This is a genomic window from Burkholderia perseverans, from assembly GCF_022870505.1.
In the GTDB taxonomy this organism is placed as follows: domain Bacteria; phylum Pseudomonadota; class Gammaproteobacteria; order Burkholderiales; family Burkholderiaceae; genus Burkholderia; species Burkholderia plantarii.
The window spans coordinates 416,802-472,950 of the sequence record NZ_CP045094.1 but is presented as its reverse complement, the minus strand read 5'-3'; the positions used below and the strand labels follow the sequence as shown (position 1 = coordinate 472,950).

General features: G+C 70.0%; 51 protein-coding genes (2 of these 51 only partly in view). 25 read left to right on the top strand and 26 right to left on the bottom strand.

The window, feature by feature from the left end; all coding sequences use genetic code 11:
• A protein-coding gene (locus tag BpN12_RS16690) for an MFS transporter (RefSeq protein WP_246796618.1) crosses the window boundary here: on the top strand, positions 1–90 show its 3' portion. The gene continues 1,161 nt to the left of window position 1, outside the view; the window shows 90 of its 1,251 coding nt (coding positions 1,162–1,251); its start codon lies off the left edge, out of view; its stop codon occupies positions 88–90.
• Between the two features lie 57 nt (positions 91–147).
• Here BpN12_RS16690 and BpN12_RS16685 read toward each other — a convergent pair whose 3' ends face one another.
• The 3 genes from BpN12_RS16685 to bufB all read right to left on the bottom strand — a co-directional run bounded on the left by BpN12_RS16685 (position 148) and on the right by bufB (position 3,884).
• Complete coding sequence (locus tag BpN12_RS16685; protein WP_246796617.1) at positions 148–2,091, bottom strand: aconitase family protein; 1,944 nt, start codon at positions 2,089–2,091, stop codon at positions 148–150.
• A 121-nt stretch (positions 2,092–2,212) separates the two neighbouring features.
• The gene (locus BpN12_RS16680; protein ID WP_246796616.1) at positions 2,213–3,070 is read right to left on the bottom strand and encodes an HvfC/BufC N-terminal domain-containing protein; all 858 of its coding nucleotides are present in this window, start codon (positions 3,068–3,070) and stop codon (positions 2,213–2,215) included.
• A complete protein-coding gene (gene bufB / locus BpN12_RS16675; protein ID WP_246796615.1) occupies positions 3,060–3,884 on the bottom strand; it encodes an MNIO family bufferin maturase in 825 nt (274 codons plus the stop codon). Before bufB ends, BpN12_RS16680 begins: the two co-directional genes overlap by 11 nt.
• Before the next feature lie 400 nt (positions 3,885–4,284).
• On the opposite strand from bufB, the gene BpN12_RS16670 reads away from it, so the two are divergent.
• The 5 genes from BpN12_RS16670 (at position 4,285) to BpN12_RS16650 (ending at position 8,284) form a co-directional block, all read left to right on the top strand.
• A complete protein-coding gene (locus BpN12_RS16670) occupies positions 4,285–4,875 on the top strand; it encodes an anthranilate synthase component II (RefSeq protein ID WP_246796614.1) in 591 nt (196 codons plus the stop codon).
• An 11-nt stretch (positions 4,876–4,886) separates the two neighbouring features.
• A complete protein-coding gene (trpD, locus tag BpN12_RS16665; protein WP_246796613.1) occupies positions 4,887–5,915 on the top strand; it encodes an anthranilate phosphoribosyltransferase in 1,029 nt (342 codons plus the stop codon).
• 67 nt (positions 5,916–5,982) lie between these two features.
• A complete protein-coding gene (gene trpC, locus BpN12_RS16660; protein WP_246796612.1) occupies positions 5,983–6,774 on the top strand; it encodes an indole-3-glycerol phosphate synthase TrpC in 792 nt (263 codons plus the stop codon).
• Positions 6,775–6,785: 11 nt separating this feature from the next.
• On the top strand, positions 6,786–7,412 hold the full coding sequence (locus BpN12_RS16655) for a CYTH domain-containing protein (protein WP_246796611.1): 627 nt from the start codon (positions 6,786–6,788) through the stop codon (positions 7,410–7,412).
• 14 nt (positions 7,413–7,426) lie between these two features.
• On the top strand, positions 7,427–8,284 hold the full coding sequence (locus BpN12_RS16650; protein WP_246796610.1) for a uracil-DNA glycosylase: 858 nt from the start codon (positions 7,427–7,429) through the stop codon (positions 8,282–8,284).
• Between the two features lie 173 nt (positions 8,285–8,457).
• Here BpN12_RS16650 and BpN12_RS16645 read toward each other — a convergent pair whose 3' ends face one another.
• The 4 genes from BpN12_RS16645 to BpN12_RS16630 form a co-directional block, all read right to left on the bottom strand.
• On the bottom strand, positions 8,458–9,054 hold the full coding sequence (locus BpN12_RS16645; protein ID WP_246796609.1) for an FMN-dependent NADH-azoreductase: 597 nt from the start codon (positions 9,052–9,054) through the stop codon (positions 8,458–8,460).
• A 144-nt stretch (positions 9,055–9,198) separates the two neighbouring features.
• Positions 9,199–10,989, bottom strand: a complete 1,791-nt coding sequence (locus BpN12_RS16640; protein ID WP_246796608.1) for a M61 family metallopeptidase — start codon at positions 10,987–10,989, stop codon at positions 9,199–9,201.
• A 115-nt stretch (positions 10,990–11,104) separates the two neighbouring features.
• Positions 11,105–11,830 (bottom strand): DsbC family protein, encoded by a 726-nt coding sequence (locus BpN12_RS16635; protein WP_246796607.1) that lies wholly within the window; start codon positions 11,828–11,830, stop codon positions 11,105–11,107.
• 246 nt (positions 11,831–12,076) lie between these two features.
• Complete coding sequence (locus BpN12_RS16630; RefSeq protein ID WP_246796606.1) at positions 12,077–13,258, bottom strand: UbiH/UbiF family hydroxylase; 1,182 nt, start codon at positions 13,256–13,258, stop codon at positions 12,077–12,079.
• Between the two features lie 442 nt (positions 13,259–13,700).
• Here BpN12_RS16630 and BpN12_RS33310 point away from each other — a divergent pair, with 442 nt between their 5' ends.
• From BpN12_RS33310 to ychF, 3 genes are all read left to right on the top strand, one after another.
• On the top strand, positions 13,701–13,823 hold the full coding sequence (locus BpN12_RS33310) for a hypothetical protein (protein WP_042623736.1): 123 nt from the start codon (positions 13,701–13,703) through the stop codon (positions 13,821–13,823).
• 130 nt (positions 13,824–13,953) lie between these two features.
• Entirely contained in the window at positions 13,954–14,319 is a 366-nt protein-coding gene (locus tag BpN12_RS16625; RefSeq protein WP_246796605.1) for a hypothetical protein, read from the top strand.
• 540 nt (positions 14,320–14,859) lie between these two features.
• The gene (gene ychF, locus BpN12_RS16620; RefSeq protein WP_246796604.1) at positions 14,860–15,954 is read left to right on the top strand and encodes a redox-regulated ATPase YchF; all 1,095 of its coding nucleotides are present in this window, start codon (positions 14,860–14,862) and stop codon (positions 15,952–15,954) included.
• An 81-nt stretch (positions 15,955–16,035) separates the two neighbouring features.
• Here ychF and BpN12_RS16615 read toward each other — a convergent pair whose 3' ends face one another.
• From BpN12_RS16615 to BpN12_RS16600, 4 genes are all read right to left on the bottom strand, one after another.
• Positions 16,036–17,424, bottom strand: coding sequence for an O-antigen ligase family protein (locus BpN12_RS16615; RefSeq protein ID WP_246796603.1), 1,389 nt, complete (start codon positions 17,422–17,424; stop codon positions 16,036–16,038).
• A complete protein-coding gene (locus BpN12_RS16610; protein WP_246796602.1) occupies positions 17,424–18,323 on the bottom strand; it encodes a glycosyltransferase family 17 protein in 900 nt (299 codons plus the stop codon). The genes BpN12_RS16615 and BpN12_RS16610 overlap by 1 nt, the downstream gene beginning before the upstream one ends.
• Positions 18,324–18,381: 58 nt before the next feature.
• The gene (locus BpN12_RS16605) at positions 18,382–19,206 is read right to left on the bottom strand and encodes a glycosyltransferase family 2 protein (RefSeq protein ID WP_246796601.1); all 825 of its coding nucleotides are present in this window, start codon (positions 19,204–19,206) and stop codon (positions 18,382–18,384) included.
• A 374-nt stretch (positions 19,207–19,580) separates the two neighbouring features.
• Positions 19,581–19,925, bottom strand: coding sequence for an MmcQ/YjbR family DNA-binding protein (locus tag BpN12_RS16600; RefSeq protein WP_246796600.1), 345 nt, complete (start codon positions 19,923–19,925; stop codon positions 19,581–19,583).
• A gap of 398 nt (positions 19,926–20,323) precedes the next feature.
• Here BpN12_RS16600 and ettA point away from each other — a divergent pair, with 398 nt between their 5' ends.
• A complete protein-coding gene (gene ettA, locus BpN12_RS16595) occupies positions 20,324–21,991 on the top strand; it encodes an energy-dependent translational throttle protein EttA (protein WP_246796599.1) in 1,668 nt (555 codons plus the stop codon).
• 97 nt (positions 21,992–22,088) lie between these two features.
• Here the strand turns inward: ettA and BpN12_RS16590 are convergent, their stop codons facing one another.
• The 3 genes from BpN12_RS16590 to BpN12_RS16580 are packed head-to-tail and all read right to left on the bottom strand — an operon-like array spanning position 22,089 to position 24,843.
• Positions 22,089–22,715 carry an HAD family hydrolase gene (locus tag BpN12_RS16590; protein WP_246796598.1) on the bottom strand — a complete coding sequence of 209 codons (627 nt, stop codon included), beginning with the start codon at positions 22,713–22,715 and terminating at the stop codon, positions 22,089–22,091.
• A 39-nt stretch (positions 22,716–22,754) separates the two neighbouring features.
• The gene (locus BpN12_RS16585) at positions 22,755–24,569 is read right to left on the bottom strand and encodes an aminopeptidase P family protein (RefSeq protein ID WP_246796597.1); all 1,815 of its coding nucleotides are present in this window, start codon (positions 24,567–24,569) and stop codon (positions 22,755–22,757) included.
• 22 nt (positions 24,570–24,591) lie between these two features.
• Positions 24,592–24,843 carry a hypothetical protein gene (locus BpN12_RS16580; protein ID WP_246796596.1) on the bottom strand — a complete coding sequence of 84 codons (252 nt, stop codon included), beginning with the start codon at positions 24,841–24,843 and terminating at the stop codon, positions 24,592–24,594.
• A 700-nt stretch (positions 24,844–25,543) separates the two neighbouring features.
• Here BpN12_RS16580 and hemA point away from each other — a divergent pair.
• The 6 genes from hemA (at position 25,544) to BpN12_RS16550 (ending at position 30,944) form a co-directional block, all read left to right on the top strand.
• Positions 25,544–26,830, top strand: a complete 1,287-nt coding sequence (gene hemA, locus BpN12_RS16575; protein ID WP_246796595.1) for a glutamyl-tRNA reductase — start codon at positions 25,544–25,546, stop codon at positions 26,828–26,830.
• Between the two features lie 79 nt (positions 26,831–26,909).
• Positions 26,910–27,992, top strand: coding sequence for a peptide chain release factor 1 (gene prfA, locus BpN12_RS16570; protein WP_246796594.1), 1,083 nt, complete (start codon positions 26,910–26,912; stop codon positions 27,990–27,992).
• Between the two features lie 19 nt (positions 27,993–28,011).
• The gene (gene prmC, locus BpN12_RS16565) at positions 28,012–28,860 is read left to right on the top strand and encodes a peptide chain release factor N(5)-glutamine methyltransferase (protein WP_246796593.1); all 849 of its coding nucleotides are present in this window, start codon (positions 28,012–28,014) and stop codon (positions 28,858–28,860) included.
• Between the two features lie 172 nt (positions 28,861–29,032).
• Positions 29,033–29,344 (top strand): Grx4 family monothiol glutaredoxin, encoded by a 312-nt coding sequence (gene grxD / locus BpN12_RS16560; protein WP_198250445.1) that lies wholly within the window; start codon positions 29,033–29,035, stop codon positions 29,342–29,344.
• Between the two features lie 7 nt (positions 29,345–29,351).
• Complete coding sequence (locus tag BpN12_RS16555; protein WP_246796592.1) at positions 29,352–29,948, top strand: UbiX family flavin prenyltransferase; 597 nt, start codon at positions 29,352–29,354, stop codon at positions 29,946–29,948.
• 204 nt (positions 29,949–30,152) lie between these two features.
• Positions 30,153–30,944, top strand: a complete 792-nt coding sequence (locus BpN12_RS16550; RefSeq protein WP_246796591.1) for a DODA-type extradiol aromatic ring-opening family dioxygenase — start codon at positions 30,153–30,155, stop codon at positions 30,942–30,944.
• 115 nt (positions 30,945–31,059) lie between these two features.
• Here the strand turns inward: BpN12_RS16550 and BpN12_RS16545 are convergent, their stop codons facing one another.
• Entirely contained in the window at positions 31,060–32,658 is a 1,599-nt protein-coding gene (locus BpN12_RS16545; RefSeq protein WP_246796590.1) for an APC family permease, read from the bottom strand.
• Between the two features lie 434 nt (positions 32,659–33,092).
• Here BpN12_RS16545 and BpN12_RS16540 point away from each other — a divergent pair, with 434 nt between their 5' ends.
• On the top strand, positions 33,093–33,296 hold the full coding sequence (locus BpN12_RS16540) for a cold-shock protein (protein ID WP_012734504.1): 204 nt from the start codon (positions 33,093–33,095) through the stop codon (positions 33,294–33,296).
• A 228-nt stretch (positions 33,297–33,524) separates the two neighbouring features.
• Here BpN12_RS16540 and BpN12_RS16535 read toward each other — a convergent pair whose 3' ends face one another.
• The 3 genes from BpN12_RS16535 to BpN12_RS16525 all read right to left on the bottom strand — a co-directional run bounded on the left by BpN12_RS16535 (position 33,525) and on the right by BpN12_RS16525 (position 37,181).
• Positions 33,525–34,784, bottom strand: coding sequence for an Hsp70 family protein (locus BpN12_RS16535; RefSeq protein WP_246796589.1), 1,260 nt, complete (start codon positions 34,782–34,784; stop codon positions 33,525–33,527).
• A gap of 291 nt (positions 34,785–35,075) precedes the next feature.
• On the bottom strand, positions 35,076–35,678 hold the full coding sequence (locus BpN12_RS16530) for a nitroreductase family protein (RefSeq protein ID WP_246796588.1): 603 nt from the start codon (positions 35,676–35,678) through the stop codon (positions 35,076–35,078).
• Positions 35,679–35,897: 219 nt separating this feature from the next.
• Complete coding sequence (locus BpN12_RS16525) at positions 35,898–37,181, bottom strand: MFS transporter (protein ID WP_246796587.1); 1,284 nt, start codon at positions 37,179–37,181, stop codon at positions 35,898–35,900.
• A gap of 168 nt (positions 37,182–37,349) precedes the next feature.
• On the opposite strand from BpN12_RS16525, the gene BpN12_RS16520 reads away from it, so the two are divergent.
• On the top strand, positions 37,350–37,964 hold the full coding sequence (locus tag BpN12_RS16520; protein ID WP_246796586.1) for a TetR/AcrR family transcriptional regulator: 615 nt from the start codon (positions 37,350–37,352) through the stop codon (positions 37,962–37,964).
• 169 nt (positions 37,965–38,133) lie between these two features.
• Positions 38,134–38,709 carry a DUF1415 domain-containing protein gene (locus BpN12_RS16515; protein ID WP_246796585.1) on the top strand — a complete coding sequence of 192 codons (576 nt, stop codon included), beginning with the start codon at positions 38,134–38,136 and terminating at the stop codon, positions 38,707–38,709.
• A gap of 305 nt (positions 38,710–39,014) precedes the next feature.
• Here the strand turns inward: BpN12_RS16515 and BpN12_RS16510 are convergent, their stop codons facing one another.
• The 4 genes from BpN12_RS16510 to BpN12_RS16495 form a co-directional block, all read right to left on the bottom strand.
• The gene (locus BpN12_RS16510) at positions 39,015–39,878 is read right to left on the bottom strand and encodes a class I SAM-dependent methyltransferase (protein WP_246796584.1); all 864 of its coding nucleotides are present in this window, start codon (positions 39,876–39,878) and stop codon (positions 39,015–39,017) included.
• Between the two features lie 211 nt (positions 39,879–40,089).
• Positions 40,090–41,229, bottom strand: a complete 1,140-nt coding sequence (locus BpN12_RS16505) for a methyltransferase (protein ID WP_246796583.1) — start codon at positions 41,227–41,229, stop codon at positions 40,090–40,092.
• Positions 41,230–41,449: 220 nt separating this feature from the next.
• Positions 41,450–41,929: an LEA/WHy family protein gene (locus BpN12_RS16500; protein WP_246796582.1), complete on the bottom strand. Its 480-nt coding sequence runs from the start codon at positions 41,927–41,929 to the stop codon at positions 41,450–41,452.
• Positions 41,930–42,060: 131 nt separating this feature from the next.
• The gene (locus BpN12_RS16495; protein ID WP_246796581.1) at positions 42,061–42,984 is read right to left on the bottom strand and encodes a LysR family transcriptional regulator; all 924 of its coding nucleotides are present in this window, start codon (positions 42,982–42,984) and stop codon (positions 42,061–42,063) included.
• A 166-nt stretch (positions 42,985–43,150) separates the two neighbouring features.
• Between BpN12_RS16495 and BpN12_RS16490 the strand changes: the two genes are divergently transcribed.
• Complete coding sequence (locus BpN12_RS16490; protein WP_246796580.1) at positions 43,151–44,128, top strand: quinone oxidoreductase family protein; 978 nt, start codon at positions 43,151–43,153, stop codon at positions 44,126–44,128.
• 32 nt (positions 44,129–44,160) lie between these two features.
• Entirely contained in the window at positions 44,161–44,313 is a 153-nt protein-coding gene (locus BpN12_RS16485; RefSeq protein WP_246796579.1) for a DUF1427 family protein, read from the top strand.
• 100 nt (positions 44,314–44,413) lie between these two features.
• On the opposite strand, the gene BpN12_RS16480 is transcribed toward BpN12_RS16485, so the two are convergent.
• The gene (locus BpN12_RS16480; protein ID WP_246796578.1) at positions 44,414–45,445 is read right to left on the bottom strand and encodes a transporter; all 1,032 of its coding nucleotides are present in this window, start codon (positions 45,443–45,445) and stop codon (positions 44,414–44,416) included.
• Between the two features lie 466 nt (positions 45,446–45,911).
• Positions 45,912–46,949 (bottom strand): phage tail protein, encoded by a 1,038-nt coding sequence (locus BpN12_RS16475; RefSeq protein ID WP_246796577.1) that lies wholly within the window; start codon positions 46,947–46,949, stop codon positions 45,912–45,914.
• Positions 46,950–47,072: 123 nt separating this feature from the next.
• On the opposite strand from BpN12_RS16475, the gene BpN12_RS16470 reads away from it, so the two are divergent.
• From BpN12_RS16470 to BpN12_RS16455, 4 genes are all read left to right on the top strand, one after another.
• On the top strand, positions 47,073–47,924 hold the full coding sequence (locus tag BpN12_RS16470) for a M15 family metallopeptidase (protein ID WP_246796576.1): 852 nt from the start codon (positions 47,073–47,075) through the stop codon (positions 47,922–47,924).
• A gap of 274 nt (positions 47,925–48,198) precedes the next feature.
• Positions 48,199–52,080 carry a type VI secretion system membrane subunit TssM gene (gene tssM / locus BpN12_RS16465; RefSeq protein ID WP_246796575.1) on the top strand — a complete coding sequence of 1,294 codons (3,882 nt, stop codon included), beginning with the start codon at positions 48,199–48,201 and terminating at the stop codon, positions 52,078–52,080.
• On the top strand, positions 52,077–53,069 hold the full coding sequence (tagF, locus tag BpN12_RS16460) for a type VI secretion system-associated protein TagF (protein ID WP_246796574.1): 993 nt from the start codon (positions 52,077–52,079) through the stop codon (positions 53,067–53,069). The genes tssM and tagF overlap by 4 nt, the downstream gene beginning before the upstream one ends.
• Before the next feature lie 4 nt (positions 53,070–53,073).
• Positions 53,074–54,147: an OmpA family protein gene (locus BpN12_RS16455; protein ID WP_246796573.1), complete on the top strand. Its 1,074-nt coding sequence runs from the start codon at positions 53,074–53,076 to the stop codon at positions 54,145–54,147.
• Positions 54,148–54,265: 118 nt separating this feature from the next.
• On the opposite strand, the gene tssA is transcribed toward BpN12_RS16455, so the two are convergent.
• Positions 54,266–55,408 (bottom strand): type VI secretion system protein TssA, encoded by a 1,143-nt coding sequence (tssA, locus tag BpN12_RS16450; protein WP_246796572.1) that lies wholly within the window; start codon positions 55,406–55,408, stop codon positions 54,266–54,268.
• 91 nt (positions 55,409–55,499) lie between these two features.
• On the bottom strand, positions 55,500–56,149 hold the final stretch of the coding sequence (gene tssH / locus BpN12_RS16445) for a type VI secretion system ATPase TssH (RefSeq protein WP_246796571.1). The gene runs 2,020 nt beyond the window's last position; 650 of the gene's 2,670 nt are visible here — the last part of the coding sequence; the start codon falls outside the window, past its right edge — the gene reads right to left on this strand; the stop codon is at positions 55,500–55,502.

Genomic DNA, 56,149 nt, shown 5'->3' with positions numbered 1-56,149 from the left:
TGCGTGCTGCTGCTCGCCAGCGCGGTCAGCAACGCGGTGCTGGGCGGCGCGCCGGCGCGGCGCTCGAACGGCTCGTCCACCACCGCCTGACGCCCGCCGCAAGCGGGGCATCGGCGGCTGTCCCGCCGCCGCCTCGCCCCGCCGCGCTCAAGCGGCATGCATCGCCTGCAGTTGCTCGAAGGTCGCGATCCGCCCGGCCAGCGCGCTGGCCGCCACCGTGTAGGGACTCGCGAGCCAGACTGCGCCCGGCCCCGAGCGGCCCGGGAAATTGCGGTTGATCGCGCTGATCGTCACCTCGCCGGCCGACGCCGACTGCCCCGGGCCGCAGTTCGCGCAGGCCCCGCAGCCCGGCATCACCAGCGTCGCGCCGACGCGCTCGAACACGTCCAGGTAGCCGCGCGACTCGCAGTAGCTGCGCACGTCGAGCGTGCCGAACTGCAGGAACAATCGCGTGCCAGACGGCACGCTCAGGCCCTGCTCCGCGCCCCAGCGCAGCACCTCGTGATAGAAGTCGAAATCCTCGCGCTTGCCGGCCGTGCAGGAGCCGCCGTAGGCGATGTCGATCCGCACGGCGTCGTCGAGCGCGGCCACCGCCACGCCGTTGCCGGGGTCGCCGGGCCGCGCGAGCATCGGCTCGATGGCCGCGCCGTCGAGGCGGATCACGTGCCGGTAGGCCGCGTCGGCATCGCTGCGCATCCATGCTTCGAGCGCGAAGTCGATGCCGCGCCGCTCCTTCAGGAACGCCACCGTGCGCGCGTCGGGCTCGACGATGCCGGTGAAGCCGCCGAGTTCGGCCACCATGTTGGTCAGCGTGGCGCGCTCGTCGATCGACATCGCGCGCACCGCCGGCCCGCCGTACTCGAACACCAGGCCGATCGCGCCGCCGGCGCGGATGGCGTCGGTCTTCAGCAGCGCCAGCACCACGTCCTTGGCGGTCACGCCCGGACGCAGCTCGCCGTCGATCTCGACGCGCAGCGTCTCCGGAATCTTGCAGCGCACGTAGCCCGTCACCCAGCTGTTGGCGATCTCGGTCGCGCCGGCGCCGAACGCGAGGCAGCCGAGCGCGCCGGAGTGCGCCGTATGCGAATCGGTGCCCACCACCACCTGCCCCGGCAGCGCGTAGCGCTCGGCCATCAGCGCGTGGCAGATGCCCTCGGAGCCGGGGCGGTCCCCCAGCTCGCCATGGGTGCGCACCGGGTAGTCGCGCGCGAACTTCGCGTGCGCGTCCTGCAGGTTCGCCACGCCGGGCAGCAGGCCGTCACGCACGTGCGGGATGCTCTGTCCGGCCAGCACCAGGTGGTCCTGGAACGCGACGATCGTGTCCGGCTCGAACAGCGGCGCCGGCTTGCCGAACGCGCGGTGCATCAGGTGCGCGCTCATGCCGGTGAAGTAGTCGTGGCTGAAGCGCCAGTCGGCCGCGAGGAACACGCCGTCACCGCGCGCCGCCTCGCCGGTGCCGGGATGCAGGCGGCGCTCGATGATCTTCTCGACCAGCGTCTTCGGCACGGCCGCGTCGGCGCGCGCGCGGCTGCCCGGCATGGGCCACGTCAGCGACTTGCTGTAGGCCAGCAGGCCGCCGCTGCGGATCACGTCCTGCGTGAGCGCGTCGCGCCCGCGCAGGAATTCCTCGATGTGGATCGTCTCGCCGGCCATCAGGCGGTCGAGCACCGAGAAATCGGTGGTGGTCAGCAGGCCGATGTTGTCGCAATTCTGCTGGTAGATGCGCTCGAAGCTCTCGGCCACCACCAGCCGGATGCCGGCCGACAGTTCGGCGAGCGGGCTCGACTCGCGCGACGAACCCTTGCCGTAGCGCTTGCCGGCCACGCAGACCTGGAAGCCGCCGCGCAGGATGTCGTGCTCCTTGACCGGCAGCTCGCCGCCCGAGCGAAAGCCGACATACGGGTAGCGGCCGAGCCGCTCGTCGTAGCAGAGCATCACGGTGACCGGCGTGATCTCGTCGGTCGAGACGTTGTCGCGCAGCGGGCCGGCCTGCTCGCGCGCCAGGTTCGCGCCGGCGAGCTGCGCCTTCATCACGGCGGGATCGTCGGACAGATAGAGGACGCGGCCACTGAGGCTGATGGTGTCGTTCATGGGTCGGATTCCCGGGAGGCAAACGGCCGACTATACGTCGCGGGCGAAACGCAAAAGCTGCTGTTTCGTCACCGCTGGCATCTCGAACTGAGAACGACGCCCGGTGCCGGCGGGCGGGGTGTTACGGCCGTGCCGGACGCGTCAGCAGGCCGTCGGCGAGCCAGCGCCGCAGGGCCGCCGCGGGATCGAATGGCGCCGATGGTGATGGCGGCGATGGCGGTGGCGATGGCGGTTCGCCGGGCGGGTTCGTCGTGCCGGCTTCCGCCGCCAGGTCGGGCGCCGCCGTGAGGCCGGCGGCCAGCGCCTCGCCGAGCGTCGCGCCGCGCGCGAGCGCGCCCAGCGCGGCCCATTCCGGCGCCTCGACCTCGCGCACCGTCGGGGTCCAGCCGTCGCGGTAGACGAGCGCGCGGCCCGGCCCGTCGATCGAGGCCGCCAGCGCCGGGCCGTCCGGCCGGCGATGCGCGAGCCAGATCGCCGCGACGCGCCACGGCGAGGCATGCAGCGCCGCCGCCGGATGCAGCGCCAGCGGCCAGTCCTGCGCCGCGTCGACGCCGGCCGCGGCGAGTTCGGCCGCGCGCAGCGGCGGTGCGTCGGCCGCCTGGTTCGCCGCGTGCAGCGACCATTCGAGCCGCGCGACGTCGGCGAAATACGGGTACCCGGCGGCGGCCGGCAGGCTCGCCACGAACCGCGCGAGTTCGGCGCCGAACCGGCTCAGGTCGCCGTCGCGCGACGGATGGGCGTCGCCGTAGGCATGCGCGAGGGTCCGGAAGAACGCCTCGCCCACCAGCGCGTGCAGGACCGGATAGACGAGCTGCAGCGAGCGCGCATGGCCGTGGCGCAGCGAGGCCTGATAGCGCGCGAAGCGCCGCCGCGTGGGGTCGTCGTCGAGCCACGGCGCCAGGGCCTCGAGCGCCGCGTCGCGCCGCGCCAGTTGCGCGCCGAACGCCGCCTGCAGATGCGCGAGCTGGTCACGCGTCAACGCGGATCTCCTCGCCGATCCGGCGCGCCTCGCGCACCTCGTCCAGCAGCACGTCGAGCGGCGGCAGATTGGTGTCCCGCTCGACCAGCGTCGGCACCGGCCCGAAGCGGCGCAACGCCTGCGCATAGAGTTGCCAGACCGGTTCGGCCACCGGCGCGCCGTGCGTATCGACCAGCAGTTCCGCGTCCGCCTCGTGGCCGGCCAGGTGCAGCTCGCCGACCATCCCGGGCGCGAGCACCTCGAGCGCGCGGGCGGCGTCCTCGCCGTGGTTGACCTGATTCACGTAGAGGTTGTTGAGGTCGAGCAGCACGCGGCAGCCGGTGCGCCGGGCCAGCTCGGCCAGAAACGCGGTCTCGCCGAACGTGTCGCCGTGAAAGCGCAGATAGGTGGAGACGTTCTCGATCAGGAGCGGACGCGCGAGCCGCTCCTGCACGCGCTCGACGCGTTCGCCGACGAGCGCGAGCGTGGCGGCGTTGAGCGGCAGCGGCAGCAGCTCGTTGAGAACGGCATGGGAGGTCGCGCCCCAGCACAGATGCTCCGACACGAACAGCGGCTCGATGCGCTCCGCGAGCGCGGCGACGCGTTCGAGATGGGCCGCCGAGAAGCCGTGCGCCGAGCCGATGCCGAGCCCCACGCCATGCAGCGCGACCGGATAGTCGGCGCGCAGCGTGCGCAGCACGTGCAGGTCCCATCCGCCGTCGGCCAGGTAGTTTTCGGTATGCACTTCCAGCCAGTCGACCGCGGGCCGCGTATCGAGCATGGCGCGATAGTGGGCGCTGCGCAGGCCGATCCCGACCGGGAGGGACGCGTTCATGGACTGTTTTCCGTCGACGCAGGTTCGTGGGCAGGTTCGTGCATAAACCGGCGCGCCGCCACCGGCGCCGGCAAACGAGTCTAGCAGCTTGCACCGCCGCGCGAGCCCTCGCGGCGGCGCCGGACGCGGCGCCCCGCCGATGCAAGTTTCCAGCACGGAATGTCACGCGATTCCTGCTAGAATGGCTGCCACCATGCGACACAGCAGCCGCTTCCCCTCCGTTCTGCTCCTCTTCGGTTGGCGTTAAGCCAGCCACGACCTCCATTGCCTGCCCGCCTCGGGCTCCCCTGCCATCGCGTCCCGTCGTTCCGCACGGATGACATGGCGGCGGAAATCCGCTTCTCGCCGTGACCCCGGCAAGAATTACTCATTCAAGCAAGTCATTAAGCTGAGTCCAATCATGCTGCTGATGATCGACAATTACGATTCGTTTACCTACAACCTGGTCCAGTACTTCGGCGAACTCGGCGAAGACGTGCGGACCCATCGCAACGACGAGATCACGCTCGACGAGATCACCCGGCTCGATCCGGCCGCGATCTGCCTGTCGCCGGGACCGAGCAACCCGCAGCACGCCGGCATCACGCTCGCGGTACTGCGCGAGTTCGCGGGCAGGAAGCCGATCCTCGGCGTGTGCCTCGGCCATCAGGCGATCGGCGAGGCGTTCGGCGGCCGCGTGATCCGCGCCAAGACGATCATGCACGGCAAGGTGAGCCGCATCGAGACCGACGGCCGCGGCGTGTTCGCCGGCCTGCCGACGCAGTTCGACGTCACGCGCTACCACTCGCTCGCGATCGAGCGCGAATCGCTGCCCGACTGCCTGGAGATCTCGGCCTGGACCGAGGACGGCGAGATCATGGGCGTGCGCCACCGAACGCTGCCGATCGAGGGCGTGCAGTTCCACCCCGAATCGATCCTCTCCGAGCACGGCCACGCGCTGCTCGAGAACTTCCTGAAGCAGGCGCGCGCCGGCAGCGCGCAGCCGGCATGAGCGGGGGCGCGATGATCACGCCACAGGAAGCGCTGCAACGCACGATCGAGCACCGCGAGATCTTCCACGACGAGATGCTGCACCTGATGCGGATGATCATGCGCGGGGACATGTCGCCCGTGATGGCCGCCGCGATCATCACCGGCCTGCGCGTGAAGAAGGAGACGATCGGCGAGATCGCCGCGGCGGCCACCGTGATGCGCGAGTTCGCGCGCCACGTCGAGGTGCCCGACAATTCGAACTTCGTCGACATCGTCGGCACTGGCGGCGACGGCTCGCACACCTTCAACATCTCGACGGCCACCATGTTCGTGACGGCCGCGGCCGGCGCGAAGGTCGCCAAGCACGGCAACCGCAGCGTGTCGAGCAAGTCGGGCAGCGCGGACGTGCTCGACGCGCTCGGCGTCAACATCGACCTCGCGCCCGAGCAGGTGGCCGCCTCGATCGAGGCGACCGGGATGGGCTTCATGTACGCGCCGAACCACCATCCGGCGATGAAGAACATCGCGCCGGTGCGCCGCGAGCTCGGCGTGCGCACGATCTTCAACATCCTCGGCCCGCTCACCAACCCGGCCGGCGCGCCGAACCAGCTGATGGGCGTGTTCCACCCCGATCTGGTCGGCATCCAGGTACGCGTGATGCAGCGGCTCGGCGCCGAGCACGTGCTGGTGGTGTACGGCAAGGACGGCATGGACGAGGTTTCGCTCGGCGCGGCGACGCTGGTGGGCGAGCTGCGCGACGGCAAGGTCACCGAGTACGAGATCCATCCCGAGGACTTCGGCCTGCAGATGGTGTCGAACCGCTCGCTGAAGGTGGAGAACGCCGAGGAGTCGCGCGTGATGCTGCTCGAGGCGCTCGACAACAAGCCCGGCGTGGCACGCGAGATCGTCACGCTGAACGCGGGCACCGCGCTCTACGCGGCCAACGTCGCGCCGTCGATCGCGGCCGGCATCGACACGGCGCGCGAGGCGATCGCGAACGGCCGCGCGCGCGCCAAGGTCGACGAACTGGTACGCTTCACGCGTCAATTCGGGCGCTGAGCGCCCGCTCGCCGGCCGGCACGCCCGGCCGGCCCAACCCATGCGGAACGCACTCCGCCGGAATGCCATGAGCGACATCCTCAATCGAATCATTGCCGTCAAACGTGAAGAAATCGCCGCCGGGCTGCGCAGCACGCCGCTCGAGGCGCTGCGGCTCGAAGCCGAGGCGCGCGGCGCCGACACGCGCGACTTCGTCGGCGCGCTGCGCGCGCAGCACGCGGCCGGCCGCAGCGCCGTGATCGCCGAAGTGAAGAAGGCCAGCCCCTCGAAGGGCGTGCTGCGCGAGCACTTCGTGCCGGCCGAGATCGCCGCCTCCTACGCGCAACACGGCGCGGCCTGCCTGTCGGTGCTGACCGACGAGCAGTTCTTCCAGGGCGGCGCGCGCTACCTGCGCGAGGCGCGCGAGGCCTGCGCGCTGCCGGTGCTGCGCAAGGACTTCATCGTCGACGCCTATCAGGTGCTCGAAGCGCGCGCGATGGGCGCCGACGCGATCCTGCTGATCGCCGCGGCGCTCGACACGCCGCAGATGCAGGATCTCGAGGCCTATGCGCATTCGCTCGGCCTCGCGGTGCTGGTCGAGGTCCACGATCGCGACGAGATGGCCGAGGCGCTGACGCTGAAGACGCCGCTGATCGGCATCAACAACCGCAACCTGCGCACCTTCGAGACCACGCTCGACACCACGCTCGGCATGCTGGACATGGTGCCGGCCGGGCGCGTCGTGGTGACCGAGTCGGGCATCCTCTCGCGCGACGACGTCGAGCGCATGAAGGGCGCCGGCGTCCATACGTTCCTCGTCGGCGAGGCGTTCATGCGCGCCGCGCAGCCGGGCGAGGAACTCGCGCGGATGTTCTTCTGAGGAGGCCGGCCATGGCGATCGAAACCGAAATCAAGCTCGCGCTGCCGGTCGGCGCGGAAACCGCGGCACGCCTCGCGCTCGACGCCTGCGCCGGCACGGCGGGCCAGCCGATCACGCTCGTCAACGTCTACTACGACACGCCCGGGCTCGCGCTGGCGCATGCCAAAAGCGCGGTGCGCGTGCGGCGCGCGCCGCAGGGCTGGCTGCAGACCTTCAAGACGGTCGGCACGGCCGAAGCGGGCCTGCATACGCGCCACGAGTGGGAACTGCCGGTGGCCGGCGACGCGCTCGAGATCGACGCGCTGCTCGCCGCCTGCGACGTGCCGGAGGCAGCCGAGGCGCTGCGCGCCGCCGCGCCCGAGCTGGTCGCGCTGTTCCGCACCGATTTCGCGCGAACGCTGTGGCGCATCGAGCGCGACGGCACCACGGTCGAGGCCGCGCTCGATCTCGGCGAGATCGTCGCCGAGGCCGGCGGCGACACGCGTCGCGCGCCGATCCGCGAAATCGAGCTGGAATTGATCGACGGCGACGCGGCGGTGCTGCACGCGCTCGCGACGGAACTCGGCCGCGCGCTGCCGGGCCTCGCTCCCGAGGATCGCAGCAAGGCGCAGCGCGGCTACCAGCTGCGCGCCGCCTGAGGCCCGCACCGCGCATGGCCACCCGCTCTTCTTCCCGCAAGACGCCGGCGGCGCAGGCGTCGCTGTTCGATGCGCCGGTGGCACCAGTGGCACCGGTGCCCCCTCCCGCCGCCGACGAGATCGCGCTGCACGCCGGCGCCGGTCCGGTGCCGCCGCTGCCGCTCGCCGCGCAGTTCGACGCGCTGCCCGCCGCGTGGCGCGAGCTGCTGGCGCCGTTCGTCGCGAGCGACGCCTACGCGCCGCTGTGCCGTTTCGTCGACGCCGAGCGCGCCGCCGGCAAGACGATCTATCCGGCCGACGTGTTTCGCGCGCTGCGCCTGACCGCGCCCGACGACGTGAAGGTCGTGATCCTCGGCCAGGATCCGTACCACGGCGACGATCGCGGCACGCCGCAGGCGCATGGCCTCGCGTTCTCGGTGCCGCCCGCGGTGCGCCCGCCGCCGTCGCTGCGCAACATCTTCAAGGAAATCACGGCCAATTTCGGCTACGACACGCCGCGCCACGGCTGCCTCGATGCGTGGGCGCGCCAGGGCGTGCTGCTGCTCAACACCGTGCTGACGGTCGAGCAAGGCGCGGCGGCGAGCCATGCGAAACGCGGCTGGGAGCCCTGCACCGACACGCTGATCCGCGAGCTCGCGCGGCGCCATCGCGGGCTCGTGTTCATGCTGTGGGGCGCGCATGCGCAGGCCAAGCGCGCGCTGTTCGACGCCGGCGTGCATTGCGTGCTCGAATCGCCGCATCCGTCGCCGCTGTCCGCGCACCGCGGCTTCCTCGGCAACCGGCACTTCGCGCTCGCCAACGCCTATCTGGCCGAGCACGGCAACAGGCCGATCGACTGGCGCCTGCCCGACGAGGCGGTGGTGCTGGCTTGAGCGCCGCGCGCGACTCGCTCCGTCCACCCGCCGCCGGCTGCGCGGAAACCGCGCCACCCAAACGAACAGCCCGATCGGCCAAGGCCGGTCGGGCTGTTTTTGCTTCGGGAATCGTGTCGCTGCGTGCCGCCGCGCACCGCCGTCGATCGCGGCACGGCGGCAGGCCCGGGCCCTCAGGCCGCGGCGATCGCCTCGCGAGCCGCTGCCAGCGCGGCCGCTTCCGAGTCCGGCCCCATGTTCAGGCCTTCGGCGTAGATGAACGACACGTCGGTCAGGCCGATGAAGCCGAGGAACGTCTTCAGATACGGCGTTTGCGTATCGTTCGGCGTGCCGAGGTACTTGCCGCCGCGCGCCGAGACGACATAGACCTTCTTGCCGGTGATCAGGCCTTCCGGGCCGTTCGCGGTGTAGCGGAACGTGACGCCGGCGCGGGCGATCCAGTCGAAGTAGGTCTTCAGGTGCGAGGAGATGCCGAAGTTGTAGAGCGGCGCCGCGATCACGATCACGTCCGCGGCCTTCAGTTCCTCGACCAGCTCGTCGCTCCTGGCGACGATCGCATTCTGCTCGGCGCTGCGCTGCTCGGCCGGCGTGAAGAACGCGCCGAGCACGGCGTCGTCGAGGTGCGGCTGCGCGTTGGACAGCAGGTTGCGCACCACCACCTTCGAGCCGGGGTTGCTCTTTTCCAGCTTGGCGGTCAGCTCGTCGGCGAGTTGCGTCGAGCGGGCGCCCTGCGAGCGGGCGGCGGAATTGATCTGCAGAATGGTCGTCATATCGGGTTCCGTTGGGTTTGCGCTTCCGGTGAAGCGCGAGTGGGGCCATTGTGCGGATGCGCACCGACATGAAAAAGCGGGCGTTCGGCGACGGATTGTTGCAACGCTGAGACAATCCGCGCCGTTGTAACGATTTCGTTCGTGCTAAGCGCCGAGCCAGCCGTCCTGCCAGCTGCGCCGCGCGGCGGCCCGGGTGTCGGCCGCGAGCCGGTAGCGCAGCACGTCCGGCGCGTCGAGCTTCAGCGTCGTCACGCGCAGCTCGTCGCGGCGGAACGCGTGGGCCTGCACACGCTCGCCGGGCTGGTAGCGCGCCAGCAGCGCGTCGAGGTTCGCGCCGGTCACGCGCAGGCCGTCGATCGCGATCAGCACGTCGCCGGCCGACAGGCCCGCGCGATGCGCGGCGCCGCCCTCGTAGACCACGGCCAGCGTGGTGTCCGCGCCGCCGCGCACGCGCGCGCCGAGCGACGGCTTCGGGTTCGGCCCCGTCTCGGGAGAAAGCGTCACGCCGAACGGCTCGAACAGCGCTGCGAGCGGCAGGTCGCGCGTGCCCGACACCGCGTCGTCGAACAGCCGGCCCAGCGCCACGCCGGTGGCCTCGGCGATCAGCGCCGCCACCTCGTCCTCGCCGACGCCGCGCGGCTGGCCTTGATAGAAATCGCGGCCATAGCGCGTCCAGAGCAGGCGCATCACGTCGTCGAGCGACTTGCGGTTGCGCGTGGCGCCGCGAATCGCCAGGTCGAACGCGAGCGCGACCAGCGAGCCCTTCGTGTAGTAGCTGACGATCGCGTTCGAGGCGTTCTCGTCCTGGCGGTAATACTTGACCCAGGTGTCGAACGAGCTTTCGGCGACGCTCTGCTTCAGGCGCCCGGTGCCGCGCAGCACGCCGCCGACGGTGCGGCCGAGCGCGGCGAAATACTCGTCGCGGCTCATCAGGCCGCTGCGCACCAGCATCAGGTCGTCGTAGTAGGACGTGAAGCCCTCGAACAGCCACAGCAGCGACGTATAGCTTTCCTGGCGCAGATCGTAGGGAACGAACGCGGCCGGCTTGATCCGCTTGACGTTCCAGGTGTGGAAATACTCGTGGCTGCAGAGGCCGAGGTAGGTGCGATAGCCGTCGGTGGTCTCGGGGCGGCCCTTCACTGGCAGGTCGCTGCGGTTGCAGACCAGCGCCGTCGAGGCGCGGTGCTCGAGGCCGCCGTAGCCGTCGGTGACGGCCTGCGTCATGAACACGTAGCGCGCCATCGGCGCCTTCTTCGTGCGCGGCTCGAACAGCGCGATCTGCGCCTCGCAGACGCGCTTGAGGTCCGCCGCGAGCCGCTCGATGTCGAGCCGCGCCACGCGCCCCGCGATCACCACGTCGTGCGGCACGCCGTGCGCCTCGAAGCTCGCCAGCGCGAACTCGCCGAGCGTGACGGGATGGTCGACGAGTTCGTCGTAGTCGTCGGCCAGGTAGTCGCCGAAGCCGAGCCGCTTGGTGCCGCGCGCCTCGCGCAGCGCGGTGGCCACGCGCCAGCGGCGCGCGCCCTCGTCGGCCGGTCGCTCGATCGCGACCACGCACGGCGCCGCCTCCTGCCCCTCGACGGCGAGGAACACGCTGGTGCCGTTGAAGAAGCCGCCCGTGTCGTCGAGATGCGCGGCGCGCACCGACAGGTCCCACGCGTAGACCTCGTAGCGCAGCGTCAGCGGCCCGGCCACCGGCGCGGCCTGCCAGCAGTGCTTGTCGGTCTTCGCGATGCGCACCTTGCGGCCCGCCTCGTTGAACGCACGCAGCGTGACGATGTTGCGCGCGAACTCGCGCACCATGTAGCTGCCGGGAATCCACACCGGCAGCATGAAGCGCTGGCCGTCCGCGGCGGGTTCGGCCACCGTCAGCGTGACCTCGAACAGGTGGGCGGCGGGATCCTTCGGGACGATCGAATAGCGTATCGGGGTCATCGATGACATCGGCAAGAAGCGGTTCGGATAGCGGTTCGAAAAGCAAAGAGGCGCCTGCGGGATGCCGGCGCCTCTTTGCGCGATGGGGGCGGGAACGCGGCGCGGACCGCGCGCGTCACTTCACCGAAGCGAGCGCGCTGTTCAGTTCGTCGGCGGACACGGCGCCGGGCAGGCGCGTACCGTCGGCGAGAATGATGGTCGGCGTGCCCGTCACGTTCAGGCCGCGGCCGAGCGCGAGGTTCTTGTCGAGCGCCGTGGTGTCGCAATTGCCGGCCCCGGTCGGCGCCTGATGGTTGACCATCCAGCTCTCCCAGCTCTTGGCGCGGTCCGACGCGCACCAGATCGCCTTCGACTTGACCGTGGAATCAGGCGTCAGCACCGGGTACAGGAAGGTGTAGACGGTCACGTTGTCCATCGACTGCAGCGTCGACTCGAAGCGCTTGCAGTACGGGCAGTTCGGATCGGAGAACACCGCGATCTTGCGCGCGCCGTTGCCCTTCACGACCTTGATCGCGTTGCCGAGCGGCAGGCTCGCGAAATCGACCTTGTTGATCTCGGCCATGCGCGCCTCGGTCAGGTTCTTGCGCGACTTGGTGTCGACCATCTCGCCGAGCAGGACGTAGTCGCCGGCCGCGTCGCTGTAGACGATCTGCGAGCCGAGATTGACTTCGTAGAGGCCCGGGATCGGCGACTTCGCGATGCCCTTCACCGTCGCGTCGCCGAGGCGCGCCTGCAGCGTCGCCTTCAGCTTGTCGGTGGTCTGGTCGGCCTGCGCGGTACAGCCCAGCGTGGCGGCGGCGGTCGCCAGCACCAGCGCGGCGATACGGACAATCGTTTTCATTCAGCGGTTCCTTGGGAGGGCGGTCGTGGCACGCCCGCTAGTGTACGACGGCGGCCCGAGACTGTCCGATCGGCATGGGTCCGGTTGGTTCATATCAAAATAGGTGACGTGCGCGTAGGGGACGTGCGCGAGATTCATGGGCCGGAACCGGATCGGCCGGCGCCCGCGAGCGCCGCGCCGGCGGCAGGCGCCCAGCGCGTGCCCCCGATACCCGCGCGCGAGCGCCGGGGACGCGTCGGCCCGGCCTCAGCCGAGCGCCGTCGCGATCAGCCAGCGCTTGACGAGCGGCTGCGCGCCGACCAGCGCCATGCCGGTGTTGCGCACCGCGCGCGCGAGCGTGCCGGGCAGCGCGAACAGCCGCTGCAGGCCGTCGGTGGCAAGCATCAGCGCACGGATGTCCTCGCGCCGCGCGCGCTCGTAGCGGCGCAGCAGCACCAGATCGCCGAGATCGCGGAACGCCTCGCGCGAGGCGATCGCGTCGGCCAGCGAGGCCACGTCGCGCAGTCCCAGATTCATGCCCTGGCCGGCCAGCGGGTGGATCAGGTGCGCGGCGTCGCCGACCAGTGCGACGCGCGGCGCGACCAGCCGGTCCACCGTCTGCAGCGCGAGCGGGAAACCCTGTGCCGGCGTCACGCAATCGAGCGTGCCGAGCTGGCGGTGACTGACGCGCTCGACCTCGGCCGCGAGCTGCGCCGGATCGAGCGCGAGCAGCTGGTCGGCATGGGCCGTGTGCGCCGACCAGACCAGCGAGACGTGGCCGTCGGGCAGCGGCAGTAACGCGACGATCTCGCCGTCGCGGAACCACTGCCAGGCCGTCTCGCGGTGCGGCTCGGACGCCTTGAAGTTGGCGACCACGCCGGTCTGCCGGTAGTCGCGCCGCTGCACCCGCGAGCCGATCTGCGAGCGCACCCACGAATGCGCGCCGTCGGCGCCGACCACCAGATCGGCCGAGAGCACGCCGCCGTCGGCGAGCGTGAGCAGCGCGGCGTCGGGCTTCACGTCGAGCCCCTGCGCGCGCGTGTCGAGCCAGGTCAGGTTCGGCTGGAAGCGCAGTGCCGCGTCGAGCCCGCGCTCGACCAGCGACGACTCGCCGATCCACGCGAGCTGCGCGACCGCCGCCTGGAACGCCGAGAAATGCAACTCCGCCTGCGCGTCGCCGTACACGCGCATGTCGTAGACGGGCGCGAGCCGCTCGTGGTCGAGCGCCTGCCAGACGCGCAGTCGTTCGAGCAGGGCCTGAGAACTCGCCGACAGCGCGTAGACGCGCGCGTCGAACGTCAGGTCGGCCGGACGCGGGGCGGCCGGCTGCGCGAGCAGCGCCGTCCGGAGGCCCGCCTGCGTCATCGCGAGCGCGGCGGTCTTGCCGACAAGGCCGCCGCCGACCACGGCGACGTCGAAGGTCTGGGTATGGGCTGTCATGGCGCGCATTATAGCTGCGCCGCCGCATACGGCTGGTCGTCCGGATTTGCGGAAGATCAGCGCAAATGCACGCCATCGGGGCGCCGGGCGGGGCGGCTGATCAAGCATCGCACCGGCTGTCGTCCGGCCGTCGCATTCGTCGTCCTGACCGCCCCGGTCAGGGCGCCCCCTCTCTCGCGCGCTGTCGCGCTCATCCGACACGGACAAACCCGAGGTTCACCGCCTTTGACCAGCCGGCGGTCGTGCCGACCTCCCGTTCGGCGGCCCCCGCCTCGCTTCTGGGGCGCCCGTTCGATCCGGAACCATTTCATGCGTAACCGCCGCCGCGCCTCTCGGCGACTAGGCCGGGACGCCGCATTACACCCCACACGTTTCCTTACAAACGCATACGGCTTGTCATCCGGTGCGCCGCTACAGTCGGCTCCATCGACGAACCAAACGGAGATTCACCATGAAGCTGAAACGAATTGCACTGCTCGCCACCCTCGCCCTCGTGCTCGGCAGCACGCTCGGCGGCTGCATCGTCGTGCCGGACGGCGGCGGCTACCACCACCACGACTACTACCGTTACTGATGCGGGTTCACGCGAGTTCGGGCGAGTCCCGGCTTGCGTGAAAGCGTTCATGGCGTGCTATTGTTGATTCGTCGGCTCCGAGTTTCACCGGTGACGGAAATCGACTCTCAACCCCATCTCGAGCATGGCCATGAGCGACGTACACCACAACCTCACCCAACATGACCGCATCGAGCTGCTGTGCTGGCTCACGATCGGGAATCTCGGCGCGTTCTACCTGAACGAATCCTGGCCTTCGGCACCGTTCCAGGTGCAGGCGGCGCACAAGTGGCTCGATCGCCACCTGCGCGAGGCCGACTGGCTGTGCATCGCGAAACTCGCCGCCGTCGCGCTCGACATCGCGAAGAAGCATGCGAGCTTCGTCGACGCGGCTTGGGCGCGCGACGCCGTCGAGGAAATCATCGACAGCGACGATCTCGACCGCCAGTCACGGCTCGTCACGCTCGTCCTCGACGACTGCCGCGCGGCGCTGGCCGACCGGCGCATCGCCGACTGAAGTCAAGGCTGACGCCGATGGCGGCCCGGACTGTCGCCGCTCCAGTTGATCCGGTCGCTCCCGGTCACTTCGATCGCGCCGGTTGATTTGGCTGATTCGGCGAATCGCCGTTGCAGCCGGCTTCGGTTGGTCTCACCGCGTCGCGTCGCCGGACTGCTTCGCCGCTCCGCCTCCCCTCGGCTTCGACGCCCCCACCTGGCGAGTCGCCGCGATCGCCTGCTTCACCGTCATGGCAGCGCGCGGCCATGCCGGGCCCCATGAGCGCTGACGCCTCACCGCCCCCGGTTCGCCAGCCGCCAAGCGGCGCTCCCACGCCCGCCCCGGCGCCGATTCGCGCTGCCGCCCCGAAATCCCGCCACCCGAACGCGATACAATTGCCGTTTTCGCGGGCAGCCCTGCTGCGCAAGCGCCGGCCACCGCCGCGCCGCCTCGCGCCGCCGGCCACCCCGCCCGGCGCCATCCGCGCCGCGCCATGGCGGCGCGAGTGGCGCCCGGCGCCGCGCGAGAACCGGCACAACATCTGATCCAGAAAGGTTTTCCATGAGCCTCAAATGCGGCATCGTCGGCCTGCCGAACGTCGGCAAGTCCACCCTGTTCAACGCGCTGACCAAGGCCGGCATCGCCGCCGAGAACTATCCGTTCTGCACCATCGAGCCGAACGTCGGCATCGTCGAGGTGCCGGACGCGCGCCTGAAGGCGATCTCGGCGATCGTGAAGCCGGAGCGGATCGTGCCGGCCGTGGTCGAGTTCGTCGACATCGCCGGCCTGGTGGCGGGCGCGAGCAAGGGCGAAGGGCTCGGCAACCAGTTCCTCGCCAACATCCGCGAGACCGATGCGATCACGCACGTGGTGCGCTGCTTCGAGGACGAGAACGTGATCCACGTGGCCGGCCGCGTGAGCCCGCTCGACGACATCGAGGTGATCAACACCGAACTCGCGCTGGCCGACCTGGCCACCGTGGAGAAGGCGCTCTCGCGCTACTCGAAGGCCGCGAAGTCGGGTAACGACAAGGAAGCGGTCAAGCTCGCCGCGGCGCTCGAGAAGGTGCGCGCGCACCTCGACCAGGGCAAGGCGGTGCGCGGCCTCGACCTGTCCGACGACGAGCAGGCGATCCTCAAGCCGTTCTGCCTGATCACCGCGAAGCCGGCCATGTACGTGGCCAACGTCAAGGACGACGGCTTCGAGAACAACCCGCACCTCGACGCCGTGCGCAACTACGCCGAGTCCGAGAAGTCGCCGGTGGTGGCCGTGTGCGCCGCGATCGAGGCGGAAATCGCCGATCTCGACGACGCCGACAAGGAAGCGTTCCTCGCCGACATGGGCATGGACGAGCCGGGCCTGGACCGCGTGATCCGCGCCGGCTTCAAGCTGCTCGGCCTGCAGACCTACTTCACGGCCGGCGTGAAGGAAGTGCGCGCCTGGACGATCCACATCGGCGACACGGCCCCGCAGGCCGCGGGCGTGATCCATACCGATTTCGAGCGCGGCTTCATCCGCGCGCAGACGATCGGCTACGACGACTACATCACCTACAAGGGTGAACAGGGCGCGAAGGAAGCCGGCAAGATGCGCGCCGAAGGCAAGGAATACGTGGTCCACGACGGCGACGTGATGAACTTCCTGTTCAACGTCTGACGTTTTCCCGCCCCGGCCGATCCGATCGATCCAGTCGATCCGGCCGGGGCGGCGCCCGATCGCGGCCGCCCGGCGGCCTGGTCAGGCCCCGCCGCTCTCCCCGGCGCCGCGCTCGCGGCCGCCATCACTACCACCGCCGCCACCCAGCGCCTGCGCGACGAGCGTCGCGATCACGAGCGCATTGAAGCTCGCCGTGTACTTCAGCGTGAACATCTCGAACATCACGCAGGCCAGCATCAGGCAGATCATGAACGCGATCCCGGTATCGGCCGCCCGCCGCGCGTTGGCATCGGCATCGGCGCCGCGCGCGCGCCGGAACAGGCCGAGCGGCACGGCGAACAGCATCGCCACCGCGAGGCCGCCCGCCACGCCCGAGCGCAGCAGGTTCGCGAGCAGTTCGTTGTGCGGCCCGGCGTGGATCATCTGCCGCGCGCGCTCGCTCGCGAACGAGGTGATCCACGGCGCGTCGAGCAGCGCGCGAAAGCCGGTGTCGCCGTAGCCCTGCCACGGACGATGCAGGAACAGCGTCCAGGCGATGCGCCACATCGTCAGCCGAAAGCCGCCCGAGGTATCGGGATTCGACGCGTCGGCCCAGGTCGAGACGTCGGAATAGATGCTGGCGAGCCGATCCATCGCGCCGCTGAACGCGGCCACGCCGGCCACCAGCGCCAGCAGCACGCACGCCGCCGTGCGGGCATCGAGCGTCGGCCGCCGCAGCCAGAGCCAGAGCAGCACCGCGACCGGCACCAGCAGGTAGGCGGTACGCGTCTGCGAGGCCACCACCAGATAGGCGCCCGCGCACACGCCGAGCCCTCCCAGAACGCGAGGCAGGCTCGGAGACAGCCCCCGGCCCGGCCGCGCCACGCCCGAGCCCGCCGGCTCCAGCCCGAGCAAGGCGAACAGCGCAAGCAGCAGCGTGTAGACGCCGAACATGTCGGTGTCGACGAAATAGGTCGCGTAACGCCCCTGCCACGCCACCAGCGCGTGCGGATCGAGGCGCACCTGCACCACCAGCTCGATCAGCGCGAGCGGCGCGGCGAAGCCGAGAATCCGCACCGCGTCGATGCGCCGATGATGAAACGCCAGCATCACCGGGATCGCGAGCAGCAGCCGCGACGGCGCATCGAAGGCCTTCGCGAGCCACTCGCCGCGCAGCGCCTGGCCGATCGCCACGGAAACGATCGGCGCGGCGAGCGCGGCGGCGGCGAGCAGCAGCGCGCGCCGCGTGCCGCGGCGGCCGGCGTCGCGCCACGCACCGCGCAGGCCGGCCAGCGACAGCAGCGCGAGCAGCATCAGGCAGACGTTGGTCGCGCCGCGCAGCGACAGGTAGCCCGCCACGGCCGCGAACAGCAGCGCGGCGAGGCACAGCTCGAAGCCGCCGGCATCGGGCCGCCCGAGCGCGACGGCGGCCAGCCGGCCAAACCGTCGTGGCGGCCCGGCGCCGGGCGGGACGTGATCGCCGTCCGGCATCAGGGCTGCCCGCCCGCGGCGGCCGGCGCGGACGCGGCGGAATCGGCCGGCTCGATCAGCCAGCGCGCCAGGCGCTCGCGCGCCGCGACGATCTCGCCCGGGAACTGGGGCGTCTCGACCGGCTGCGGCACGTAGCGCAGCGGCCGGTCGAGCACGTCGCGACCGGAGCGGATCCGCGCCTCGATGAAGTCGAGATCCTGGAACGCATCGCTCATGAACTTCTGGTCGGCCACGCTGCGCATCTTGACGATCATCGCCGCCGGGCTCGTGACCCACGAGAAATGCCAGCCGGCGTCGTGGACCTGCTGGACCCGGAAGCGCCGGAACCACGCGCGCTTCAACGAACGCAGCAGCCCCGCCGACTTGTACGAACGCACCGCGTTGACGTTGCCGAAGAACGTCGTCAGATGCCGGTAGGTGGTCACGCGCGTGCCGGTCCAGTCGGCGAAACCGTCGCCGTCCATCAGCCGGTTGTTCAGGAAGTAGGCGTAGCAATACTGATGCAGGTCCGCGCGCAGGTAGCGCCGCGCATCGAAGCGGCGCAGGCATTCGGGCCGCGGTATCTCGTCGAGGTCGGACACCACGATCAGGTCGTCGGGCTCGGCGTCGTGCAGCCCGTTGAACAGGTAGCTGCGCTGGTAGTTCTCGTTCTTCCACGGATCGGGCGCGCCGGGCGGCAGGTGATCGATCGCGAGATAGCGGATCTTGCTGCGAAAGCGCGCGAAGCGTTCCATGTCGAAATTCAGCGGCTTCTCGTCACCGACCTGCGTGTAGCGCGATTCCGCGATCACGAAGTAATCGACGTGATCCCACAGGATCTCGAGCCGCAGCTCGAGCAGCATGTCCTCGTTGAAATAGCAGAAGCAATCGTAAATCTTCGGGCGGCGCGTCGAAGTCATCGAGCAGGACCGTGGCGGAAACAGGAAAGGGGAAAGCGGAGCCCGGCGCGCCGGGCGCTCAGTTCCATTCGAAATCGTGGTGCCGGCGCACACCGTGCAGCGTCATGCCGTAGTCGGCGAGTTCGCTGGCGCGCCACGCGCGGCCGCGCCGCGTGCGCTCGAGCTTGTCGAGCTTGCGCGACAGCCAGCTCTGCCCGAGCAGCTGATAGTTGTTGCGCATCCCGAGCCCCTGCCGCGCGGACAGGCCGCGCTCGCGCTTCATCTCCGACTGCGTGATCGAGCCGTAATGATGCAGCCACGCCGCGCCGACCATCTCGGACGGCACGCGCGCCTTCGCGAGTTCGTGGAAGAACAGCGTATCCTCGAAGCCGAGCAGCTGCGGCGAGGCGCGGAAATAGCCGACCTCCATCCAGACGCTGCGATGCACGAGCAGACAGACCGCGTGGCAGGTGCCGACACGCCGCGCATCGCGCATGGCGTGGCTCCAGAGCGGCGCCTGCTGATTGAAATCGTAGTCGAGCGAGCCTTCGATCAGCGCCGGCGAAGCGACCCGCACGCCGTGGCGCACCGCAGTGCCGATCAGGTTCTCGATCCACTGCGCCGATACCAGCACGTCGTTGTTCATCACCACGGTCCACTCGGACTGCCGGTGCAGGATGCCCTGGTTCCAGGCCGCGCCGCAGCCGAGATTGTCGTGATTGAAGATCCGGCCGCCGAGCGGCAGCGTTGCCAGATAGTCGCGCGTGCTGTCCGACGAGGCATTGTCGACCACCACCACGCGATCGAGCGGCATGCCGTGGCCGATCAGGCTGTCGATGCACTGGCGCGTGTACTCGATCTGGTTGTGGCAGGCAAACGTGACCGAATAATCGTGGATGTTCACGTGGCGGTTCCCCGCTGTCTGCTGCATGAGGAGGCCGATCGATCGACGGTGCCGGACGGCGTGAGCTTCACCACGCCCGATCCTGCGGCATGGACGGGCTTGCCCCGGTGCGCCCCCGCGCGAGTGAAGCCGATTGCTGGTAGTGACATGAAAAACGCAACAAGCTTACAAATAAGCATCAATCAAGACAGCGAGTTCCGGCTACCCGGCACCCGTTCCTGGGCCGCATCCGTCCGGACTGCTGATGTCGGGCATGGTCGCCCAGCGGCAGATTATGCCTTGTCGAAAAGACGCCCGCATGGCGCACGTATCACTCAATATTTCAAACGCCATGCAGTGGAGGCATGCGCCAGGTGCGCGCCGGCCCGGCGCGCTCAATCGCGGCTCGCGTCGAACGCGGCGACGTCGCGCTTCGGCGCGAGCTCGCGCCAGTGCCGGCGCAGCAGCGCGGCCACGGCCGCAGGATCGGCGCGCGACAGCCGGACCAGCACGATCGGCCAGCCGGCGTAATGGGCCGTCACGTAGTAGACGTCGGGCTCGGCTTCGATCAGGCGCGCGCGCTGATCGGGGCCGACGCCCTTCACGACGAGGCTGTCGCCGTCCTCGCGCAGGCGCGCGAGCAGGCGGCCGCGGACTTTGAGCGCCGCGGTGCCGTAGGACGTGCCGTCCTCGACCGCGGCCCAGCCGAGCGCGATCTCGCGCAGTTCGTCGAACGTCATGGAGCCTCCCGGCGCGCGCGCGGCATGGCGCGGGATCGCGCCGGCCGCCGTCGGATCGATGATAGCCGCGCCCGCGCGCTGCCGCCGGCATCGTTGCGGAGCGAGGCCGGGTGCCGGCACGAGGCGGACGGCAGGCCCAAGCGCCGTCACGGCCGATCGCGCCCGGTCGCTTGCCATTGCGGCGGCACACCGCCAGCGCTGGTATGTCCTATGCCCGCGCCGACGCTCGCGGCCGGCCCGCCGCGCGCAGTACAATACGCGGTCTCGCCGCGTCTCGCTCGCGGCCGCGCCGCCGTCCAGTCACGGCAGCGCTCCGGTCCGCACCGGACCCTCCGTCGCCCCTCGCCGCCGCGCGCGGCCGGCGACGGCCCCAACCTTGACGAGTTCCACTGACGCAGATGGCCCAATACGTATTCACGATGAACCGGGTCGGCAAGATCGTGCCGCCCAAGCGCCAGATCCTGAAAGACATCTCGCTGTCGTTCTTCCCCGGCGCGAAGATCGGCCTGCTCGGCCTGAACGGCTCGGGCAAGTCGACGCTGATCCGCATCATGGCGGGCGTCGACAAGGACATCGAGGGCGAAGCCACGCCGATGCCGAACCTGAACATCGGCTACCTGCCGCAGGAGCCGCAGCTCGACCCGACCAAGACCGTCCGCGAGGCGGTTGAGGAAGGGCTCGGCGACGTGTTCAGCGCGCAGAAGAAGCTCGACGAGATCTACGCCGCCTACGCCGAACCCGACGCCGATTTCGACGCGCTCGCGGCCGAGCAGGCCAAATACGAGGCGATCCTCGCCACCGCCGACGGCGGCAGCCCCGAGCAGCAGATCGAGATCGCGGCCGACGCGCTGCGCCTGCCGGCCTGGGACGCGAAGATCGAGCACCTGTCGGGCGGCGAGAAGCGCCGCGTCGCGCTCTGCAAGCTGCTGCTCGAGAAGCCCGACATGCTGCTGCTCGACGAGCCGACCAACCACCTCGACGCGGAATCGGTCGAGTGGCTCGAACAGTTCCTGACGCGCTTCCCGGGCACCGTGGTGGCGGTCACCCACGATCGCTACTTCCTCGACAACGCGGCCGAGTGGATCCTCGAACTCGACCGCGGCCACGGCATCCCCTGGAAGGGCAACTACAGCAGCTGGCTCGACCAGAAGGAAGAGCGGCTGAAGCAGGAAGAGGCGTCCGAATCGGCGCGCCAGAAGGCGATCAAGAAGGAACTGGAGTGGGTGCGCCAGAACCCGAAGGGCCGCCAGGCGAAATCGAAGGCGCGGATCGCGCGCTTCGAGGAACTGAGCAGCCAGGAATACCAGAAGCGCAACGAAACGCAGGAAATCTTCATTCCGGCGGGCGAGCGCCTCGGCAACGAGGTGATCGAGTTCAAGAACGTCAGCAAGGCCTACGGCGACCGCCTGCTGATCGACGATCTCAGCTTCAAGATCCCGGCCGGCGCGATCGTCGGCATCATCGGGCCGAACGGCGCGGGCAAGTCGACGCTGTTCCGCATGCTGACCGGCAAGGAGCAGCCGGATTCGGGCGAGATCGTGCATGGCCCGACCGTCAAGCTCGCCTACGTCGACCAGAGCCGCGACGCGCTCGCGGCCGAGAAGACCGTGTTCGAGGAAATCTCGGGCGGCGCCGACGTGCTGACGGTGGGCAAGTACGAAACGCCGTCGCGCGCCTACATCGGCCGCTTCAACTTCAAGGGCGGCGACCAGCAGAAGGTCGTCGGCAACCTGTCGGGCGGCGAGCGCGGGCGCCTGCACCTGGCCAAGACGCTGATCGCCGGCGGCAACGTGCTGCTGCTGGACGAACCGTCGAACGACCTCGACGTCGAAACGCTGCGCGCGCTGGAAGACGCGCTGCTCGAATTCGCGGGCTCGGTGATGGTGATCTCGCACGATCGCTGGTTCCTCGACCGGATCGCGACGCACATCCTCGCGTTCGAGGGCGATTCGCAGGTGGTGTTCTTCGACGGCAACTACCAGGAATACGAAGCGGACAAGCGCGCGCGCCTCGGCGAGGAAGCGGCCAAGCCGAAGCGGATCCGCTTCAAGCCGATCAGCCGCTGAGCGGCCTGAGCCGGCAGGCGACGCGGCAACGAGAAAAACGGGCGGATTCGCCCGTTTTTTATGGGCGGCGTCGCAAGGACAAGACGCCGGCCGCGCCTCAGGCCGGCAGGCCGAGTTCGCGCAGCCGCGCCTCGGTGGCCGCCACGCCGGTATGGTGGATGCCGTGCCAGCCGAGCGCGGTGGCCGCCTCCGCGTTGCGCGGGTTGTCGTCGATGAACACGAGCTCGCCCGGCGCGATGTCGGGCAGCTGCGCGGCGATGCGCGCGAACATCTCGCGATAGATCGCCGGATCGGGCTTGGCGAGCTTCACGCGCCCCGACACCACGATGTCGCGAAAGCGCCGCAGCACCGCGTAGCGCTGCCAGGCATGCGGGAACGTCTCGACCGACCAGTTGGTGAGCCCGAACAGCGGCACGCCGGCCGCGTCGAGCCGCTCGACCAGCGCGACGCCGTCGTCGAACTGGCCCGCCACCATCTCGGGCCAGCGCGCGTAGAACGCGCGGATCAGCGCCGCGTGCTGCGGGAACGCGGCGATCTTCTCGGCCGTGCCTTCGGCGATCGTCTGGCCGGCGTCCTGCCGCATCACCCAGTCCATCCCGCAGACCTCGGTGAGAAAGCGCCGCCGCTCGGCGGCGTCGGGAATCAGCTGCCGATACAGATACTCGGGGTTCCAGTCGATCAGCACCCCGCCGAAGTCGAACACGACCGCCCGGATGGCAGGCATGCGCCCTCCCTCGAATCAGGCCCGGCGCCTCAGAGCGCCTCAGAGCGGCTGCGTGCGCGCCTCGAGCCAGGTTTTCGCCGCGCCGGTGACGAGCGGGCCGACGCGCTCGCGCACCGTCGCGTGATAGTCGTCGAGCCAGGCGCGCTCGCCCGCGTCGAGCAGCTCGGCCAGCACGCAGCGCGTGTCGATCGGGCACAGCGTGAGCGTCTCGAACTCGAGGAAATCGCCGAACGGCGTCTGCCCGGCCGCGCGGTTCAGCACCAGGTTCTCGATGCGCACGCCCCACTGGCCGGGCCGGTACACCCCCGGCTCGTTCGAGGTGATCATGCCCTCCTCCATCGCCGTCTGCGGATCGGCCGCCGCGTAGTGCGCGATCACCTGCGGGCCTTCGTGGACGTTCAGGAAATAGCCGACGCCGTGGCCGGTGCCGTGGCCGTAGTCGAGCCCGGCGGCCCACATCGGCGCGCGCGCGATCGCGTCGAGCATCGGCGAGCGGATGCCGCGCGGAAAGCGCGCGCGCGACAGCGCGATCATCGCCTTCAGCACGATCGTGAAGTCGCGCCGCTGCGCCTCGCTCGGCGTGCCGACCGGCACCACGCGCGTAATGTCGGTGGTGCCGCCCACGAACTGGCCGCCCGAGTCGATCAGCAGCAGTCCGTCGCCCTCGATCGTCGCGTGCGCCTCGGGCGTCGCGCGATAGTGCGGCATCGCGCCGTTCGCGTTGAAGCCGGCGATGGTCGCGAAGCTCGGCGACACGAAGCCGGGCTGGCGCGCACGCGCGGCCGTCAGCTGCTCGTCGATGGTCAGCTCGGTGAGGGTCTCGTGGCCGAGCGCGGCCTCGAACCAGGCGAAGAATTCGGCCAGCGCCGCGCCGTCGCGCGCCATCGTCTCGCGCACGTGGGCGATCTCGGCCGGCGTCTTGCGCGACTTCGCGAACGTCGACGGGTTGACGGCCTCGGCCAGCCGCACCGTGTCCGGCACCGCCTGCAGCGAGCCGAACGTGACGCGGCGCGGATCGATCAGCAGCGTGCTGCCGGCCGGCAGCGCGGCCAGCGCGGCCGTGGCCGCCTCGTAGGCGCGCACCGTCACGCCATCGGCCGCGAGCGACGCCTGCAGCGCCGCATCGAGCTTGCCGTCGACGACGAACAGCGTCGCCTGGTCGGCCGTGATCAACGCGTGCGCGACGAACACCGGGTTGTAGCTGACGTCGGCGCCGCGCAGGTTGAACAGCCACGCGATGTCGTCGAGCGTCGAGATGAAATGGAGGCCGGCGCCCTGCGCGCGCATCGCCTCGCGCACCTGCGCGAGCTTGTCGCCGCGCGCGGTGTGCGCGTGCGGCGCGACGTGCTCGAACACCGGCGCCACCGGCAGCGCGGGACGCTCCGGCCAGATCCGTTCGAGCAGGTCGAGGTCGGTGCGCAGCACCACGCCGCGCGCGCCGAGCGCCGCGGCCAGCGCACGCGCGGCGGCCACGCCGAGCACCGCGCCGTCCACGCTGACCGCGGCGCCCGCCGGCACGTGCTCGGCGAGCCACTCGACGTGCGGCTGGGTCTGCTGGCCGCCCATCATCTTCATCAGCTGCACGCCGGTGCCGTCGAGCTGCGCGGCGGCCTGCACCCAGTAGCGGCTGTCGACCCACAGGCCGGCGAAATCGGCCGTCACCACCAGCGTGCCGACCGAGCCCGTGAAGCCGGACAGCCAGCGGCGCGACTGCCAGTGCTCGGGCAGGTATTCCGACAGGTGCGGATCGGCGGACGGCACGAGGCAGGCGGCGACGCCCTCGCGCGCCATCGCGCTGCGCAACAGGGCAAGCCGGGCGGGGACGGGCGAGACGTCGGGATGACGGGCGTTCATGTTGGATTCCATCGGTGTGGGTTCAGCGGCGGGCGAGCGCGCCCGTGGTCAACGTGACGGCGGCGAGCGCCGTGGCGGCGCAGACGGGCCATTCGAGCGTGCCGCCGTCGTGGAACAGCCCGGTGAGATTGCCGGCCAGCCGGGCGACGGCCGCGCCGGCCAGGCCCGCGACGAGCGCCGCGCGCCAGCCGCGCCGGCCGGCCCGGGCCGGGTGCAGCCACCAGCCGAGCCCGCCCACGGCAAGCCCCAGGACGACGATTCCCAACCAGTTCATCCCGCGCCTTCTTTCGAATTTTCGATCGCCATTGCCCCGGGCCTGAACGAAACGCGCGGCATCGCCGGCTTGCGCCCCGGGATGACGAGGATTCGGATTGTATTGAGATAGCGCTGACGAAATGACCCCGCGCAGCGGTCGAGTTTAGGGGTCGTCTTATCGTTAGGCAAGTCCACATAAATACACTGCTGCGGCGAGGCGGGGCCGCGCGTGCCGCACCGCGTCACGATCCGACGCCGTGGACCGACGCCGTAATTCGGCACCGTGAGCGGCACCCTGATGCGGCACCGATTTCCCGACACCACGATGCGACGCCGCCGACGCTCGCGCGCCGAGTCGTCCGGTACGCATCGGGTGATCCGCCACTTTTTCCACCGCCCCAGTCATATGGCCCGGCCAATCCCGAACATCAGGCAAAAACCGCGCGAATTCCGGGCAAGCCCGGTTGTCAAGCCGACGATTCCGGCGCATCGTACCGCCAAGCTGCTGCGACCTGCCGTCGCGCCTCCCCGCGCGGGACGGGTTTTTCGGCCGATGGCACGCGGGGTCGCACCTGCCGGAATGCCGCGGCAGCGCCGTCTGACGGGCGCGACGGGCTGCCGCGCGGGATGCGTCGGCGGGCCAATTGAGCCGCGGCACGGCTGCCGGTGACAAAAGCGGTAAGACGCTATAATGCGAACCTAAACGATAGCCCCCGGATATGCAGCTCCTCACGATCGGAATCAATCACCACACTGCGCCCGTCGCCTTGCGCGAACGCGTAGCGTTTCCGCTCGAACAGATCAAGCCTGCACTGTCCACGCTGAAGGACGTCTTCCTGGGCCGCCAGGCGCCGAACGCGCCCGAAGCGGCGATCCTCTCCACCTGCAACCGCACCGAGCTGTACTGCGCCACCGACGATCGCGCCGCGCGCGACGCGGCAGTGCGCTGGCTCGCCGAATTCCATCGCATCCCGGCCGACGAACTGGCTCCGCACGTCTACGCGCTGCCGCAGTCCGAAGCTGTGCGCCATGCGTTCCGGGTCGCCTCCGGGCTCGACTCGATGGTGCTCGGCGAAACCCAGATCGTCGGCCAGATGAAGGACGCGGTGCGCACCGCCTCGGAAGCCGGCGCGCTCGGCACCTATCTGAACCAGCTGTTCCAGCGCACCTTCGCGGTGGCCAAGGAAGTGCGCAGCACCACCGAGATCGGTGCGCAGTCGGTGTCGATGGCCGCGGCCGCGGTGCGTCTCGCGCAGCGGATCTTCGAAAACGTGGCCGACCAGAAGGTGCTGTTCATCGGCGCGGGCGAGATGATCGAACTCTGCGCGACCCACTTCGCCGCGCAGAAGCCGCGCGAGCTGGTGGTCGCGAACCGCACCGCCGAGCGCGGCGCGAAGCTCGCCGAGCGTTTCGGCGGCCACGCGATGCCGCTCGCGGACCTGCCCACCCGCATGCACGAGTTCGACATCATCGTCTCGTGTACCGCGTCGACGCTGCCGATCATCGGCCTGGGCGCCGTCGAGCGCGCGGTGAAGGCGCGCCGCCGCCGGCCGATCTTCATGGTCGACCTGGCCGTGCCGCGCGACATCGAGCAGGAAGTCGGCAAGCTCAAGGACGTGTTCCTCTACACCGTCGACGATCTCGGCGCGATCGTGCGCGAAGGCAACGCGTCGCGGCAGGCCGCCGTGGCGCAGGCCGAGACCATCATCGAGACGCGCGTGCAGAACTTCATGCAGTGGCTCGACACGCGCAGCGTGGTGCCGATCATCCGCCACATGCATACCCAGGCCGACGCGCTGCGCCGCGCCGAGGTCGAGCGCGCGCAGAAGATGCTCGCGCGCGGCGACGATCCGCTCGCCGTGCTCGACGCGCTGTCGCAGGCGCTCACCAACAAGCTGATCCACGGCCCGACCTCGGCGCTGAACCGCACCAGCGGCACCGAACGCGACCAGCTGATCGACCTGATGCGCGGCTTCTACGCGCACGGCCCGCGCGCCGACAACTAGCGCCGCCGCGCCCTCGGCCATCGGCCGGTCCCCGCCTTTTCTCCTTTCGATTCCTCGCCCGGGAGCGTCGCTCCACATCATGAAAACGAGCATGCAAAGCAAGCTCGACCAGCTCTCCAGCCGGCTGGTCGAACTGAACGAACTGCTGAGCCGCGAAAACGTCACCGCCGACCTCGACCAATACCGCAAGCTCACGCGCGAACACGCCGAAATCGGCCCGGTGGTCGAACAGTACGCGCAATGGCGCCTCGCGCGCGGCGACGAAGCCACCGCGCAGGAACTGCTCGGCGACGCCTCGATGCGCGACTTCGCCGAGGAGGAGATCGGCGAGGCGCGCGAGCGGATGGCGCGGCTCGAGGCCGAGCTGCAGACCATGCTGCTGCCGAAGGATCCGAACGACGACCGCAACATCTTCGTCGAAATCCGCGCGGGCACCGGCGGCGACGAGTCGGCGCTGTTCGCGGGCGACCTGCTGCGCATGTACCTGCGCTACGCGGAGCGCCAGCGCTGGCAGGTGGAGATGATGTCGGAGAGCGGCTCGGATCTCGGCGGCTACAAGGAAGTGATCGTGCGCATCGCGGGCCACGGCGCCTACTCGCGACTCAAGTTCGAATCGGGCGGCCACCGCGTGCAGCGCGTACCGGCCACCGAGACGCAGGGCCGGATCCACACCTCGGCCTGCACGGTCGCGGTGATGCCCGAGGCCGACGAGATCGCCGAGGTCGAGATCAACCCGGCCGACCTGCGCATCGACACGTTCCGCGCCTCCGGCGCGGGCGGCCAGCACATCAACAAGACCGATTCGGCGGTGCGCGTCACCCACCTGCCGACCGGCATCGTGGTGGAGTGCCAGGACGACCGCTCGCAGCACAAGAACAAGGATCGCGCGCTGAAGGTGCTGGCCGCGCGCATCAAGGACAAGCAGTATCACGAGCAGCACGCCAAGGAAGCGGCCACGCGCAAGAGCCTGATCGGCTCGGGCGACCGCTCGGAGCGGATCCGCACCTACAACTTCCCGCAGGGCCGCATGACCGACCATCGCATCAACCTGACGCTGTACCGGCTCGAGGCGATCATGGACGGCGACCTCGACGAGCTGATCGCCTCGCTCGCGAGCGAGCACCAGGCCGAACTGCTCGCCTCGCTCGGCGAAGCGGACTGACGCGGGCGGCACCATCGTCATGAAGGCCTCCCCCGCCACCGCGGCCGACCTGCTGCGCGCCAGCCCGCTCGACGCCGTCGACGCGCGCATCCTGCTCGCGCATGCGCTCGGCTGGAGCCGCACCCAGCTGATCACGCGCGCCGACGCGCCGCTCGAAGCGGCCGCCGCCGAGCGCTATCTCGCGCTCGAGGCGCGGCGCGTGGCCGGAGAACCGGTCGCGCAGCTGGTCGGTTCGCGCGAATTCTTCGGGCTCGCGTTCGAGGTCACGCCCGAGGTGCTGATCCCGCGCCCAGAGACCGAGCTGCTGGTCGAGGCCGCGCTCGACGCGCTCGACGGCATCGCCGCGCCGGCCGTGCTCGATCTCGGCACCGGCAGCGGCGCGGTGGCCATCGCGATCGCCGACGGGCGGCCCGACGCGCGCGTCACCGCGCTCGACCGCTCGGCCGCCGCGCTCGCCGTGGCGCGCCGCAACGCCGCGCGGCTGCTCGACGGCGGCCGCCCCGGCGGCGCCGTGGCGTTGCTCGAAAGCGACTGGTACGCCGCGCTCGATCCCGCGGCACGCTTTCATGCCATCGTCAGCAACCCGCCCTACATCGCGCGGCACGATCCGCATCTCGACGAAGGCGACCTGCGCTTCGAACCGCGCGGCGCGCTGACCGACGAGGCCGACGGCCTCGCCGCGATCCGCGTGATCGTGGCCGGCGCCGGCGCGTTCCTGCTGCCGCGCGGCGAACTCTGGATCGAGCACGGCTACGACCAGGCCGAGGCCGTGCGCGAGCTGCTGTCGCAAGCCGGCTTCGACGAGGTGGCGTCGCTCGCCGACCTGGCCTCGATCGAGCGCACCACGGGCGGCCGGCTGCCCGGCTGACCGGCAAGCCCAGAACGGGGCCGCGCGCCGCGCCGGAAACGGCCGGACCCGGCGCCGTTCAGCAGCCTTCAGCCCCATTCGGCCCCATGACCGGCCCGCGCCGCCCCCCGGTCGGCCCGGCCGAAATCCAGTATCATTTCCGTTCTCACGCCCCGCACCAGCAAGGTTCATCATGGATACCCAACAACGCATCAAGCAAATCGTCGACGAAAACGCGGTCGTCCTCTTCATGAAGGGCACCGCCCAGTTTCCGATGTGCGGCTTTTCGGGCCGCGCGATCCAGGTCCTGAAGGCCTGTGGCGTCGACCAGATCAAGACCGTCAACGTGCTCGAGGACGACGAGATCCGCCAGGGCATCAAGTCCTTCTCGAACTGGCCGACCATCCCGCAGCTCTACGTGAACGGCGAGTTCGTCGGTGGTTCGGACATCATGATGGAGATGTACCAGTCGGGCGAACTGCAGCAACTGTTCGCCGCGGCCTGAGCGCCCGATGCCGGTACGCCCGGTGCCGCCGCGGCGCCTGATCGTCGCGATCACCGGCGCCACCGGCGCGATCTACGGGGTCCGCCTGCTCGAGCTGCTGCGCGCGGCGGGCGGCATCGAAACCCACCTGCTCGTGTCGGCCGCCGGCTGGCTCAACATCCAGCACGAACTGAAGCTGTCGAAGGACGAGGTCAATGCGCGGGCCGACGTCGTCCATGCGGTGCGCGACGTCGGCGCCAGCATCGCCTCGGGATCGTTCGCGACCGACGGCATGGTGATCGCGCCGTGCTCGATGAAGACGCTCGCCAGCGTCGCGCACGGGCTCTCGGACAATCTCGTCGCGCGCGCGGCCGACGTCACGCTCAAGGAGCGGCGCCGGCTCGTGCTGATGGTGCGCGAGACGCCGTTCAATCTCGCCCACCTGCGCAACATGACCGCCGTCACCGAGATGGGCGGCGTGATCTTCCCGCCGCTGCCGGCGTTCTATGCCCTGCCCGCCTCGATCGACGAACTCGTCGACCATAGCGTCACGCGCGTGATCGACATGTTCGGCCTCGGCGCGGCACGCACGGCGCCCTGGACCGGCCTGTCCGACGCCGGCTGAGCCGCGCGCCTGGCTTTACTTTATCGGACGTCCGTCCGGTTCATCCCCCTGCGCACCGCGCGCCGTCTCCGGCCATCGCTTCGACACGGCATCGCCGTCGCTCGATTGCCAACCATCAAGAATCAATCAAATCCTTCCGCGCCGATTTATCAAAAGACCGCGAACACCTATAGTCGACGCCAATACGATTCCCGGTCCCCCGCCATGAACCGCCTTCCCTCGCTCTACCTGTCCCACGGCGCGCCGACGCTGCCGATCGATCCGTCGCTGCCGGCCCCGGCCTTCGCGCAGCTGGGCGCCGAGCTGCCGCGCCCGCGCGCGGTGCTGATGCTGTCGGCGCACTGGTGTACGCTCGCACCGGCCGCCAGCGTCGCGACGCGGCCCGAGACGATCCACGATTTCCACGGCTTCCCGCGCGCGCTCTACGCGCTGCGCTATCCGGCGCCCGGCGCGCCCGAGCTGGCCCGCCAGGCGGCGGCGCTGCTCGGCGAGGCCGGCATCGCCACCGCCACCACCGAATACGGCCTCGATCACGGCGCCTGGGTGCCGATGCTGCTGATGTTCCCCGACGCCGACATTCCCGTCGCGCAGCTGTCGATCCAGCCGCGCTCGGACGCCGCGCACCACTTCCGGGTCGGCCGCGCGCTGCGTTCGCTGCGCGACGAGGGCGTGATGGTGATCGGCTCCGGCCAGATCACGCACAACCTGCGCGAGGCCGATTTCGGCGCGACGCCGGCCGATGCCGACCCGCGCGTCGACGAGTTCACGGACTGGTTCGAGGAACGGCTCGCGCGGCGCGACATCGATGCGCTGCTCGACTATCGCCGCCAGGCGCCGCACGCGGTGCGCATGCATCCGACCGACGAGCACCTGCTGCCGGTGTTCGCGGCGCTCGGCGCGGCCGACGACGACTACCGGCTCGGCATCCAGGCGCTCGGCACCTACCAGCGCGTGCTGGCGATGACGAACTACGTGTTCGCGCCCGGCGCGGCCTGAGCGCCCGCGCGGCAGCAGCGCCGCAACCTGAAAAAAAGCCCGCCCGGCATGACCCGGGCGGGCTTTTTCCTTGCCGCCGCGCCGCGCCTATTGGCGGGGGCGGCGAACCCGGCGCTTACGCGCCGATGTTGTCGAGGATCTCGTCGTGCGACTCGCGCTCTTCCAGATACTGCGTGCGATAGCCGGTGTTGACGCCCCAGAAGTAGAAGCCGAGGGAAATCAGCGCGACGATCAGCATGTCCCAGCCGTAGGGCAGCACGCCCGAGCCACCGAACTGCTTGCTGCCGATCAGCGACAGGATCGCCATCACCGGCAGGTAGGCCACCAGCCACCAGGCGGCCTTCAGGTCGCTGCCCCAGCCGCTCCAGCCCGACTTCGCCTGGAAGTAGAAGTACACCGGCAGCGCGACGACCATCAGCAGGATGATCTCGCCCGTCAGCGGCCACTTCGCCCAGTACAGGATCAGCGAGGCGCAGACGAACGCGAACGGCGCAATCAGCTTCATGCCCGGGATCGACAGCGGGCGCTTGAGGTCCTGGGCCGAACGGCGCAGCGCCATCAGGCTGATCGGACCCGTCAGGTACGAGATCACGGTAGCCACCGAGATCACGGCCGCCAGCGAGCTCCAGCCGCGGAAGAAGAACAGGAACACGAACGACACGAACAGGTTGAACCACATCGCGTTGCGCGGCACGCCGTAGAGCGGGTGAACCGTGCCGAACATCTTCGGCATCGTGTTGTTGCGCTCCATCGCGTAGATCATCCGCGTGGTGGTGGCCATGTAGGTCGTGCCGGTGCCGCTCGGGCTGATGAACGCGTCCACGTAGAGCAGGACCGCGAGCCAGTTCAGGTTCAGCGCGATCGCCAGTTCCGCGAACGGCGAGGCGAAGTTGAACTGCTTCCAGCCCTTCGCGACGTCGGCCGGATCGACCGCGCCGATGTAGGCGACCTGCAGCAGCACGTAGATCACGAGCGCGATCAGGATCGAGGTGATCACCGCGAACGGCACGCTGCGCGCCGGGTTGCGGGCCTCACCGGCGAGGTTCACCGGGCTCTGGAAGCCGTTGAACGCGAACACGATGCCGCTGGTGGCCACCGCGGTCAGCACCGCCGACCAGCCATACGGCGCGAACGTGTCGCTGGTGGTCATGCCGAGGTTGTCCGAGTGGAAGCTCGTCAGCAGCAGGCCGAGGATCGTCAGGCCCGGGATCAGGAACTTGAACACCGTGATCGCCGAGTTGGCGCGCGCGAACAGCTTCACGCCCCAGTAGTTCAGCATGAAGTAGATGACCACGAGCACCGCCGACAGCAGCAGCCCCGGTGTCGTCAACGAGCCGTCCACGAACAGGCTGTGCGCCCACTGGTACGGCCAGGTGCTCATGTACTGGATCGATGCCTCGGCCTCGATCGGGATCACCGAGACGATCGCGATCCAGTTCGCCCAGGCGCTGATGAAGCCGACCAGCGAACCGTGCGAGTAGCGCGCGTAGCGCACCATGCCGCCCGACTCGGGGAACATCGCGCCGAGTTCCGCGTAGGTGAGCGCGATCGCCAGGATCACGACCGCGCCGATGATCCACGCGCAGATGGCGGCGGGGCCCGCGATTTTCGCGGCTTTCCATGCCCCGAAAAGCCAGCCGGATCCGATGATCGATCCGAGACCCGTCAGCATGAGCGCGATCGGGCCAATGTTCCGTTGAATAGAACTGTTCACAACCTCTCCTATGTCTCTCAAAAAGCCTTGTCCTGGCGAAGTCGAAGATCGTTCGGCTCCGCCGCGCCGGCATATTTGGGTGGCAGGGTTGCCCGGTCCAGGACAACCCTGCCGTGCGGCGCGTAGTGTACTCGGTTGCACCTCGCGCTTGTCGGCAAAATCATTCGCCCCCTACAAAAAAATGGACGCGCCAGCAAGCTTTGTAAGCGTGATGCGTGGAATTTGTCGGGGTTTCCCTAGGAAATCCGGTTTCAAGGTTGACCGCGGGGGCAATTGGACGTATAACGGCCGAGCAGGATTTCAAGTGGCGAGTGAATAGGTACTTTCGTAGTTCGCCCATCAACGGTACTCCGGTCGGCCCCATTACCCCCTTCCTTGATTTTCATGCACCTCCCGGGCGTTTCGCCCTGTCTCACCATTTTTAGGAACAAGTTATGGCAACCGGCACCGTCAAGTGGTTCAACGACGCTAAGGGTTTTGGCTTCATCACGCCGGAAGGCGGCGGCGACGATCTGTTCGCGCACTTCTCGGAAATCCGTGTCGACGGTTTCAAGACGCTGCAAGAGAACCAGAAGGTCGAGTTCGAAGTGAAGACCGGCCCGAAGGGTCTGCAAGCAGCGAACATCAAGCCGCTGTAAGTTCGCGCGATATCTTCGCCTGAATGAGAAACCCCGCTTCGGCGGGGTTTTCGTTTTCTGCGCGCCGTTTTCGCATCGGCCGGCATTTGTTCCGAAATCGATTCGCGGGTTCGCGCCGCGCGGGCGGAAACCGGCCGCACGCAGGTGGGGCCGACATGGGCGTGACATGAAAGCGGCCGCACATGGCGGCCGCATGGCTTCCCGCGATGGTCGCGGTGGTCGCCGGCCTCAGCCGAACAGCCGCCGCGCGTGGATGCCGAGCCCGGTCGCCACGCTCGCGAGCCGGTCGCCGAACACCGGCTCGGCGTCGGGAAACGCGGCCGCCAGCGCGCCCGACAGGAACGCCAGGCCGGTCGAGCCGCCCGTGAAGTAAAGCGCGCCGACCTCGCGCGGCGCGATGCCGGCCAGCCGCACCGTCTCGCGCGCGGCCTCGACGATGCGCGCCGTGTCGTCCACGCTGGCCTCGATCAGGCGCGCCGCGTCGAACGCGATCTGCAGGTCCTCTTCCACGTCGTTCAGGTCGATCATGGTCTGGCCGCCCGCCGCCACGCCGATCTTCGCCTCCTCGGCGCGCGCGGTCAGCGCATGGCCGAGGCGCTGGTCGACCACGCGCACCAGCCGGTCGAACTGGCGCGTATCCACGTACAGGTGCTTCATCAGCTTCAGCTCGGCCAGCCGCTTGGGCGTGTAGACCGTGTTGATCAGGTGCCAGGTGGCCAGGTCGAAATAGATCCGGTTCGGCAGCTCGCGCCCTTCCGGGTCGAGCGAGCGGTAGCCGAACGCGGGCAGGATCGAGGCCAGCTCGACGCGGCGGTCGTAGTCGGTGCCGGCGACGTGGACGCCGTGATGAGCCAGCACGTCGTCCTTGCGTTCGAGCCGCGCCATGCGCTCGGGGCCGACGCGCACCAGCGAGAAGTCCGAGGTACCGCCGCCGATGTCGGCCACCAGCACCAGCGACTCGGCCGACAGCCGCGACTCGTAGTCGAACGCGGCCGCGATCGGCTCGTACTGGAAACACACCTCCTTCAACCCCACCGAACGCGCGGCCGCGGCGAGCTGCTGCTCGGCCAGCCGGTCGGCGCGCGGATCGTCGTCGACGAAGAACACCGGCCGGCCCAGCACCGCGCGCTCGATCGCGCCGCCCGCGCACGCCTGCGCCTTGCGCGTCAGATGCTGCATGAAGATCGCGATCACCTCGGTGTAGGCGATGCCGCTGCCGTCGCCGAGGTCGGTGGTGGTCTCCGCGAGCGGCGAGCCGAGGATGCTCTTCATCGAGCGCATCAGCCGGCCGTCGAACCCGTCGATGTAGGACGCGAGCGCGGTGCGGCCGAACTCGCGCGAACCTTCGTCGTTGTTGAAGAAGATCGCGGTGGGCAGGGTCCGGTGATCGCCCTCGACGGGCGCGAGCCGCATCGCCCCCGGGTTGCCCGGGTCCGGCAACGCGACGGCCGAATTGGAGGTGCCGAAATCGATCGCGCAATAAGTCATGGGGAGAGGTCGCCGACTGGGCGGGCGCGAAGCGGAAAGGGGGGCTTTTTTATCACAGAAGCGCGGACCGCTACAACGGGGCCGGCGCACGAGAAATACGGGGACGGGTCTGCCCGGCGGCCGGTGGCCGCGTGCGGGCGGCCGCGGCGGGGGAGGAAAACCGGCGCCGAACGGGCGATTGCGCCGTGACGTATCGGGCGCGGACCCGGCCGCACCGACAGTGCCGCGCCGGACGCTGGCCGACAGGTACGCACGCGCCGCCCGGCGAACGGCCGTGCGCGGCCGGCCTGCTCAGCGCCCCGCGAACGGCACCTTCCAGCCGCCCTGATAGACCACCTCGCCGATCGCATGGCGCGTGCGCGGCGCGCGTTCGCGGTCGCGCAGCACGGGATCGAGCTTCTCGGCGTCGCCGTAGTGGCCGAGCGAGATCATCGCGACGATCTCCACGTCGGCCGGCACCGCGAACGCCTCGCGGAACGCCTTCGGATCGAAGCCGCTCATCTGGTGCGCGGCCAGGCCCAGCGCATGCGCCTGCAGCACCAGCGACATCCCCGCCGCGCCGGCGTCGTAGAGCGCCGTGCTGCTCGGCTCGCCCTTCGAGGTCAGCGTGTGCGCGGTCACGGCGATCAGCACCGGCGCCGGCGCGTTCCAGCCCTGGTTGAACGGCACCAGCGTGGCGAACGCCTTCTTGAACGCGGCCTCGTCGCGCGAGCGGTCGAACACGACGAAGCGCCACGGCTGCGCGTTGTAGGCGGACGGCGCCCAGCGCGCGGCCTCGAGCACCGCGTGCAGGTGTTCGCCGCTGATCGGCTGGTCGGAATAGGCGCGCGGACTCCAGCGGCCGGCAATCAATTCGTGAATCGACACGGCGGTGGGTGCAAGGTTGACGGACATGCGTGGCCTCGTAGGTCGAAAAAGGGCTCTAGCCCCGGAGAACCGCCAGCATACCCGTTCGCTGCCCCCGGCGTGTGACGCGCGGCGGCCTTGCCCGCCGTGCCGCGCGCGGCGTCGGGAAGGCCCGCCCGTGGCCGCTCGCGGGTGTCCGGCGGGGCGGGGCGGAGCGGATTGGATGTCAGCGCGCCGCCGGCAATCGCCCGGCCCGGCCCGGCGGACTCAGGCCGCCTGCGGCACCGCCCGCGCGCGGCCGCGCTTGATGCGCAGCACGATCACCGCGCCGACGATGCAGAGGCCGCCCGAGATCATCGAGGCGAGCGTGTAGGTGCCGAGGCTCGCGCGCAGCAGCCCCGCGCCGAGCGTCGCGAACGCGGCGCCGAGCTGGTGGCCGGCGACGATCCAGCCGAACACGATCGGCGCGCGCTCCTTGCCCCAGATGTCTGTGGCGAGGCGCACGGTGGGCGGCACGGTGGCGATCCAGTCGAGCCCGTAGAACACCGCGAACAGCGGCAGCCCGAAGAAGTCGATGCCGAACGCGTGCGGCAGGTAGATCAGCGACAGCCCGCGCAACCCGTAGTACCAGAACAGCAGCACGCGGCTGTCGTAGCGGTCCGAGAGCCAGCCCGACAGCGTCGTGCCGATCAGGTCGAACACGCCCATCGCGGCGAGCAGCGAGGCGCCCTGCACCTCGCTCATGCCGTAGTCGCTGCACATCGCGATCAGGTGCGAGCCGATGTAGCCGTTGGTGCTCGCGCCGCAGATGAAGAAGCTGAAGAACAGCAGCCAGAAGTCGCGCTTGCGGGCCGCGTCGAACAGCGCGTTGAACGCCGTGGCGAGCGGGTTCTGCTTCGCGGCGTCGGGCGCGCGCGGCGCGTCGTCGGGCTCGCCGTAGGGGCGCAGCTGCACGTCGGCCGGGCCCTCCGGCAGCAGGAAGATCACGAGCGGCACCACCACCGCGAGCGCCACCGCCACCACCAGCACCACCGGCCGCCAGCCATGGTGCTGCGCGATCGCCGCCAGCATCGGCAGGAACACCAGCTGCCCGGTGGCCGAGCTGGCCGTCAGCATGCCCATCACGAGCCCGCGCCGCGCCACGAACCAGCGGTTCACGAAGGTGGCCGACAGCGTCAGCGCGGCCACGCCGGTGGCGCTGCCCACCATCACGCCCCAGATCAGCACCATCTGCCAGGTGGCCGTCATCATCGACGACAGCGCCACGCCCGCGCCCATCATCACCAGCGCGACGAGCACCGTCGGCCGCAGCCCGAAGCGCTGCATCGCGGCCGCCGCGAACGGCCCGGTCAGGCCGTACAGCGCGATGTTGATCGAGATCGCGAGCGAGATCGTCGCGCGACTCCAGCCGAGTTCGTGCTCGAGCGGCACCATCAATACGCTCGGCGTGGCGCGCGTGCCGGCGGCCGCGAGCAGGACCAGGAACACGACCGCCGCCGCGATCCAGCCATAGTGGAAGCGCCCCCGGGCGCCCGCTGCCATCCAGTTCATTCCCCGCACTCCCGTTGCGGCCGCGGCGCGCCCGGCATGCCGCCGGCCCCCGGCCATTGGTGACGACCCCGGACGTTACCGTTCGGTCACAAGAGCTTGCGATCGTAGTGACCGACCAGTAACATGTCAAGCATCGTCAAAATTGACCCCAAGCCGTCGAGGTGATTGATGTCTGCTTCCTCCTCCAAACCCGCGCCGGCGCGCCGTTCGCCGACCGCCGGCGCGGACGCGCACACGCTGCTGCTCGACGCGGCCGAGGCGCTGTTCTATCAGGAAGGGGTGCGCGCGGTCGGCGTGGACGCGGTGGTCGAGCGCGCCGGCGTGAACAAGATGAGCCTGTACCGGCAGTTCGCGTCGAAGGACGAGCTCGTGCTCGCCTATCTCGAACGCAAGAAGGCCAGCTACTTCCACCGCTTCGACGCCGCCGCCGCGCGCCTGCCCGGCGATGCGAAGGCGCAGCTGCTGCAGCTCGTCGACGATCTGGCGCGGCGCGCGCGGCAGCCGACCTACCGCGGCTGCCCGTTCATCAACGTCGCCGTGGAGTTTCCCGATGCCGCGCATCCGGCGCGCGCGTCGGTGGCCGAGAACAAGCAGGAGCTGATGCAGCGGCTGGTCGCGCTCGCGACCGAAGCCGGCGCGCGCGACCCGAAACTGCTGGCCGACGGGCTCGCGCTGGTGGTGGAAGGGATCTACGCGGCCAGTCAGACCTATCGCGACGAACACAGCCCGATCGGCGGCGCGCCGCGCGTGGTGCGGATGATGATCGACGCGGCATGCGCCTGAGATTCCTGAGCGGCTGAATCCGGGCCGCGTGTCGGGCCGCATCGGGCCGGGTTCGCGCTTCCCCCTTCATCTGCGGCGGCGGGCGTGCTCACGCGCCGCGCGCGGGCGAGGCACGTCGCGCCGGCGCGCCCGCTACAATGCCGGTCGCCGCATTGCCGCCGCCTCGACCATGAACGATCCCCATCAAGACATCCTCGCCGCCACGCGCCACTGGCTCACGCGCGCCGTGATCGGCCTGAACCTGTGCCCGTTCGCGAAAAGCGTCCATGTGAAGGGACAGGTGCGCTACGTCGTCAGCGAGGCGGCCTCGCTCGAGGACGCGCTCGACGATCTCGAACGCGAGTTGCGCGCGCTCGACGCGGCCGACCCGGAAGCGATCGACACCACGCTGCTGATCTATCCGCGCGCGTTCGCCGGGTTCGACGATTTCAACGACGCGCTCCATTTCGCCGACCGCCTGCTGCGCCAGTTGCGGCTCGAAGGCACGCTGCAGATCGCGAGCTTCCATCCGCACTACCAGTTCGACGGCACCGACGCCGACGACATCGAGAACTACACGAACCGCGCGCCCTACCCGATCCTGCATCTGCTGCGCGAGGCCAGCATCGATCGCGCGGTGGAGGCGTTTCCGGACGCGGCCGACATCTACGAGCGCAATCAGGCGACGCTGCGGCGGCTCGGCCACGACGGCTGGCGCGACTGGATCGCGGGCGGCGAACGCGGGCCGGAGAAAGGCGGAGATTGACCGAAGGCCGGCGGCGCGGCTGTTGGGCGGTTCGGCGGGAGTCAGCCTGCGTGACGGCCGGGGACGGCGGGCGCCGGAGATGCGGGCCGCAGGCGAGGCAGGCGAGATGGACTCGCGGCGTCCGGGGCGGTTCGGCGGTTCGGCGGTTCGGCGGTTCGGCGGTTCGGCGGTTCGGCGGCCGAATCATCGTCCGACTTAAGGGACGAATCGCGGCCCGCTTCGTTGACCGGATCGTCGTTCGATCCAGCGGCCGCGCCAACGCCCCCCCCCGATGCGGGCGCCCCCAAGCAGGCGCCGCGCGCCACTCAGGCGTTCGTCCCGGCCGCTTCCCCCGTCGCCTCGGGCGCGAAGAAGCGCTCGTTCAGCTCGGCCAGCCCGAACATCGCGAGGATCTCGCCCAGGCGCTCGCCCGGCTTGCGGCGCGGCAGGTTCTTGTACTGCGCGATGATCAGCTCGTTCTTCATCGAGTGCTCCCACCCGACCAGCTCCGTCACGCTGACCTGATAGCCGTGCGCCTCCAGCTGCAGGCAGCGCAGCACGTTGGTGATCTGGCTGCCGAACTCGCGCGTGTGCAGCGGATGGCGCCAGACCTCGGTCAGCGCGCTGGCCAGCGACTTGCCCTTGTTCCGGCGCAGCACGCCGGCCACCTCGGCCTGGCAGCACGGCACCAGCACGATGTGCCGCGCGCGCTTGGCCAGCGCGAAGCGGATCGCGTCGTCGGTGGCGGTGTCGCAGGCGTGCAGCGCGGTCACCACGTCGACGGTCCCGGGCAGCTTCGGCGAACGGATCGAATCGGCCACCGACAGGTTCTCGAACGACATCGCGCCGAAACCGAGCCGCGCGGCCAGCGCGGTCGAGCGCTCGACCAGCTCCTCGCGCGTCTCGATGCCGTAGATGTGCGAGTCCGCCGCCGGGCGCGACTTGAAGAACAGGTCGTAGAGGATGAAGCCGAGATAGGACTTGCCGGCGCCGTGGTCGACCAGCGTCACGCCGCCGCGATCGGCGGCGACGTTCTCGAGCAGCGGCTCGATGAACTGATAGAGGTGATAGACCTGCTTCAGCTTGCGGCGGCTGTCCTGGTTCAGCTTGCCGTCGCGCGTCAGGATATGCAGCTCCTTGAGCAGCTCGACCGATTGCTCGGGACGGACTTCGTAGGTCTTGTTCGACATCGTGCGGACGGCCGGCGCCGCACCGGGGAAACCGGCGCGACGGCGGCGGAAAACGGGTGGAATGACGAGAGTTTACCGAAAATCGCGGCGGTGGCCCGGGCGCGGTGCGAATCCGGCCGGAACGGCCCGGGGGCGGGCGGCCCAGATGCGGCGTCGGCGAACGGCGGCGCGGCTTCAATACCGCCGCGAACGCCGCGCTTCAGACGCTTGCTCAAGCCGCTATTTCGCGCGCGCCGAGCCGCCACAGCGAGGTGAGTTCGGCCGAACGGGCGCGGTGCAGCGGATCGTCGGCGTCGGCGGACTTCGGATGGACCGGCCGGACGTCGTCGCGGCCCAGCACCACGAGGCCGGCCGCCTCGATCCAGCCGAGCAGCGTCTCGCGCGTGCGCAGCCCCAGGTGTTCGGCGAAATCGGACAGCACGAGCCAGCCCTCGCCGCCCGGCGTCAGATGCGCGGCGAGCCCGGCGAGGAAGCCCTTCAACATCCGGCTGTCCGGATCGTAGACCGCGTATTCGATCGGCGAACCCGGCCGCGCCGGCACCCAGGGCGGATTGCAGACCACCAGCGGCGCGCGGCCGGCCGGGAACAGGTCGGCGCGCTGCAGCTCGACGCGTGCGCCGTAGCCGAGCCGTTCGAGATTCTCGGCCGCGCAGGCCAGCGCGCGCGGGTCCTGGTCGGTGGCCACCACGCGCTCGACGCCGCGCCCGGCCAGCACCGCCGCGAGCACGCCGGTGCCGGTCCCGATGTCGAACGCGAGCGTCGCGGCCGGCAGCGGCGCGCGCGCGACCAGCTCGATGTATTCGCCGCGCACCGGCGAGAACACGCCGTAGTGCGGGTGGATGCGCGCGCCGAGCGCGGGAATCTCCACGCCCTTCTTGCGCCATTCGTGGGCGCCGATCAGGCCGAGCAACTCGCGCAGCGAGGCGACCGACGGCGCGCCGCCCGCGCCGTAGGCTTCGATGCAGGCCTCGCGCAGGTCGGGCGCGCGGCGCAGCGCGATCGAATGATCGGCTTCGAGCGGGATCAGCAGCATGCCGAGCGTGCGCGCGCGCTGCGACTGGGCGAGCCGGTGCAGGTTGAACGCGTCCGTCGGGCTAGCCGCGTCCTTCTTCTTCGCGCGCCGGTCGATGCGCCGCGCGAGCGCCTGCAGCAGCTGGCGCGCGTTCTGGAAGTCGCCCTGCCAGATCAGCGCCGTGCCTTCGCAGGCGAGCCGGTACGCGGCGTCGGCCGTGGTCGTGTCGTCGGCGATCACGACGCGCTTCGGCGGCGGCGAGCCGGCCTCGGAGCGCCAGCGCAGCACACGTTCGACGCCGTTCGCGTCGTGGAATTGAAGGGTCGGATAATCGGTCACGGCAACTCGGAAAGGACGGCAGACATCGGAAACGGAAACGCCGCCCTGACGGCGGCAGGCCGCGATTATCCCCCGCGACGCGGGTGGACCCAAGCGGCAATCTCGCGCGACGGCGCGCGCGGCCTCGCTCGATGGGTTTTAGCACAGCGGCGCGGGCCTGTCGGGATGGGAACGGTCACGCGGTCGCGCCGCCTGCTTCGATACGCGCCGAGCGACGTGCTCAGTAGGCGCCGCCGGACGCGGCCGGCAGGCTCAGCGAGCCGGCATCGGTAAAACGCACGCCGCCGAACACGCCGGCCTGCAGCTTGCCGCTCAGGCGGTACGGAATGCGCCCCGCCGCCGCCGCGTCGGCGAAACCGAACGCCTGCCGCGCGGCCGCGAACGCCGTCACCGTGATCGGCACGCCGATCACCACCTCGCCGAAACGCGGCACGACCCCGCGCGCATCGCTGACGCCGCTCGCGAACGCGCGACCGTTCAGTTCGAGATCGAGCGCGAGGCCGTCGTAGTCGATCGGCGTGCCGTTCGGATTCTGCACGCGCAGCTTCAGCTCGAAGCGCATCTCCAGACCCTGCCCCGCGAGCGGCGTCAGCCCCACCACGCCGACCCGCACCGGATCGCGGCCAAGCACGGCGCAGCCACCGGTCAGGAACGGCAGGCTGCCGAATACGAGCAAACGGACGGCGGCGCGGCGCTGCATCGGCATTCCTCCGGGGCGGGGATCAGGGGGCGACAACGCGAGACATGCGCGGCCGCGAATCGCGGTCGCGCATGCGGACTGGACCGCGCGGCCGTCGCGTAGTTCCTGGACGATGCGCCGCCGGGCGCCGCTCACCCCGCCTCCCGCTCCCAAGGCGGCTGCGCGAACCACTCGCGCAGGAACTCGACGAGCGCGAGCGTGCGCGCGGCGCCGCCCGCCTGCTGGCGCAGCAGGTGGATCGTCGCGTCCTCCAGCACGGGCGCCGCGCCGGCGATGCCGAGGGCGACCAGCGAACCGTCGGCGAGCGCCGCGCCGGCCAGCCAGGTCGGCAGATGGGCGATGCCGAGCCCCTCGACGGCGGCCGCCAGCAGCGCCTCCGAATGGTTGCTGCGAAAGCGCGGCGCGTCGGGCGCATGGCGATGCTTGCCGAAGCGCCACGCACCGGGCGGCGGCGAGCCGTGCCAGGCGAGGCAGTCGTGGCGCGCGAGCGCGTCGAGCGACGCCGGCGTGCCGCGCGCGGCCAGATAGGCCGGGCTCGCGCACAGCACGCGCCGCTGCGGCGCGAGCAGCGTCGCGACGAAACGCGTGGCCGCCACCGGGCCGATCCGCAGCGCCAGATCGACGTCGGTGCCGAGCCGCTCGCCGGGCAGGTCCACCATGCTGTCGGTCAGCACCAGCTCGACCACGATCGCCGCGTGGCGCCGCATGAACGCGGCCACGGCCGGCATCAGGTGCAGCCGCCCGAACGGCGCCGGACAATCGATCCGCACCAGCCCGCCCGGCTCGTCGCGCTGCCGGTGCAGCTCGGCATGCAGCCCGCGGATGCCGGCCAGCAGCGCCTTGGCGCGGTCGTACAGCAGCTGCCCGGCCTCGGTCGGCCGCACCGCGTGGGTGGTCCGGTGCAGCACGCGCACGCCGAGCTGCGCTTCCAGCTGATCGATGCGCCGCGAGACCGACGAAGCGGCCACGTCGTGGCGCCGCGCGGCGGCCGAGAAACTCTGCAGTTCGACGACGTCGACGAACACGGCCAGATGCGGAGAGAGAACGGATTCCATGGGGCGGGTGAGCGGCGCAAACGGAAGGGAAACGAACGACACACGGCGGGCTGCAGGACACGCTTATGCATTTTTCGCAAAGCGATGATGCGCCTTTGCATATTTCCGCGTCAACAGCGCCTGCCTAGACTGCCTCCATTCCCTCATCGAACCCAGGAGCCCCGCCATGCAACGCATCGTCCTCGCCACCGCCGCCCGCGACATCGACTCGCTCGTCGCGCCGATCCAAGATGACCCGTCGCCCGTCACGCACGACGGCCAGCTGCTGATCGACGTCCACGCCGCCGGCGTCAACCCGAGCGACGTGAAGGCCGCGCTCGGCAACATGCCGCACGCCGTCTGGCCGCGCACGCCGGGCCGCGACTGGGCCGGCGTGGTGCGGCTCGGGCCGCCCGAGTGGATCGGCGCGCAGGTGTGGGGCTCGGGCGGCGAGCTTGGCATCCGCCGCGACGGCTCGCATGCGCAGCAGGTGCTGCTCGACGTCGCGCAGGTGCGCCGCAAGCCGGCCGCGCTGACGCTCGACGAAGCGGCCGGCGTGGGCGTGCCGTTCATCACGGCCTACGAAGGGCTGCGTCGCGCGGGCATGCCGCAAGCGGACGACGTGGTGCTGGTGTTCGGCGCGAACGGCAAGGTCGGGCAGGCCGCGATCCAGCTGGCCAGCGCACGCGGGGCACGCGTGATCGGCGTCGAGCGCGGCGCGGGCGGCTATCGCGGCCATGCGAGCGGCGCGGTGTCGATGATCGACGCGTCGGCCGGCGACGTCGCCGAGGCGGTGCGCGCGCTGACCGGCGGCCATGGCGCCGACGTGGTCTACAACACGGTGGGCAGCCCGTACTTCGCGGCGGCGAACGCGGCGATGGCGATTGGCGCGCGCCAGATCTTCATCTCGACGCTCGAGCGCAGCGTGCCGTTCGACATCTTCGCGTTCTATCGCGGCCAGCACACCTACGTGGGCGTCGATTCACTCGCGCTCGACGGCGCCGCCTGCGCGCGCATCCTCGACGAACTCGCGCCCGCGTTCGAGGCCGGCACGCTGCGGCCGTTCCCGATCACGGCCGACCACGTCTACCCGCTCGCGAATGCGCACGACGCCTATCGCGCGGTGCTCGGCGGCACGCGCGAACGCGTGCTGATCCGGCCGTGAGCGGCCCGGCGCGAAACGCGGGGAGCACGAAAATGATCGACTATGCGGTGTCGCTCGGCGTCGGTGCCGGCGTGGGGCTGTTGTACGGCATCCTGAACGTGCGCTCGCCGGCGCCGCCGCTCGTCGCGCTGGTGGGACTGCTCGGCATGGTGATCGGCGAGGCGGCGATCCGCTGGCTGCGTTGATCATGCGCGGCGCATGAAGCGTATCAGGCACCACGCACGCGCGGCAACGCGCGTCGCTAACCCTTGCCGATCGCCATCGCCGCTCGCCCGCCGTATCGCGCTAACGGTCGCCGCGCCGCCGGAACGCCCACCACGCGGCGAGCGCCGTGAACAGCGCGACGAACAGCACCATCAGCCAGAAGCCGTGCTTGTTCTCGGCGAGCGGCACGCCGCCCACGTTCATGCCGAAGAAGCCGGCGATGATGTTGATCGGCAGCGCGATCACGGTCACCAGCGTCAGCGTGAACAGCGTGCGGTTGTTCTGTTCGTCGAGGCGCGAGGTGATCTCTTCCTGCAGCAGCTTGATCCGCTCGACGAGCCCGGCCAGATCGGCCAGCACCAGCGAGAACTCTTCGGTCGATTCGCGCAGCTCCTGCACGTCGGCGCCGAGCAGCCACGCGGGCGGCTTGGCGAGCAGCCGGAAGATCGAGCCCGGCTCGGGCGCGAGCATGCGCTGCAGGCGCGTCATGGTCCGGCGCATCGAGCCGAGCTGGTCGCGGTTCGCGGTGGGGCGCTGCGACAGGAAGCGATCCTCGATGCGATCGACGTCCACGCTCGCGCGCCGCACGATGTGCTGCATCACGTCGGCCTGGTCGCGCAGCAGATGGATCAGCAGCTCGGTGGGCGAACGGAACCGCTCGCCCTGCCGCACGCTCTCGCGCAGCGTGTCGACCGAGCGCAGCGGCTTCAGGCGCGCGGTCACCATCATGCGGCGGTCGATGTAGACCCACAGCGTCGAGACCTCGGCGGCCTCCATGTCGAGGCTGAACATCACGTCGTTGACGACGGCGCGCAGCACGCCGTCCTGCTGCTCGATGCGCGTCGAGTGCGAACCCTCGCGCAGGAATTCGTAGAACGTCTCGGGCAGGCCGAGGTTGGCGCGCATCCAGCGCTCGCTCGCGCCGTGCGCGAGATTGAAGTGCAGCCACTGGAATTCGCGCGGCGCGTTGCTGCCGGCCACCTCCGGCTGCAGCAGCGCGCCGGTCTCGGCCGCATCGACCGGCACGCCGGCCGCGTCCGGCGCGAAGCGGAACGCGCAGACCATGCCGGACGTGTCGGCGCCGTAGGTGGGAATGATCATCTCTGGTTTCATCGACTGTCCTGCGAATCCTTGCCCTGCTCGTCCTGCCTTGCCATGCCGCTCGCGGCGCATCCCTGATATGTCGCCGATCCACATGTCACCGTGATGGCGCGTCACGCCATCGTCATCGTCGCGTCGCGCGGGGACGACGAGCGGGCCGTCGGCGCGGGCGGCCCGCGCCGGACTCCGGCCTCACCGGCCGTGCCCGCGAAAGCCCGCCGTAAGCGTGAGCGCGCGCCGGGCGGCACCGGCTTCGAAGCATAGCGAAAGATGCGGACAACCGCGAATGAATCCGCCGCGCGGCGCGCGCGAGCGGCCGCGCGCCTCATGCGGACGGCGGGAAGCAGACGACGTGGCGGGAAAACGGCGGCGGGAAAACGAAGGTGGAACCGGCGACCGCCGCAGCGGAAAACGGCGCGCCTCGCCATGAACCCGCCGGCGCGGCCGGCGCATTGCCGACCGCCAGGGGCGGGGTCGATCAGGGCTGGCGGTTCTGGTTCGCCGAACTCGGGCAGGCCGGGTCCTTGCCCCAGTGGCCGTCGCACACGCGCCAGCGGCACAGCTGGTCCTCGAAGAAGCCGCGCTGGCCACATTCCTTCACCCGCGCGGCGAGCGTGGTCTCGTTCGCGGCGACCTTCGTGACGGCGCCCTTCTTCGGCCTGGCCGACGGCGGCGGGCCGGGATCGGCCGGCTTGGTGCGCGCCACCAGCGCCGCGAGCAGGTCGGCGTCGGGATCGTCGCGGTGTGAATTCGCGGTGGCCGGATGGCGCTTCGCGGCCGCCTCGAGCTGGCGGTCGTGACGCTTCTTCGCGGCAAGCTCCTGCCGCTCCTGCTGCTTGTCCTGTTTCTCGCGCCTGGCTTCGGCCAGCTTCTCGGCCTTGGTCTTCGGCTTGTCGCTTACGGCGTCGTGCTTCGACGCGTCGGCCTTGCCGGCGACGGTGGCCGCCGCGACGGTCGCGGCCGCGCCGGCGCCCGCGAGGGCCGCGCCGCCGGCGGTGTTCGAATCGGTCGCGCCGTTGGCGAGCGCCTGCGACAGCCGGTTGGCGGGCGTGCCGCCCGCGCCCGAGGCGCCTGCATCGGCATCGGCCCTGGAGGGTTCGTCATTGACGATGGTCGCCGTCTGCGGCGTCGAGGCGGCCTGCGCGAGTTGCGCGTCGCTGGCCGACGCCGCCCCTGAAGCGGCATCGGAAGCTGCCGCAACGGCGGCCGGCGCGGACGCGGCCGAGGCCCCCGACACGGCGGAGGCCGACGCCGCCGCGGTGACGGTCGGCGCCGCGCCCTGATGCGCCTGAATGCGCCACGCGCCCCAACCGGCCACCGCCACGATCGCGAGCACGATCAGCGCGAGCGGTCCCTTGCGGGAGCGTGCAGGCGCGGCGCTTTCGGCACTCTGTTGCGGCGACACGCGCCCTTCGAGATTGGCGAGAATACGCGAAGCGTTCTGCCCGCCCTTCTGGCCCGGGTCAGAAAGCAGACTGGGTGGAGCTTTCCGATTTGAATCTTCCGGCGCACTCATTCAATGTCTCGTTGAATCCTGGTTTAATTCGCCGCAATAATATCGCCCGGCCGACTCGAAGCAGGCCTGATTCTAAGAGCAAGGCTTCTAAAAGACAATCGATTGTAAATTTCGGGGATTTCAGTGATTGCCGTCGTCCTGATCGCGTATTTCGCCATCGCCGTGCTGGCCGCTGCCTTGTTGTTATTGCCGGGCGTGCGGGCCGGCCTGTTCGGCTCAGTCGCGCAGTTTCACGGGAGATTAAGCCGGCGCGTTTCCGACCGCGCGCAGCGCACTCGCGGCCATATTCTTAAATCGGCAAAATTTTCGCAGAACTCTTTAAATGATCTGCAAAATTTACTGGCTCGGCGGCGCTTGCTGATTATTGGCGCGACAGGTATTCTTGCGACGCCTCCGTTGATCGCGATTGCGTTACGCGGTCGGCAATTATTCCAATACGACGACACCATACGCGTTCCCGACGAAAAGATCGCCGCGCTGCTGCAAGGCGAACAACTCGTCCCGCCGCTGCCGCTGCCGCCCGAAGTCTTCGCCACCCGCGAAGTCGAGCAGATCCGGCCCGCGCTGAAGGATGCGAGTCGCGACTGGAACTTGCTCGATCCGGATTTCCGCACGCGCTTGCTGCTCGTCTACAAGATCATGCACGAGCAGTACGGATACGAAATGGCGCTGCTCGAAGGCTATCGCAGTCCCGAACGGCAGAACCGGCTTGCCCAGATGGGCACGAACGTGACGAACGCGGCTGCGTACCAGAGCTATCACCAGTTCGGACTCGCGGCCGACAACGCGTTCCTGCGCGACGGCAAGCTGGTGATCTCCGAGAAGGACCCGTGGGCCATGCGCGGTTATCAGCTGTACGGTCAGGTCGCCGAACAGGTGGGCCTGACCTGGGGTGGCCGATGGAAGATGATGGACCTCGGACACGTCGAATTCCATAAACCCGGTTTCAAGCTGGGGCACCCGCCGCCGCAGTGACGGCGTCGCAAAACCTGAGGGCGGTATGGGGAAGATGAACCACAGCGCCGGCCGCCACGCCGGCCAGCCACACGCCGGGGGGCGCCGCGCCGCACGCGCGGCCGCCGCCCGTGCCCGCTCGCCTCGACCGCCGCAACCGGCCCGCGCCGCCCGCGCGCCGCGCCCCCACGATTCCACCGGATACGCAGCGTGACGTCATCAGCCGCCGTCATGCTGTCGGCGCGCCTGCGCCATCGCTTCGCCTCCTTGATTCGCACCGGAACCTGACCGTCCTATGCAACGCATCCTCAACGTGTTGACTCACCCGCGCACGCTCTCGATCCTCGGGTTCATCGCGCTCGCCGCGATCCTGTTCATCGCGGCGGACGCCCTGCAGATCAGCTTCGTGTGGCCGATCGCGATCCTCGCCGCGCTCGTCGTGCTGTGGCTGCTCGTGAAGCTGATCCGGCGGCTGCGGGTGCGGCGCGCGAACCGCAAGCTCGGCGACATGCTCGAGGAACAGGCGGAAGTCGACAACCAGGCGGCCACGGCCGCGCCGGTCGAGCCGGCCAAGCAGGCCGAACTCGACACGCTGCGCACGCGCCTCGTCGATACGGTCAAGACCATCAAGAGCTCGAAGATCGGCCAGGTCTCGGGCGGCTCGGCGCTCTACGAGCTGCCGTGGTACATCGTGATCGGCAACCCGGCGGCCGGCAAGAGCAGCGCCGTGATCAACTCGGGCCTGCAGTTCCCGTTCGCCGACAAGAACAGCGCCGTGATCCACGGCATCGGCGGCACCCGCAACTGCGACTGGTTCTTCACCACCGAAGGCATCCTGCTCGACACCGCGGGCCGCTACTCGGTGCATGAGGAAGACCGCAGCGAATGGCTCGGCTTCCTCGGCCTGCTCAAGAAGCACCGCCCGAAGGCGCCGATCAACGGCATCATCGTCACGGCCAGCATCGCCGAGCTGACCGGCAGCCGCCCCGAGTTCGCGATCAACCTCGCGAAGAACCTGCGCCAGCGCGTGCAGGAGCTGACCGAGAAGCTGGAAGTGTTCGCGCCGGTCTACGTGATGTTCACCAAGGCCGACCTGATCACCGGCTTCACCGAGTTCTTCAGCAGCAGCGACCGCGCCGAATACGACCGCGTGTGGGGCGCGACGCTGCCCTACGAGCCCGACGAGAAGCGCGACGTGGTGGCCCTGTTCGACGAGCGCTTCGAGGAACTCTACGACGGCCTCAAGGAGATCAGCGTCGCGCAGCTGTCGATCAGCCGCGGCAACATCCTCTCGCCGGGCCAGCTGAGCTTCCCGCTCGAATTCGCCTCGATCAAGCCGACCCTGCGCGCGTTCCTCGCCACGCTGTTCGAGAACAACCCGTTCCAGTACAAGCCGATCTTCCGCGGCTTCTACTTCACCAGCGCGCTGCAGGAAGGCGAGACCAACAGCGCCGCCGCGCAGCGCATCGCCACGCGCTTCGCGCTCGACGGCAGCGCGCTGCCCAAGCCGCACAGCGCGTTCTCGAAGAACGGCTTCTTCCTGCGCGACCTGTTCTCGAAGGTGATCTTCGAGGATCGCAAGACGGTGCGCCAGTTCGCGAGCCCGGCCAAGACGCGGATGCGCTACGCGACGTTCTTCGCGTTCGTCGCGGCGCTCGCGCTCGCGCTGGGCGGCTGGACCTGGTCCACGATCGGCAACCAGCAGCTGGTGGCCAACGTGCAGGCCGACCTCGACAACATCGCCAGGCTCGAACAGAACCGCAACGACCTGCAGTCGCGCCTGCAGGCGATGGACATCCTCGAGGACCGCATCGAGCAGCTCGAGCAGTTCCGCCACGACAAGCCGATCGCGGTCTCGCTCGGGCTCTACCAGGGCGACCGGCTCGAGGAACACCTGCTGACCGAGTACTACAACGGCGTGCGCCAGATCATGCTCGCGCCGGTGGCCGACAACCTCGCCTCGTTCCTGAAGGACGTCGACGCGCATCCGGACCAGCTCGCGCCGATGACGCGCACGCCCGAATCGGGCGCGGTGCCGGTCTCGGACAAGACCGCGCTGGCCAGCCGCGCGCAGGGCGGGCTCTACAACGACGCCTCGCCGACCAACGTCGAGGACGCCTACAACGCGCTGAAGACCTACCTGATGCTGTCCGACAAGCGGCACGTCGAGCAGGCCCACCTGACCGACCAGATCGCCCGCTTCTGGCGCGGCTGGCTGGAAACCAATCGCGGCAACATGCCCCGGGACGAGATGATCCGCAGCGCCGAGCGGATGATCACGTTCTACCTCTCGCGCGTGCAGGACAACGACTGGCCGATGATCGACGCGAACCTCGCGCTGGTCGACCAGACCCGCGAGAACCTGCGCCACGTGGTGCGCGGCATGCCGGCCCGCCAGCGCGTCTACGAGGAGATCAAGGCGCGCGCCTCGACGCGCTACGCGCCGATGACCGTCGCGCGCATCGTCGGCGACGACAACGCCTCGCTGGTGGCCGGCAGCTACGCGATCCCCGGCACCTTCACGCGCGACGCCTGGTTCGACTACGTGCAGCCGGCGATCCGGGACGCGGCCACCAAGGAGCTGCAGGCCAAGGACTGGGTGCTCAACACCGCCTCGCAGGACGACCTGACGCTGGAAGGCAGCCCCGAGCAGATCCAGAAGGTGCTGGTGGGCATGTACAAGACCGAGTACGCGCAGCACTGGCAGAAGTTCATGCAGGGCATCGCGGTGCAGAACTTCGGCAGCTTCGGGCAGGCCGTCGATTCGATGAACAAGCTCGGCGACCCGCAGGATTCGCCGATCCGCAAGATCCTCGAGACCGCCTACGAGCAGACCTCGTGGGACAACCCCTCGCTCGCCAGCGTGACGCTGAAGAAGGCGCAGACCGGCGTGGTGGGCTGGGTCAAGCAGTGGTTCTCGCGCCAGCGCGGCGGCCAGCTCGCGGCCAACATCGACATCAACGGCAATCCGGTGGACGTGCCGATGGGGCCGATCGGCCAGGAGTTCGTCGGGCTCGGCCGGATCGTGCAGACCCACGACGGCGGCCAGTCGATGCTGAAGGGCTACATGGACTCGCTCTCGAAGGTGCGCACGCGCTTCAACGTGATCAAGAACCAGGGCGACCCCGGCCCCGGCGCGCGCCAGCTGATGCAGCAGACGCTTGACGGCAGCGGCTCCGAGCTGGCCGATTCGCTGAAGTACGTGGACGAGCAGATGCTGACCGGCCTGACCGACTCGCAGCGCCGCTCGCTGCGCCCGCTGCTGGTGCGCCCGCTGATGCAGGCGTTCGCGGTGGTGATCCAGCCAGCCTCGGTGGAAGTCAACAAGGTGTGGAACGCGCAGGTCTACCAGCCGTTCCAGGCGTCGCTGGCGAGCAAGTATCCGTTCTCGCCGGGCGCCAAGGTCGAGGCCGCCGCCGCCGAGATCGCCCAGGTGTTCGGCCCGGACGGCTCGATCGCGAAGTTCGTCGGCACCACGCTCGGCCCGCTCGCGGTGCGCCGCGGCGACACGCTGACCGCGCGCACCTGGGGCGACATGGGCCTCGCGCTGACGCCGGAGTTCACCGGCGGCTTCGCGAACTGGGTCGCGCCGCTGGCGGGCGGGGCCGCCGCCAGCAGCGCCTCGTCCGAGCCGCAGACGGTGTTCCAGATCCTGCCGCAGCCGAGCAGCGGCACGACCGAGTACACCATCGCGATCGACGGCCAGCAGCTGCGCTACCGCAACACGCCGCCGCAGTGGACCAACTTCGTCTGGCCGAACCCGTCGGGCTCGCCGGGCGCCACGCTGACCGCGACCACCTTCGACGGCCGCACGCTGCAGCTCGTCAACGAGCCGGGCCGCTACGGGCTGGAGAAGCTGATCAACTCGGCGCAGCGCACGCGCCGCCCGGACGGCACCTTCGACCTGACCTGGACGCAGGGCAGCGTGAACGTGGCGGTGACGATGCGCATCATCAGCACCTCGCAGCCCTCGGGCGGCGGCAGCGGCGGCGGCGGCGACGCCCCGCAGCAGCAGAGCCTGCGCGGCATGCACCTGCCCTCGTCGGTGGCGAACACCAGCGCGAGCGGCGCCGTCAACGCGACGGCGCAGGCACCGGCCGGCACGTCCGGCGTGACACCGGCCGCGGCCGCCACGAGCACGGCCGCCAACGCATCGAACGCACAGGGGGCGCAATGACGCAAACGGTCCAGGCGCAGATCGCCTACTTCGGCAAGATCCCGTCGCGCGGCGATTTCGTGAAGAGCGCGCACAACCCGCAGCTGCTGCAGACGCTCGACAGCTGGATCGCGCAGGCCATGGAGCTACTGGCCGACGACCCGCGCTGGAAGATCGTCTACGAAAGCGCGCGGCCGATGCATTTCGCGTTCATCGGCACGCGCAGCAAGCTCGCGATCGCCGGCCACATGGTGGCGAGCCACGACGCCTCGAACCGGCGCTTCCCGTTCCTAGCCGCCACCGCGCTCGAGGTCGACCGGCCGCTCGCCTTCGTCGCGCGCAGCCCGCTCGCGTTCGCGCGGCTCTGGCAGCGCGCCGCCGCGCTGATGCGCCCGCTGCTCGGCCGCGATGAGCCGCCCGGCGCGCTGCAGGCGCTCGGCGACGCGCAGGTGCCGATCGACACCGGCGGCCCCGGCAGCGCGCACGACGGCACCTTCAACGATTTCGTCGAGCACCAGTCGCTGTTCGGGCTCGAGCAGATGCTGCTCGCCAGCGGCCATCCGGTGAAGCTGCGCGGCGCGATGCTGGCGCTCGGCTCGCTGCTGCGCCCTGTGATGCAGAGCGGCTCGTCGCACATCGAGCGCGGGCTCACGCTGCCGCTGCCGGTCGATCCGTTCTATCGCAGCCTGGTGGCCGCGTTCTGGATGGAGCTGATCGCGCCGTTCGTCTCGCAGGCCGATTTCGAGCTGGCGATCTTCATCGGCACCATCGCCGAGCGCGAGCGCCTGATCATCGGCTTCAACGGCGCCTCGGCGCGCACGCTGCACAGCGTGGTCGACCCGCAGACCTATTCGCAACACAACATCGACATCGACGACCCGGAATGGGTCGATGCCCATGCGCAACACGATCCCGCGACCAGCAAGCTCATCAGCTACCTCGAACAACCGCAACTGTCGCTGCGCGTGGCGATCGACACGTTCCGCGAAGCCTTCGTCGGAGGGGCCTGACGCCATGACGACCTCCGTGCTTCCGCCGCGCCGCCGCCTCGCCGCGTCGATTACCACGTTCGCCGCGCTCGCCGCCGGCACCGTGTTCCGGGTGGGCGGCCTGGCCCTGCTCGCCGTGCCCGCCGTCACGTTCGCCGACAACGCCGGCCCCGCCACCGTGACGCGCGTGGACCCGAGCGGGGTGGTCGTGCGCAGCACCGTGATCCCGCCGACGGCGCCGGCGCCATCGGGCGGCCTCAGCGCGCCGCCGCCGGCCGAGGGCGGCACCAACCAGAACGGCACCGTGCTGACCGGCACCAACGTCGCGGGCGGCGCGGGCGGCGGCCCGGTGACGGGCGCCGGCACCGGCGCGACCGTGTCGGCGCCGCCGCAGGCCAACGCCACGCCGGGCCAGGTGGTGGTGGGCGGCAAGGTACCCGACGAGGCGACCAAGGCCGCCGTGCTGCAGAAGCTGCGCGACACCTACGGCGCCGGCAGCGTGGTCGACCAGATCGAGGTGGGCGACGTGGCCACCCCGCCGAACTGGAGCAGCAACGTGCAGAAGCTGATCGGCCCGCAGTTGAAGCAGATCAGCAAGGGGCAGCTGCGCATCGACGGCACCTCGATCGACGTGAAGGGCGAGGTCCGCAACGAGGCGCAGCGCCAGCAGGTGGCGAGCGACATGGCGAACCAGCTGAACCCGACCTACACGATCCGCAACGCGCTGCGCGTGAGCGCTTCCGAGCAGGGCCTGCTCGACCAGACGCTGGCCAACCGCACGATCGAGTTCGAGACCGGCAGCGCGACGCTGACGCCGCAGGGCCGCGCGATCCTCGACCAGATGGCCGACGCGATGGGCCGGATGGCGAACCGCTCGGTCGCGATCATCGGGCACACCGACAACTCGGGCAACCGCGCCTCGAACATCGCGCTGAGCCAGGCACGCGCCGACGCCGTGAAGGGCTACCTGGTGGCGAAGGGGATCCCGTCGCAGCAGCTGTCGACCACCGGCGTCGGGCCGGACCAGCCGATCGCCTCGAACGACACCGCCGACGGGCGCGCGCGCAACCGGCGCATCGAGTTCCGCGCGGGGCAGTAACGCCCGCGGGGCGATCAGACAGTCAACGACGACGGCGCCGCCGGGTTCGCACCCGCGGCGCCGTCGTCGCTTGCGGCGAGGATCAAGGGCGCAGCCGGACTGCGGCCGCCCGCCCCCCTCAACTATTCTCGTCGCGCCTCACCCCGAGCAGCTCGCGCAGGTGCGCGAGCGAGCCGTCGTCCTTCACCACCGATTCGAGCCACAGATGCAGCGGCATGTCGGCCCACTCGGCCGCCTTGTCGGCCAGGTACGCGACCGGGCTGTGCGGTTCGGTGGCGCGGAAGTACTTGGCCACGGCGCGCAGCTGCTCGACCGCCTGCGCGCGGTTCTGGATCCCGGCGATCACGATCGGCGCGGGGACGTGGACGGCGACGGGCTGGGCGGTGGGCATCGGCGTGTGCGGTTCGGGCGTGAGCGGGGTCTTGAAACTCGGTTCGCTGCGTTCGATCGGGCCGCCCTGCGCGACGGGCGGCGGCGGCGCGACGGGCTGCGCGTCGGGCGAATAGCCCTGCTCCCGGGCGAAGCGCTCGGCCAGCATGCGCACCGAATCATAGGCGTCGCGCGCCTGCCGGAAGCTCGGCGCGGCGTTGCCGGCGCGCCGTTCGAGTTCGTCGTCGAGCGTGTCGAGCGCCGCGCGGAACGCGCTCAGGCTCGCCAGCAACCCGGCGTAGAACGCCACCGAGGTCATCCGCTTCGAGGCCTCGATCTGCTCGACGGCGGGCTTGTTGCGCGCGATCTCGCCGGCGTTGTCGGGATCGCGCCGCACCGCCTGCGCGACGTGCTGCGCCACCTCCCAGTCGAGCGCGCTATAGGCGCTGCCCGAGCCGTCGGTGAGCGGCACCATGCGCAGCAGCTCGGCGGTGCGGCCCGACAGCCAGCCGACGTTGCCGAGCCGGTATTCGATGTCGTCGCCTTCCGGCAGCGGATGCACGCTGTCCCACCAGGTGCGGCAGAGCCCGGCCAGCAGCTCGTAGCCCTGGGTGAGCCCGGCCACGCCCTCCTGGATGCCGAGCGCCTCGGTGAGCCAGACCGCGAGCCGCAGGTCCTTGGTGCGCGTGCCGAGCAGCGCGACCGACTGGTCCACCACGAAGCCCCAGTCGGCTTCCTTGATCTCGGTGATCCACTCGCCCTGGTCGAGCGAGGGATCGTCGAACTTGCGCGCGTGCTGGATCGCGTCGAATTCGGACGAGAACAGCAGGTCGTCGCCGCAGGGCGACGCTTCGTTCAGGGGCGCGAGCAGCGCATTGACGTGAATCGGCATGGTCGTCGTGACAGCTGGATGATCGGTGAAGCGGCGCGCGCGGCGCGGGCCCGGCTGTGCCCGCCCGCCGCGCGCCGCGCGGGTTGCGGCCTTACTTGACGGTGTACTCGAACTCGCCCGCCTCGCTCGCGCGCACGGCGATGCGCTCGATCGCGCTGCCCTCGGCGAGCCGTTCGAGCACGTGGCCGGCGATCTCGGGCAGCAGCGTGCCGTTCAGGATGTGATCGACGTTGCGCGCGCCCGAATCCACTTCGGTGCAGCGCGCCAGCACGGCGTCCACCAGCGACTCGTCCCATTCGAAGGCGGCCTTGTGGTTCGCCTCGATGCGCCGCGCGATCCGTTCGAGCTTCAGCTCGATGATCTCGGCCAGCACGTCGTCCGAGATCGGATAGTACGGCACCACCTTCATGCGGCCGAGGAAGGCCGGCTTGAACGCCTTGTAGAGCGCCGGGCGCAGCGTCTCGGCAAGCGCGTCGGGATCGGGCAGCTCCTCGGCCGGCTTGTTCAGGCACGCCTGCATCACCGCGGTCGAACCGACGTTCGAGGTCAGGATGATCAGCGTGTTGCGGAAGTCGATCTCGCGACCCTCGGCGTCGTCCATCGCGCCCTTGTCGAACACCTGGAAGAACATTTCGAGCACGTCCGGGTGCGCCTTCTCGACCTCGTCGAGCAGCACCACCGAATACGGATTGCGCCGCACCGCCTCGGTCAGCACGCCGCCCTCGCCGTAGCCGACGTAGC

Bases quoted from the DNA above. Each gene is read 5' to 3' on its own strand.
- BpN12_RS16685 (WP_246796617.1), bottom strand. From the start codon at position 2,091: ATGAACGACACCATCAGCCTCAGTGGCCGCGTCCTCTATCTGTCCGAC.
- bufB (WP_246796615.1), bottom strand. From the start codon at position 3,884: ATGAACGCGTCCCTCCCGGTCGGGATCGGCCTGCGCAGCGCCCACTAT.
- BpN12_RS16670 (WP_246796614.1), top strand. From the start codon at position 4,285: ATGCTGCTGATGATCGACAATTACGATTCGTTTACCTACAACCTGGTC.
- trpD (WP_246796613.1), top strand. From the start codon at position 4,887: ATGATCACGCCACAGGAAGCGCTGCAACGCACGATCGAGCACCGCGAG.
- trpC (WP_246796612.1), top strand. From the start codon at position 5,983: ATGAGCGACATCCTCAATCGAATCATTGCCGTCAAACGTGAAGAAATC.
- BpN12_RS16655 (WP_246796611.1), top strand. From the start codon at position 6,786: ATGGCGATCGAAACCGAAATCAAGCTCGCGCTGCCGGTCGGCGCGGAA.
- BpN12_RS16650 (WP_246796610.1), top strand. From the start codon at position 7,427: ATGGCCACCCGCTCTTCTTCCCGCAAGACGCCGGCGGCGCAGGCGTCG.
- BpN12_RS16645 (WP_246796609.1), bottom strand. From the start codon at position 9,054: ATGACGACCATTCTGCAGATCAATTCCGCCGCCCGCTCGCAGGGCGCC.
- BpN12_RS16640 (WP_246796608.1), bottom strand. From the start codon at position 10,989: ATGACCCCGATACGCTATTCGATCGTCCCGAAGGATCCCGCCGCCCAC.
- BpN12_RS16635 (WP_246796607.1), bottom strand. From the start codon at position 11,830: ATGAAAACGATTGTCCGTATCGCCGCGCTGGTGCTGGCGACCGCCGCC.
- BpN12_RS16630 (WP_246796606.1), bottom strand. From the start codon at position 13,258: ATGCGCGCCATGACAGCCCATACCCAGACCTTCGACGTCGCCGTGGTC.
- BpN12_RS33310 (WP_042623736.1), top strand. From the start codon at position 13,701: ATGAAGCTGAAACGAATTGCACTGCTCGCCACCCTCGCCCTCGTGCTC.
- BpN12_RS16625 (WP_246796605.1), top strand. From the start codon at position 13,954: ATGAGCGACGTACACCACAACCTCACCCAACATGACCGCATCGAGCTG.
- ychF (WP_246796604.1), top strand. From the start codon at position 14,860: ATGAGCCTCAAATGCGGCATCGTCGGCCTGCCGAACGTCGGCAAGTCC.
- BpN12_RS16615 (WP_246796603.1), bottom strand. From the start codon at position 17,424: ATGCCGGACGGCGATCACGTCCCGCCCGGCGCCGGGCCGCCACGACGG.
- BpN12_RS16610 (WP_246796602.1), bottom strand. From the start codon at position 18,323: ATGACTTCGACGCGCCGCCCGAAGATTTACGATTGCTTCTGCTATTTC.
- BpN12_RS16600 (WP_246796600.1), bottom strand. From the start codon at position 19,925: ATGACGTTCGACGAACTGCGCGAGATCGCGCTCGGCTGGGCCGCGGTC.
- ettA (WP_246796599.1), top strand. From the start codon at position 20,324: ATGGCCCAATACGTATTCACGATGAACCGGGTCGGCAAGATCGTGCCG.
- BpN12_RS16590 (WP_246796598.1), bottom strand. From the start codon at position 22,715: ATGCCTGCCATCCGGGCGGTCGTGTTCGACTTCGGCGGGGTGCTGATC.
- BpN12_RS16585 (WP_246796597.1), bottom strand. From the start codon at position 24,569: ATGAACGCCCGTCATCCCGACGTCTCGCCCGTCCCCGCCCGGCTTGCC.
- BpN12_RS16580 (WP_246796596.1), bottom strand. From the start codon at position 24,843: ATGAACTGGTTGGGAATCGTCGTCCTGGGGCTTGCCGTGGGCGGGCTC.
- hemA (WP_246796595.1), top strand. From the start codon at position 25,544: ATGCAGCTCCTCACGATCGGAATCAATCACCACACTGCGCCCGTCGCC.
- prfA (WP_246796594.1), top strand. From the start codon at position 26,910: ATGAAAACGAGCATGCAAAGCAAGCTCGACCAGCTCTCCAGCCGGCTG.
- prmC (WP_246796593.1), top strand. From the start codon at position 28,012: ATGAAGGCCTCCCCCGCCACCGCGGCCGACCTGCTGCGCGCCAGCCCG.
- grxD (WP_198250445.1), top strand. From the start codon at position 29,033: ATGGATACCCAACAACGCATCAAGCAAATCGTCGACGAAAACGCGGTC.
- BpN12_RS16555 (WP_246796592.1), top strand. From the start codon at position 29,352: ATGCCGGTACGCCCGGTGCCGCCGCGGCGCCTGATCGTCGCGATCACC.
- BpN12_RS16550 (WP_246796591.1), top strand. From the start codon at position 30,153: ATGAACCGCCTTCCCTCGCTCTACCTGTCCCACGGCGCGCCGACGCTG.
- BpN12_RS16540 (WP_012734504.1), top strand. From the start codon at position 33,093: ATGGCAACCGGCACCGTCAAGTGGTTCAACGACGCTAAGGGTTTTGGC.
- BpN12_RS16535 (WP_246796589.1), bottom strand. From the start codon at position 34,784: ATGACTTATTGCGCGATCGATTTCGGCACCTCCAATTCGGCCGTCGCG.
- BpN12_RS16530 (WP_246796588.1), bottom strand. From the start codon at position 35,678: ATGTCCGTCAACCTTGCACCCACCGCCGTGTCGATTCACGAATTGATT.
- BpN12_RS16525 (WP_246796587.1), bottom strand. From the start codon at position 37,181: ATGAACTGGATGGCAGCGGGCGCCCGGGGGCGCTTCCACTATGGCTGG.
- BpN12_RS16520 (WP_246796586.1), top strand. From the start codon at position 37,350: ATGTCTGCTTCCTCCTCCAAACCCGCGCCGGCGCGCCGTTCGCCGACC.
- BpN12_RS16515 (WP_246796585.1), top strand. From the start codon at position 38,134: ATGAACGATCCCCATCAAGACATCCTCGCCGCCACGCGCCACTGGCTC.
- BpN12_RS16510 (WP_246796584.1), bottom strand. From the start codon at position 39,878: ATGTCGAACAAGACCTACGAAGTCCGTCCCGAGCAATCGGTCGAGCTG.
- BpN12_RS16500 (WP_246796582.1), bottom strand. From the start codon at position 41,929: ATGCAGCGCCGCGCCGCCGTCCGTTTGCTCGTATTCGGCAGCCTGCCG.
- BpN12_RS16495 (WP_246796581.1), bottom strand. From the start codon at position 42,984: ATGGAATCCGTTCTCTCTCCGCATCTGGCCGTGTTCGTCGACGTCGTC.
- BpN12_RS16490 (WP_246796580.1), top strand. From the start codon at position 43,151: ATGCAACGCATCGTCCTCGCCACCGCCGCCCGCGACATCGACTCGCTC.
- BpN12_RS16485 (WP_246796579.1), top strand. From the start codon at position 44,161: ATGATCGACTATGCGGTGTCGCTCGGCGTCGGTGCCGGCGTGGGGCTG.
- BpN12_RS16480 (WP_246796578.1), bottom strand. From the start codon at position 45,445: ATGAAACCAGAGATGATCATTCCCACCTACGGCGCCGACACGTCCGGC.
- BpN12_RS16475 (WP_246796577.1), bottom strand. From the start codon at position 46,949: ATGAGTGCGCCGGAAGATTCAAATCGGAAAGCTCCACCCAGTCTGCTT.
- tssM (WP_246796575.1), top strand. From the start codon at position 48,199: ATGCAACGCATCCTCAACGTGTTGACTCACCCGCGCACGCTCTCGATC.
- tagF (WP_246796574.1), top strand. From the start codon at position 52,077: ATGACGCAAACGGTCCAGGCGCAGATCGCCTACTTCGGCAAGATCCCG.
- BpN12_RS16455 (WP_246796573.1), top strand. From the start codon at position 53,074: ATGACGACCTCCGTGCTTCCGCCGCGCCGCCGCCTCGCCGCGTCGATT.
- tssA (WP_246796572.1), bottom strand. From the start codon at position 55,408: ATGCCGATTCACGTCAATGCGCTGCTCGCGCCCCTGAACGAAGCGTCG.